The organism is Leisingera sp. XS_AS12, from assembly GCF_041224635.1.
Classification (GTDB): Bacteria; Pseudomonadota; Alphaproteobacteria; order Rhodobacterales; family Rhodobacteraceae; genus Leisingera.
In genome coordinates, this window is record NZ_JBGFGM010000061.1 from 57,143 (window position 1) to 114,182 (window position 57,040).

Annotated in this window: 50 protein-coding genes (2 of these 50 cut by a window edge); 24 read left to right on the plus strand and 26 right to left on the minus strand. The window is 61.5% G+C overall.

Annotated features, from left to right (window positions below; genetic code table 11):
• Positions 1-667 carry the 5' portion of a LysR family transcriptional regulator gene (locus AB9K35_RS02565; RefSeq protein ID WP_369924319.1) on the minus strand. It extends 251 nt beyond the left edge of the window, so the window shows 667 of its 918 coding nt (coding positions 1-667); it begins with the start codon at positions 665-667; its stop codon lies off the left edge, out of view.
• Positions 668-777: 110 nt separating this feature from the next.
• On the opposite strand from AB9K35_RS02565, the gene AB9K35_RS02570 reads away from it, so the two are divergent.
• The 4 genes from AB9K35_RS02570 (at position 778) to AB9K35_RS02585 (ending at position 4,506) form a co-directional block, all read left to right on the plus strand.
• Positions 778-1,710, plus strand: coding sequence for a VOC family protein (locus tag AB9K35_RS02570; protein ID WP_369924320.1), 933 nt, complete (start codon positions 778-780; stop codon positions 1,708-1,710).
• 9 nt (positions 1,711-1,719) lie between these two features.
• Positions 1,720-2,346: an alpha/beta hydrolase gene (locus tag AB9K35_RS02575; RefSeq protein ID WP_369924321.1), complete on the plus strand. Its 627-nt coding sequence runs from the start codon at positions 1,720-1,722 to the stop codon at positions 2,344-2,346.
• Between the two features lie 156 nt (positions 2,347-2,502).
• On the plus strand, positions 2,503-3,189 hold the full coding sequence (locus tag AB9K35_RS02580; RefSeq protein WP_369924322.1) for a hydrolase: 687 nt from the start codon (positions 2,503-2,505) through the stop codon (positions 3,187-3,189).
• Positions 3,190-3,546: 357 nt separating this feature from the next.
• A complete protein-coding gene (locus tag AB9K35_RS02585) occupies positions 3,547-4,506 on the plus strand; it encodes a pirin family protein (protein ID WP_369924323.1) in 960 nt (319 codons plus the stop codon).
• Positions 4,507-4,854: 348 nt separating this feature from the next.
• Here AB9K35_RS02585 and AB9K35_RS02590 read toward each other — a convergent pair whose 3' ends face one another.
• A complete protein-coding gene (locus tag AB9K35_RS02590; protein WP_369924324.1) occupies positions 4,855-5,238 on the minus strand; it encodes a carboxymuconolactone decarboxylase family protein in 384 nt (127 codons plus the stop codon).
• A 480-nt stretch (positions 5,239-5,718) separates the two neighbouring features.
• Between AB9K35_RS02590 and AB9K35_RS02595 the strand changes: the two genes are divergently transcribed.
• Positions 5,719-6,621 (plus strand): LysR family transcriptional regulator, encoded by a 903-nt coding sequence (locus AB9K35_RS02595; RefSeq protein WP_369924325.1) that lies wholly within the window; start codon positions 5,719-5,721, stop codon positions 6,619-6,621.
• Positions 6,622-6,647: 26 nt separating this feature from the next.
• Here the strand turns inward: AB9K35_RS02595 and AB9K35_RS02600 are convergent, their stop codons facing one another.
• Positions 6,648-7,331 (minus strand): GntR family transcriptional regulator, encoded by a 684-nt coding sequence (locus tag AB9K35_RS02600; RefSeq protein ID WP_369924394.1) that lies wholly within the window; start codon positions 7,329-7,331, stop codon positions 6,648-6,650.
• Positions 7,332-7,419: 88 nt separating this feature from the next.
• Between AB9K35_RS02600 and AB9K35_RS02605 the strand changes: the two genes are divergently transcribed.
• Entirely contained in the window at positions 7,420-8,475 is a 1,056-nt protein-coding gene (locus AB9K35_RS02605; RefSeq protein WP_369924326.1) for an AbrB family transcriptional regulator, read from the plus strand.
• On the opposite strand, the gene AB9K35_RS02610 is transcribed toward AB9K35_RS02605, so the two are convergent.
• From AB9K35_RS02610 to AB9K35_RS02635, 6 genes are all read right to left on the minus strand, one after another.
• Positions 8,450-9,424: a D-2-hydroxyacid dehydrogenase family protein gene (locus AB9K35_RS02610; RefSeq protein WP_369924327.1), complete on the minus strand. Its 975-nt coding sequence runs from the start codon at positions 9,422-9,424 to the stop codon at positions 8,450-8,452. The genes AB9K35_RS02605 and AB9K35_RS02610 overlap by 26 nt on opposite strands.
• Before the next feature lie 20 nt (positions 9,425-9,444).
• On the minus strand, positions 9,445-9,606 hold the full coding sequence (locus tag AB9K35_RS02615) for a hypothetical protein (protein WP_222455636.1): 162 nt from the start codon (positions 9,604-9,606) through the stop codon (positions 9,445-9,447).
• A 10-nt stretch (positions 9,607-9,616) separates the two neighbouring features.
• Positions 9,617-10,432, minus strand: coding sequence for a universal stress protein (locus AB9K35_RS02620; protein ID WP_369924329.1), 816 nt, complete (start codon positions 10,430-10,432; stop codon positions 9,617-9,619).
• A gap of 1 nt (position 10,433) precedes the next feature.
• Complete coding sequence (locus AB9K35_RS02625) at positions 10,434-11,522, minus strand: 4-oxalomesaconate tautomerase (protein WP_369924330.1); 1,089 nt, start codon at positions 11,520-11,522, stop codon at positions 10,434-10,436.
• A gap of 18 nt (positions 11,523-11,540) precedes the next feature.
• Positions 11,541-13,571 carry a tripartite tricarboxylate transporter permease gene (locus AB9K35_RS02630; protein WP_369924332.1) on the minus strand — a complete coding sequence of 677 codons (2,031 nt, stop codon included), beginning with the start codon at positions 13,569-13,571 and terminating at the stop codon, positions 11,541-11,543.
• A 75-nt stretch (positions 13,572-13,646) separates the two neighbouring features.
• Positions 13,647-14,723, minus strand: a complete 1,077-nt coding sequence (locus AB9K35_RS02635) for a tricarboxylate transporter (protein WP_369924333.1) — start codon at positions 14,721-14,723, stop codon at positions 13,647-13,649.
• Positions 14,724-14,873: 150 nt separating this feature from the next.
• Between AB9K35_RS02635 and AB9K35_RS02640 the strand changes: the two genes are divergently transcribed.
• Positions 14,874-15,545, plus strand: coding sequence for a response regulator transcription factor (locus AB9K35_RS02640; protein WP_222455631.1), 672 nt, complete (start codon positions 14,874-14,876; stop codon positions 15,543-15,545).
• The gene (locus AB9K35_RS02645; RefSeq protein WP_369924334.1) at positions 15,542-16,891 is read left to right on the plus strand and encodes a sensor histidine kinase; all 1,350 of its coding nucleotides are present in this window, start codon (positions 15,542-15,544) and stop codon (positions 16,889-16,891) included. The genes AB9K35_RS02640 and AB9K35_RS02645 overlap by 4 nt, the downstream gene beginning before the upstream one ends.
• 71 nt (positions 16,892-16,962) lie before the next feature.
• Here AB9K35_RS02645 and AB9K35_RS02650 read toward each other — a convergent pair whose 3' ends face one another.
• Complete coding sequence (locus AB9K35_RS02650) at positions 16,963-17,844, minus strand: LysR family transcriptional regulator (RefSeq protein ID WP_369924335.1); 882 nt, start codon at positions 17,842-17,844, stop codon at positions 16,963-16,965.
• A gap of 89 nt (positions 17,845-17,933) precedes the next feature.
• On the opposite strand from AB9K35_RS02650, the gene AB9K35_RS02655 reads away from it, so the two are divergent.
• Together AB9K35_RS02655 and AB9K35_RS02660 are read left to right on the plus strand one after the other, a co-directional pair.
• Positions 17,934-19,121 carry an MFS transporter gene (locus AB9K35_RS02655; protein ID WP_369924336.1) on the plus strand — a complete coding sequence of 396 codons (1,188 nt, stop codon included), beginning with the start codon at positions 17,934-17,936 and terminating at the stop codon, positions 19,119-19,121.
• A gap of 20 nt (positions 19,122-19,141) precedes the next feature.
• Complete coding sequence (locus AB9K35_RS02660) at positions 19,142-19,969, plus strand: aldo/keto reductase (RefSeq protein ID WP_369924337.1); 828 nt, start codon at positions 19,142-19,144, stop codon at positions 19,967-19,969.
• 30 nt (positions 19,970-19,999) lie between these two features.
• On the opposite strand, the gene AB9K35_RS02665 is transcribed toward AB9K35_RS02660, so the two are convergent.
• On the minus strand, positions 20,000-20,338 hold the full coding sequence (locus AB9K35_RS02665; RefSeq protein WP_369924338.1) for an ArsR/SmtB family transcription factor: 339 nt from the start codon (positions 20,336-20,338) through the stop codon (positions 20,000-20,002).
• 108 nt (positions 20,339-20,446) lie between these two features.
• Here AB9K35_RS02665 and arsB point away from each other — a divergent pair, with 108 nt between their 5' ends.
• The 3 genes from arsB to arsH are packed head-to-tail and all read left to right on the plus strand — an operon-like array spanning position 20,447 to position 22,632.
• The gene (gene arsB, locus AB9K35_RS02670) at positions 20,447-21,499 is read left to right on the plus strand and encodes an ACR3 family arsenite efflux transporter (RefSeq protein WP_369924339.1); all 1,053 of its coding nucleotides are present in this window, start codon (positions 20,447-20,449) and stop codon (positions 21,497-21,499) included.
• Positions 21,500-21,502: 3 nt separating this feature from the next.
• Positions 21,503-21,919 (plus strand): arsenate reductase (glutaredoxin), encoded by a 417-nt coding sequence (gene arsC / locus AB9K35_RS02675; protein WP_369924340.1) that lies wholly within the window; start codon positions 21,503-21,505, stop codon positions 21,917-21,919.
• Positions 21,916-22,632, plus strand: a complete 717-nt coding sequence (gene arsH / locus AB9K35_RS02680) for an arsenical resistance protein ArsH (protein WP_369924341.1) — start codon at positions 21,916-21,918, stop codon at positions 22,630-22,632. Before arsC ends, arsH begins: the two co-directional genes overlap by 4 nt.
• 126 nt (positions 22,633-22,758) lie before the next feature.
• Here the strand turns inward: arsH and AB9K35_RS02685 are convergent, their stop codons facing one another.
• Positions 22,759-23,646, minus strand: a complete 888-nt coding sequence (locus AB9K35_RS02685; RefSeq protein WP_369924342.1) for a LysR family transcriptional regulator — start codon at positions 23,644-23,646, stop codon at positions 22,759-22,761.
• A 101-nt stretch (positions 23,647-23,747) separates the two neighbouring features.
• Between AB9K35_RS02685 and AB9K35_RS02690 the strand changes: the two genes are divergently transcribed.
• Positions 23,748-24,902 (plus strand): NAD(P)/FAD-dependent oxidoreductase, encoded by a 1,155-nt coding sequence (locus AB9K35_RS02690; protein WP_369924343.1) that lies wholly within the window; start codon positions 23,748-23,750, stop codon positions 24,900-24,902.
• Between the two features lie 202 nt (positions 24,903-25,104).
• Here the strand turns inward: AB9K35_RS02690 and AB9K35_RS02695 are convergent, their stop codons facing one another.
• Both AB9K35_RS02695 and AB9K35_RS02700 read right to left on the minus strand, forming a co-directional pair.
• Positions 25,105-25,560: a beta-lactamase hydrolase domain-containing protein gene (locus tag AB9K35_RS02695; RefSeq protein WP_369924344.1), complete on the minus strand. Its 456-nt coding sequence runs from the start codon at positions 25,558-25,560 to the stop codon at positions 25,105-25,107.
• 11 nt (positions 25,561-25,571) lie between these two features.
• Entirely contained in the window at positions 25,572-26,963 is a 1,392-nt protein-coding gene (locus AB9K35_RS02700) for a rhodanese-like domain-containing protein (RefSeq protein ID WP_369924345.1), read from the minus strand.
• A gap of 260 nt (positions 26,964-27,223) precedes the next feature.
• Between AB9K35_RS02700 and AB9K35_RS02705 the strand changes: the two genes are divergently transcribed.
• Positions 27,224-27,928 (plus strand): NAD(P)H-dependent oxidoreductase, encoded by a 705-nt coding sequence (locus AB9K35_RS02705; RefSeq protein ID WP_369924346.1) that lies wholly within the window; start codon positions 27,224-27,226, stop codon positions 27,926-27,928.
• Positions 27,929-28,293: 365 nt separating this feature from the next.
• Positions 28,294-29,979 carry a tryptophan halogenase family protein gene (locus AB9K35_RS02710; protein WP_369924348.1) on the plus strand — a complete coding sequence of 562 codons (1,686 nt, stop codon included), beginning with the start codon at positions 28,294-28,296 and terminating at the stop codon, positions 29,977-29,979.
• 81 nt (positions 29,980-30,060) lie between these two features.
• Here the strand turns inward: AB9K35_RS02710 and AB9K35_RS02715 are convergent, their stop codons facing one another.
• The 5 genes from AB9K35_RS02715 to phnD all read right to left on the minus strand — a co-directional run bounded on the left by AB9K35_RS02715 (position 30,061) and on the right by phnD (position 34,542).
• Positions 30,061-30,963 (minus strand): HAD-IIA family hydrolase, encoded by a 903-nt coding sequence (locus AB9K35_RS02715; protein ID WP_369924349.1) that lies wholly within the window; start codon positions 30,961-30,963, stop codon positions 30,061-30,063.
• A gap of 100 nt (positions 30,964-31,063) precedes the next feature.
• Entirely contained in the window at positions 31,064-31,873 is an 810-nt protein-coding gene (phnE, locus tag AB9K35_RS02720; protein WP_369924351.1) for a phosphonate ABC transporter, permease protein PhnE, read from the minus strand.
• Positions 31,873-32,667, minus strand: a complete 795-nt coding sequence (gene phnE / locus AB9K35_RS02725; protein WP_369924353.1) for a phosphonate ABC transporter, permease protein PhnE — start codon at positions 32,665-32,667, stop codon at positions 31,873-31,875. The genes phnE (AB9K35_RS02720) and phnE (AB9K35_RS02725) overlap by 1 nt, the downstream gene beginning before the upstream one ends.
• Positions 32,664-33,437: a phosphonate ABC transporter ATP-binding protein gene (gene phnC / locus AB9K35_RS02730; RefSeq protein ID WP_369924354.1), complete on the minus strand. Its 774-nt coding sequence runs from the start codon at positions 33,435-33,437 to the stop codon at positions 32,664-32,666. The genes phnE (AB9K35_RS02725) and phnC overlap by 4 nt, the downstream gene beginning before the upstream one ends.
• Before the next feature lie 124 nt (positions 33,438-33,561).
• Entirely contained in the window at positions 33,562-34,542 is a 981-nt protein-coding gene (phnD, locus tag AB9K35_RS02735) for a phosphate/phosphite/phosphonate ABC transporter substrate-binding protein (protein ID WP_222455613.1), read from the minus strand.
• 249 nt (positions 34,543-34,791) lie between these two features.
• Between phnD and AB9K35_RS02740 the strand changes: the two genes are divergently transcribed.
• Entirely contained in the window at positions 34,792-35,514 is a 723-nt protein-coding gene (locus AB9K35_RS02740; protein ID WP_369924356.1) for a response regulator transcription factor, read from the plus strand.
• Positions 35,515-35,518: 4 nt separating this feature from the next.
• On the plus strand, positions 35,519-38,041 hold the full coding sequence (locus tag AB9K35_RS02745; RefSeq protein WP_369924358.1) for an ATP-binding protein: 2,523 nt from the start codon (positions 35,519-35,521) through the stop codon (positions 38,039-38,041).
• A 120-nt stretch (positions 38,042-38,161) separates the two neighbouring features.
• Here AB9K35_RS02745 and AB9K35_RS02750 read toward each other — a convergent pair whose 3' ends face one another.
• A complete protein-coding gene (locus AB9K35_RS02750; RefSeq protein WP_369924360.1) occupies positions 38,162-39,109 on the minus strand; it encodes a GlxA family transcriptional regulator in 948 nt (315 codons plus the stop codon).
• Between the two features lie 132 nt (positions 39,110-39,241).
• Between AB9K35_RS02750 and AB9K35_RS02755 the strand changes: the two genes are divergently transcribed.
• The 4 genes from AB9K35_RS02755 (at position 39,242) to AB9K35_RS02770 (ending at position 45,503) form a co-directional block, all read left to right on the plus strand.
• Positions 39,242-41,185: an acetoacetate--CoA ligase gene (locus AB9K35_RS02755; RefSeq protein ID WP_369924362.1), complete on the plus strand. Its 1,944-nt coding sequence runs from the start codon at positions 39,242-39,244 to the stop codon at positions 41,183-41,185.
• Between the two features lie 19 nt (positions 41,186-41,204).
• Complete coding sequence (locus tag AB9K35_RS02760; RefSeq protein ID WP_369924363.1) at positions 41,205-42,122, plus strand: 3-keto-5-aminohexanoate cleavage protein; 918 nt, start codon at positions 41,205-41,207, stop codon at positions 42,120-42,122.
• Between the two features lie 86 nt (positions 42,123-42,208).
• Positions 42,209-43,630, plus strand: a complete 1,422-nt coding sequence (locus tag AB9K35_RS02765) for a carnitine 3-dehydrogenase (RefSeq protein ID WP_369924365.1) — start codon at positions 42,209-42,211, stop codon at positions 43,628-43,630.
• A gap of 178 nt (positions 43,631-43,808) precedes the next feature.
• Positions 43,809-45,503: a BCCT family transporter gene (locus AB9K35_RS02770; protein WP_369924367.1), complete on the plus strand. Its 1,695-nt coding sequence runs from the start codon at positions 43,809-43,811 to the stop codon at positions 45,501-45,503.
• Positions 45,504-45,696: 193 nt separating this feature from the next.
• Here AB9K35_RS02770 and AB9K35_RS02775 read toward each other — a convergent pair whose 3' ends face one another.
• The gene (locus AB9K35_RS02775) at positions 45,697-47,025 is read right to left on the minus strand and encodes a sensor histidine kinase (protein WP_369924369.1); all 1,329 of its coding nucleotides are present in this window, start codon (positions 47,023-47,025) and stop codon (positions 45,697-45,699) included.
• Between the two features lie 5 nt (positions 47,026-47,030).
• On the minus strand, positions 47,031-47,831 hold the full coding sequence (locus AB9K35_RS02780) for an alpha/beta fold hydrolase (RefSeq protein WP_369924396.1): 801 nt from the start codon (positions 47,829-47,831) through the stop codon (positions 47,031-47,033).
• Between the two features lie 603 nt (positions 47,832-48,434).
• Here AB9K35_RS02780 and AB9K35_RS02785 point away from each other — a divergent pair.
• A complete protein-coding gene (locus AB9K35_RS02785; RefSeq protein WP_369924371.1) occupies positions 48,435-49,409 on the plus strand; it encodes a calcium/sodium antiporter in 975 nt (324 codons plus the stop codon).
• Positions 49,410-49,412: 3 nt separating this feature from the next.
• On the opposite strand, the gene AB9K35_RS02790 is transcribed toward AB9K35_RS02785, so the two are convergent.
• Together AB9K35_RS02790 and AB9K35_RS02795 are read right to left on the minus strand one after the other, a co-directional pair.
• Positions 49,413-51,191 (minus strand): SLC13 family permease, encoded by a 1,779-nt coding sequence (locus AB9K35_RS02790; RefSeq protein WP_369924373.1) that lies wholly within the window; start codon positions 51,189-51,191, stop codon positions 49,413-49,415.
• A 633-nt stretch (positions 51,192-51,824) separates the two neighbouring features.
• The gene (locus AB9K35_RS02795) at positions 51,825-52,745 is read right to left on the minus strand and encodes a LysR family transcriptional regulator (RefSeq protein ID WP_369924375.1); all 921 of its coding nucleotides are present in this window, start codon (positions 52,743-52,745) and stop codon (positions 51,825-51,827) included.
• 682 nt (positions 52,746-53,427) lie between these two features.
• Here AB9K35_RS02795 and AB9K35_RS02800 point away from each other — a divergent pair.
• Positions 53,428-55,440, plus strand: a complete 2,013-nt coding sequence (locus AB9K35_RS02800) for a TonB-dependent siderophore receptor (RefSeq protein ID WP_369924376.1) — start codon at positions 53,428-53,430, stop codon at positions 55,438-55,440.
• Between the two features lie 75 nt (positions 55,441-55,515).
• On the opposite strand, the gene AB9K35_RS02805 is transcribed toward AB9K35_RS02800, so the two are convergent.
• A complete protein-coding gene (locus AB9K35_RS02805; protein WP_369924378.1) occupies positions 55,516-56,286 on the minus strand; it encodes an ABC transporter ATP-binding protein in 771 nt (256 codons plus the stop codon).
• Positions 56,287-56,294: 8 nt separating this feature from the next.
• Positions 56,295-57,040 carry the 3' portion of a FecCD family ABC transporter permease gene (locus AB9K35_RS02810; protein WP_369924379.1) on the minus strand. 211 nt of this gene lie beyond the right edge of the window, so 746 of the gene's 957 nt are visible here — the last part of the coding sequence; the start codon falls outside the window, past its right edge — the gene reads right to left on this strand; it ends in the stop codon at positions 56,295-56,297.

Sequence of the window (57,040 nt, forward strand, 5' to 3'; positions counted from 1 at the left end):
TGTTCGAGACGATGGAGGCGCCGGCAGTCACAGTACGCCTTGCAGCCCCTTTGCGGAAGCGCCAGACTTCGGGAGTTTCACGGGAGGAATATGACAGACAAAGGTCGCGTTCCAATTCATCCGGGGTATTCGGGCGATTGCGGCGTTCGAAAAGCTGGGGTGCGGCGACCGCCATTCGTGGCACCTCGCAGATCTTGCGCCATATCGTCGATTTGTCGGTCGGGGGCGAGGAAATCCGGATCGCCAGGTCTGATCCCTCGTCTACGATGTCGATCAACTGGTCTTCCAGCGTCACGCTCAAGGCGATATTGGGATAGGCCAAACGGAAACTGTCCACGAGTCCAGGCATCAAACGCATCCCAAAGGACATCGGCGCATTGACCGAAAGACGCCCGCGATGCGGTTGGGTGTCTTGCTCCAGATCTCGGGTCACCTTGTCGAACTCTTCAATGACTGTCCGGTAGCGTGCAGCCACAACGGCCCCGGCAGATGTCAGTGAGACCTGGCGGGTGGTGCGCAGCAAAAGCTGGTGGCCGAGGTCTTCCTCCAGGCGCGCGACTGTTCGGGTGACCGTTGCTGGGGTCATGCGCAGGCTGCGCGCTGCGGCCGAGAAACTGCGCAAGGCGGCGACTTCCAGAAACACACGGATGGGTTTGAGCTCTTGCATGGCCAATTATTGCAATGCTGATAATAATAAATGCAAGAACGTTTCTATTTTTGAAATCATAGTCCCGGCCTACCTTGGTTCCAACGCAAGACACGCGCTGGAGAAAGACCATGATCAAGGACATCCAAGGCCTGCACCACATCACCTCGATGGCTGCGGACGCGAATGAAAACAACAGCTTCTTCACCAAGGTTCTGGGCCTGCGGCGCGTCAAGAAGACGGTGAATTTCGATGCGCCCGAGTTCTACCACCTGTACTACGGCGACGAGGCCGGCACGCCGGGGTCGGTCATGACCTATTTCCCCTTCGGCCGCATGCCCCGCGGAACCCGCGGCATCGGAGAGGTTGGCATAACCGAGTTCGCGGTTCCCAAGCAGGCGCTGTCCTATTGGAAGGATCGCCTGTCCACCTTTGAGGTCAAAGGCCTGGAGCAATCCATGGCGTTCGGAGAAAACCGCCTCACCTTCGACGGGCCGGACGGTGACAGTTTCGCCCTGGTGGAAAGCGACCTTCGCGGCCGCACGCCGTGGACCGGGGCAGATGTTCCCGAAGAGACCGGGATCCTCGGCTTTCATGGCGCCCGTTTCCGCCTGCGCAACGCCGCGGCCACTGGAGAGCTTCTTGAATTCATGGGCTACCAAAAGGTGGAAAGCGGCCACGGCCTGACCCGTTACATGGTCGAAGGCGGCAATGCGGCCGATACCATCGATCTCGAGGAACTGCCCAACGCCCCGGTGGCGGGCGAGGGCGCGGGCTCGGTGCATCACATCGCCTTTGCCGTCGAAAACCGCGCCGTCCAGGACGAGGTGCGCAAGGCGCTGCTCGACACCGGCTACCAGGTCACTCCCGCGATCGACCGCGACTATTTCCACGCGATCTACTTCCGCACCCCCGGCGGCGTGCTCTTCGAGATCGCCACCAATGACCCCGGGTTCGACCGCGACGAAGACAGCGCGCACCTGGGCGAGGCGCTGAAACTGCCCGCCCGCTATGAACCCTACCGCCAGCAGATCGAGCAGCTTCTGCCGCCGGTCGCAGCCTGAGGACCTGTCATGTCCAACGACAATTATCACGCGCTGGCCAAGGCCGGCAAACCCGGTGCCCCGCTGGTCTTCGCCTTTCACGGAACCGGCGGGGACGAGACCCAGTTCTTCGGCCTCGCGGAGCAGATCCTGCCGGAGGCCTCCATCGTCTCCCCCCGCGGGGACGTATCGGAGATGGGCGCGGCCCGCTTCTTCCGCCGCACCGGCGAAGGCGTCTACGACATGGCGGATCTCGCCCGCGCGACCAAGGCGATGGCGGCCTTCGTTGCGGCCCATAAGGCCGCGCATCCGGACGCTCCGGTCTATGGCTTCGGCTATTCCAACGGCGCGAACATCCTGGCCTCCGTGCTGATGGCGCAGCCCGGCCTGTTCGGCCGCGCCGCCCTGCTGCATCCGCTGATCCCGTGGCAGCCGGACCCGGTACCGGGGCTGAGCGGCCGGAAGGTGCTGATCACCGCCGGGCGGCGCGATCCGATCTGCCCCTGGCCGCAGAGCGAGGCGCTGTTTGCCTGGTTCAAGGCCCAGGGTGCCGCCGTGCGCACCGAAACCCACGGCGGCGGCCACGAGCTGCGGCAGGGCGAGATCGAAGCGCTGGCGGAGTTCCTCAGCGCCCCGGCATTGGAGGATGCGGCATGACCCGGCCCGGCTTCGCTGCCCCGTCCGGCTTCCCTGTCCCGCCCCGCTTTCCTCTTCCGCCCGCCGCCGCGCGCGCCGCGGCACCAGCCCCCGCCTGAGCCCCTGCGGCGGCACCGTCAAAACCGCCCCCACCCAATGAAATCCAAGGAGCACCCCATGTCCAAGCTTGAAGTCCTCACCCCGCAGAACAGCCAGCTGATCTTCATCGACCACCAGCCACAGATGGCCTTCGGCGTGCAGTCGATCGACCGCCAGACCCTGAAGAACAACACCGTCGGGCTGGCCAAGGCCGCGAAGATCTTCGGCATTCCCACGACCATCACCACGGTCGAGACCGAAAGCTTCTCGGGCCGCACCTACCCCGAGCTGCTGGACGTCTTCCCCGAAGCCCCGCTGCTGGAGCGCACCTCGATGAACTCCTGGGACGACCAAAAGGTGCGCGGCGCGCTGGCAAAAGGCGCGGCCGAGGGCCGCAAGAAGATCGTGGTCTCCGGCCTGTGGACCGAGGTCTGCAACCTCACCTTCGCCCTGTCGGCGCTGAATGACACCGACTACGAGATCTACATGGTGGCCGATGCCTCCGGCGGCACCACGGCAGAGGCGCATAAATACGCGATGGACCGGATGGTGCAGGCAGGCGTGGTGCCGGTGACCTGGCAGCAGGTGCTCCTGGAATGGCAGCGCGACTGGGCCCGCAAGGACACCTACGACGCCACCATCGCGCTGGTTCAGGAACACTCCGGTGCCTACGGCATGGGTGTCGATTACGCCTACACCATGGTGCATAAGGCGCCCGGCCGCAGCAGCCATGGCGGAGAGACGCTGGCACCGGTCCCTGCATAACCGGCAGGACCGCGCCCAGCCGCCTGCCGGGAGCCCCCCGCTCTCTTCACTAGCGCCCGGCAGGCTCTAACAGCTCCAAAGGAGGCTTAAGAATATACCAGACGAGAACCTCCGCCGCGCGCTCGAGGCTGGATGACAGCCACTCCCATTTGATCCGGACTGGCTTGAATTGCAGAATGGAGCTGCGCTGGAGATCCCAAGGACACTCCAGCCCGCCCGGCGGCGATATCGGGGGCCGTGCCATGGGCGACCCAAGCGGCGCTTAAAGCCCTTGACCTGCGCCGGGATGGCCCCACCGTTCGCCATGACCCCAAACTCGCCCGACTTCCTCATGAGCCTTTCGAAAGGAACACGCCAATGAGCTGGAACCCGACCCACAATCCTGAATGCCCCGAATGCGGCGATGCGATCGATACCCTGATCATCCCGCGCGCGCGGGATCTTGGCGGGTTTGAAGTCCGCCGTGCGCTGCCATCGGTCAAACGGCAGATGGTCGGGCCTTTCATCTTCTTCGACCAGATGGGGCCTGCGGAATTCATCACCGAGGGCGGCATCGACGTCCGCCCGCATCCGCATATCGGCCTCGGCACCGTGACCTACTTGTACCAAGGGGAGTTCGAGCACCGCGACAGCCTTGGCACCCACCAGATGATCTATCCCGGCGAGGTGAATTGGATGGTCGCGGGCAAGGGCGTCACCCACTCGGAACGCACCAGCGAAGAGACGCGCGCCACGCGTCACAGCCTGTTCGGGATCCAGACCTGGATTGCACTACCCGAAGACAAGGAGGACATTGACCCCGGGTTCGAGCATCACAAGAAGGGCGCCCTGCCCGAGATTATCGATGGCGGCGCCAAGGCCAAGCTGATCCTCGGCAGCGCCTACGGCCAGCAAAGCCCGGTCACCATGCACAGCGAAACATTTTACCTCGATGTGACGCTCGAGCCCGGCGCTCAGTTTCCCCTGCCCGATGACCACGAGGATCGGGGCATCTATGTGACCGAAGGCTCGATTGAGATCGCGGGTCAGAGTTTCGAGGCCGGGCAGATGATGGTCTTCCGACCGGGTGACGCCATCAGTGCCCGCGCGGGCGCGGGTGGCGCGCGGCTGATGCTGCTGGGCGGTGCAACGATGAACGAAGGCCGCTACATCTGGTGGAACTTCGTTTCGTCTTCAAAAGACAAGATCGAAGAGGCAAAAGAAGCGTGGAAGGCCGCTGACTGGAACAATGGCCCGTTCAGGCTGCCCCCAGGAGACGAAGAAGAGCATATTCCAATTTCACCTGAGCTGGACCGTACGAAGCCGCGAAAAGGATGAGCGACCGCATCTACTGGGCTAGTACTTCGTCTTCGCCAATCGCGCTTCGAAGTTCGGCTATGTCGTTGTTTAGTTGTTCTTTAGGGTGCGCCAAGTGAAACTGGCCCTGGCGCGCCTGCCGCGATGTGGGGTGTTTAGATCTGCCGAAAGGACAAGCGCACGGCCAACCGGTCCAGTTCTGGTGTCACCACGACCTGGCTGGTAGAACATGCGCAGGCTCTGCCGTAGTCAGCTTCGGATCCTGTACTTCCGTTGCCCCGTGTCCTTCGAAACCGTTGATCCAACAGGAACACCCGCTGTGGTGGCGCTCCCGCCAAAGCCTGCGTCGGTGGCAGGGATCATGACGGCTTACTCCAACAAGCCGCGCTCGGTCAGCACCTTGCGCGCGACACGGAAGCACTCAAGCGATTGTGGCACGCCGCAGTAGATGCCAATGACGTGAATGATCGATCGGATCTCCTCCTTGGTGACCCCGTTGTTCAACGCACCTTTGCAATGAACTTCCCACTCGTGCATCTTTCCCAAGGCGCCGATCATCGCGAGGTTCATCATCGAGCGTGTCTTCGCGTCGATAGTGTCGTCGCCCCAGCCAAAGCCCCAGCACCAGGCCGTCATCGCCTCTTGAAACGGGCGCGTGAAATCATCGGCAGCGGCAAGGTTGTTTTCGACGTATTCAGCACCCAGCGTGGATTTGCGCTGCGCCAATCCACGCTCGAACAGATCGTCATCCATTTTGATACTCCTTGGTTGTGGTTCAGCAGGCTTTTCACAGGCGTGCCGGATCGTTTTGATCACTCAGGAAGGGATTTTCTGACCACTTGGTCGTGTAGCGTCGCTAGGCCCTGCGGTTTCCGCTAGCTGTCGCGCCAGATCGCCCAGGGCACAAATGCTGCACTCGGCGCCGAGGACGCGCGTTCTTCAGAGCGGAATATGCGGCCGGGCTTTCGCCCCCTCATCCCCTTCAACATTGATGCTTCTGATCATCATTACGGCAGAGGTGGCAGAGGTGGCAAACAAATGCTCCGAGAACCGGATGCCGCACATGAATTGACGGTCAAGCTGGACCAATAATGTGAGGCTGATCGTCACCACTCAGGCCGAGGCCTCCGCAGACCCCTGTGGCGTTCAGTGCCGAGCCAAGGGCCCTGCTGATAGGAACCGACTAAAGCATTTTTATTTGACTGGCGGGTGGATCTACAGAATTAGTGCGATATGAGCATCAATTATGACTTCGGTGATCTCGAGGCCTTCCTTGCGGTCAAGGAGACCGGCAGTTTCCATGCTGCGGCAGAGCAACTGAACCTGTCGCAATCCGCCATCACCCGACGGGTGGCGAAGCTTGAGCAGGCGCTGGACACCCGATTGTTCGAACGGACCACCCGCGCGGTCAAGCCAACGCTTGCCGCCAAGCGCCTTCAAGCCCGGGCCGAGGCCATTCTGGAAGACGCCCGCGAGACCACCCGCGCGATGCGCGACGATAGCGTGGCGTTTGCCCATCAGCGCAGCGCGGTCGTGGCCATTGCCCTGGTTCCGACCTTGCTGTCTCGGTTGGTGATCCCGGCCCTCGACCAGTTTCACGCGACCGGTAGACGCGCCCGATTGCGGTTATTGGATGGCAGCGCAAATGGGGTCGCCGAAGCCGTGTCACAGGGGGACGCGGATTTCGGCCTCTGCTCGCTGCCTGCGCTGGAACCCAACACCGATTTCGAGCCTCTTTTCGAGGACCGCATCATGGTCGCCCTGCCAAAGGCGCATCCGCTGGTCGGGCGCGCCAGTGTTACGATTGCTGAGTTGGCCGGGACACCTTTGATCCTGCCAGCTCGTGGGACCGGCAACCGGGTGTTGATCGACGAAAGCTTGGCCCGGGCAGGTATTCCCCTCGTCTGGACCATCGAAACGAGCAGAAGCTCGACAGCCTTGGAGCTCGTCGGCCAAGGGACGGGGGCGGCGTTGCTGCCAGAGGCAATCCTGAGAGGCCCTTTGGCCAGCGGTGTTGAGATCACCAGTCTCGAGGGGCTAGATATTGCCCGACCCGTCGGACTGCTCACACGATTGGGGCAATCGCTGTCTCCGACAGCTGAGGCGTTGAAGGACTGCATTCGCAGTGCGGTCTAATCCTGTGGGGCGACCAAAGAACTGCGTCACAAAAGGTCGCCGTCGAAACTGTCTGTCCGGGTCGACTGGCCACGCAACGCCCGCACGCGTACACGTTGCGCGGTCTCAATATGCGTCCGCATTGCGGCCTCTGCCAGTGCACCATCGCGTGCCTTGATTGCATCGAGCACAGCAAAATGCTCCTCGACCGCCTTTTCGGCCCGGTCCGGTTGCGTGAGCGTCGTCGGGCCAAGGATCATCATCGTCTTTTGAAGCGAATGGATCGATCGGGTCAGGAAACGGTTCTTGGCAGCATCCAGCAAGGCCGCATGAAATTGCCTGTTCAATGTAAAAGCTTGCGGCGTGCTTCCGAGGGCCGCCAGCGACCGGTTCATATCGTATAGCTCTTCAAGCTCGATATCCGACGCCGCCCGTGCCGCAAGCCGTGCGGCAGTTCCCTCGAGAACGGCGCGCATTTCATACAGCTCCATAACCTCGGCATAGTCCAACCCGCGAATGCTTGCGCCCTGCCTTGGGACATGGGTCACAATGCCATCCGCTTCGAGTTGGCGGATCGCTTCGCGAACCGGTGTCCGCGACACACCAAGACGTTCCGCCAACTCGGTTTCACGCAAGCGATCACCAGCTGTCAGACGCCCCTCACGTAGTTCGCCCAGCAGCCGCATGTAGGCCGTGTTGCCCTGCGGGCTGCTGCCCTCGTCGCTTGTCATGTTGTTCTCGCTCACAGTTCATTCATCGATTGTATCCATCTGGATACAATAGTACACAAGAGGCGGTCAAGAGTCGGCGGAGGCAGCCATGAACAATTCACTTCTCCAGATCCCCAGCGCCCGGCGCTTCCTTACCTTGGCCATCGCGGGTTTCGGCGCTGGACTGTTTTGGATGTTGTCACTCCCTTTGCCATTCCTTTTCGGGCCGATGGCTGCCTGTTTGATCGCCGCTCTGGCGCATCTTCCGGTGAAAGGGTTCGGGCAGGTGTCGGTCGCAGCGCGCACCATCCTAGGCGTCGCCGTTGGCGCTTCGATCACGCCAGATCTCTTGCGGGAGCTGCCGCAAATCGCGCTGTCCGTGGCCTTGGTACCTGTGTTCATCACGCTGATCGGTATGGTCGGGGTTCCCTTCTTCCGTCGCGTCTGGGGGTTCGACGCGCCCACAGCATATTATGCGGCGATGCCAGGTGGATTGCAGGATATGGTCGTCTTCGGGGCCGAGGCCGGCGCCAACCCGCGCACGCTGTCGTTGATCCATGCCACGCGGGTATTGCTGATTGTGACGCTGGCGCCTGCATTCCTAACCTTTGCCTATGGTGCCGAACTGACAAATCCGATCGGTGCGCCTGCCGTCGAACTGCCACTGCAAGAGCTCGCCCTGATGGTTGCGGCCGCGCTGATCGGCTGGAAGGGGGGCGAGCGCCTCGGACTTTTCGGTGCCTCGATCCTTGGACCGATGATCGTCACTGCCTGCCTGTCGCTCGCCGGGTTCATCCACTACCGTCCGCCAGCAGAGGCAATCCTGGCCGCGCAATTCTTCATCGGATGCGGAATTGGCGTGCATTTCCTCGGCATCACCTGGGGAGAGCTGACACGAGTGGTTCTGGCTGGGGTTGCCTATGTACTACTCCTGGCCGTGCTTGCGGCAGCGTTTACCGCGTTTGTGACCATGCTCGGGCTTGGCCACCCGGTGGAGGCGTTCTTGGCCTTTGCACCCGGCGGACAGGCGGAGATGACCGTTCTGGCGATCGTGACAGGGGCCGATCTGGGATTTGTGATCACCCATCACCTGACCCGCATTGTCCTGGTGATCGTAGGCGCACCTGTCGCTGCAGCGCTTATTGCGCGTAGACGTCTGGATTGATCATGTGGATCGGGTGCCCTGATGCATAAGCGTTGACCTGCTCGAAAATGTCCGAAAACTGCTTGTCGAACTCATCTTCTGTAACAAAGCCGATGTGCGGCGTTGCGATCACATTCGGATGGCTCAATAGCGGATCACTGGGATCGGTCAGCGGTTCGTTGTCAAATACGTCCAGTGCGGCCATTCCCGGTCGCCCCGCTTTCAGCGCATGCAGCAGCGCGTCGGGCGCGATCAAACTTGCACGGGAGGTGTTGACCAGGACCGCGCGGTCGGACATTCGGGCCAGATCCTGGTCGGTAATGATACCGCGGGTCTCGGGTGTCAGGCGCAGATGCAGGGAAACGACATCGCTTTGCGCAAAGAACGCGTCCCGGCTGGGGGCCACGATCTCGCCATCCGCTCTGGCCCGGGCGCGGCCCGCGCTGGAAGACCACCAAGTGACCTCCATGCCGAACGCACGGGCGTAATCCGCGACCACGCGACCAATCCGGCCATAGCCATAAAGCCCCAGACGCCGACCGCGCAATGTGCGCCCGACACCCATCTGCCAGCCCCCTGCCTTGACACTTGCCATCTGCTGCGGGAGTTGGCGCATCGCCGCAAGGATCAGGGCAAACGTGAGCTCGGCCGCGGCGTAGTTCGCGCCGTCAGCCCCCTTGTTGGAACACAAGAGCACTCTGTGGTCGGTGCAGGCCTGCACATCGACATGGGGATGCGCACCGCGCTGAGAGATCATCTTCAGATTGGGAAGCTTTTCCAGAAGAGTGCGGGTGACCGGGGTGCGCTCGCGAAACAAAACGACACAGTCGGCGTCCTGCAATCGACTCGCCAGTGCGGCCTCGTCAGGCTCGTGGTCCGTCCAGACAGTGACGTCATGGTCTTTCAGCAGCCCAAAACACGGCAGACTGCGCAACGTATTGAACCAATCATCAAGTATATGAACCTTCATGTGTTGCCCCTGTTTCCTTATCACCCCTGGCCGGACAATGCCTTGATCGCCTTGCTCACCCGTTCGTGCAAAATCAGAAGGTCAGGATTTTTCGCACCTTCCTGCCCGATCTGCGCCGCCAGACCAGAGCGAATATTTTCCAGTTCGCGGCAGGTGTGCTTCAGTTTTTCGTAGTCGGTCATGGCTTCTTCCTCAATGCGACAACAAGACGGGGATGCGGGTTTTGGCCAGCACCTCTGCGGTCACACCCCCCAGAAAATCTTCACGAAACTTGGAATGTTCATAGGCTCCCAGCACCAGCAGCGTCGGATCCTGACGTCGGCAGTACGCCAGCAGCGTCGCAGCCACAGGGTGCCACTCGGGAAAGTCCTCGTGGAGGGCTTCGATATCGTGGCGATCCAGGTGCTTTAGCAGGTCAGCAATAGGCCAACCGCCATGTTGGCCAACTGTAATCACACTGACCCGGCTTTTACCTTCCAGCAAACGCAGGCTATCCGACAATGCCCGTGCCGCGGCGCGCCCTCCATCCCACGCCAGAGCGGCATGAGAATGACGCGCGCCCGCCGCGTAACCTGCAGGGACCACGACCACCGGGCGTCCGGACATCAGCGCGATGCGGTCCGGGTGCAGGGTAACATGTTCATCGTCCGTGTCGTCATGTGCCCCGACGATCAACATATCATAGTAGCGGGCTGCTTCTGACAGCACGGTGTCTACTCGCCCTGTCACATCCTTTAGCTGAAGCTCTCCAGAAAGGCCAAGCGCTCGGCATTCCCGGTCGAACAGCTCCTCGATCCCGCGTAGCACCTCTGAGTTCGCCTGCTCCAAGAGGGCACGCGCCTCCTTGGGTATCCAGCGAGAACGCCGATCGATCACCTCATGCGACGTATGCGCAAGCATAGCTGTCACATGGGCGCCGTCGATCTGGGCCAGCGATGCCGCATAACGCAACGCGGCCACCGAGCCTTCCGAGCCGTTGAAGGCGACCAAAAAGTTCATCACCGGCATCTCAAGCGCCCTCCCAGATCCGCGCAGGCACGTAGATCTTGCCGTCAGCCAGTTTTCGGGCGGTACGCAGAAGACCCGCGGAATTGAGCGTGAAATGGTTGTTCATCTCGAAGTCCACCAGCACATCAATGGTGCCGGAGGCATGTTCCAGCACCACGCTGGCCGGGCTTTCGGTCGGACGGTCAAGGAGCCCGTCCGCCACGCTGCCCGGCGTCAGCGCGCAGGACGCGAGGCACTGCGCGCCGGTCACGGCCATCGACGGATGCGTGTTCCATGGCATGAAGTACCGTGTGGCGATGGTGCCGCCGTCCCGCGCGGGGGCAAGCAGGCCGAACTTGGGGGTCACGGACTTGGACACGTCTCCCATGCCCATGGCCGCCCCTGCCGCTAGCCGGATCGCCTCCATCCGGGCGAAGAAGTCGCGGTTTGCGTCCAGTTCGGCCACGGTTTCATAGCCGGTAAGTCCGAAATCGGCGGCGCGGGCGATCACCATGGGCATCGCCACGTCCATACAGGTGACCTCAATGCCATCAAATTTGTCGCGGAGGTTGCCGGTAGGCAAGAAGGCCCCGGTGGCCGATCCGACCACGCCCATGAAGTTCAGCGCCACCGGCGCGGCCTTGCCCGGCACCCCGGCGATCTCGGCATCGCCCGCATAGGTGAGCCTGCCTTCCGGGGTCTGCACGCGGGCCACCACCCGGGCGCCGGTGTTGACCGCCCGGATCTTCACCTCTGTCTCCCCTGCCGTGGCCTGCACCAGCCCCATCTCGATCGCCGCTGGCCCGACACCGGAGAGAATGTTGCCGCAGGTGGGCTTGAAATCAACCAGCCGGTCTTCGACCGAGACCTGAGCAAAGAAGTAGTCCACGTCCGCCCAGTCGTCCTGCGAGGACGACAGCATGGCGACCTTGGTGGTCACCGCGGCGCCGCCGCCAATGCCGTCGATGTTCAGCGGATGGCCGGAGCCGAGCGCGGCCAGCAGCACCTCGGCCAGGGTTTCGCGGTCCGTGGGCAGGTCGGCGCGGTTGAAATAGGGCCCGCGCGAGGTGCCGCCGCGCATGAAGACGTAAGGAATGCCTGTCTGTGTCATGTCATCTCTTCCGTTGGATCATTTCAGCGGCCACGGCAGGTCCACCGCCTGTTGCAGCAGCCCCGGCGGGAAGTCGCGGTTCAGCGCGCCTGCCATCACGCACATCAGCGCGATGCCCGCGGCGGTCAGGATCAGGGTCTTCGGCCAGGGCGCCTGCGCCCGCACCCGCAGGAAGGCGACGAGGAAGCCCAGCAATGCCAGGATGAAGCCGGTGAAATAGGTTGCCACGATCAATCCGGCGAACCAGGCCAACGTGCCCCAGAGGCCATAGGGCGCATCTGCATCTTCCCCGGCGACTTCCTTGTCGGCAAAGACCGCGTCGGTCTCGGGCCGCAATAGCATCTGCACCAGCAGGATCAGCAGCGCAGTGAGGGTGATACCGCCCACCGCCAGCGGGATGATCTTGTCCGTCATGTTGTAGTCGGGGATCATGTTCGCGTTGATCAGCGCGGCGACCACGTAGGCCATCAGCAGCATCAGGAAGACCAGCGGTGCGCGCTTGGACCCGGATTTGACATCGCCCTCGGCCATGATCGACTTGGCCTGGCGCAGGCCCAGCACCACCGAGACCACGGTGACGATCAGCAGCACGATCACGATCGGCGAGAACAGGTAGTCCAACCCCTCCTCGAAGGACTTGCGGAAGCGGAAGGAGGCGATCTGGAACGCCTGGTTGGAGAATTTCTCCACCGGGTTGGACAGCACGAAGCCGATCAGGAAGGCCGGGCGCGACCAGTCGAAGCGGCGCAGGAAGATGCCGATCAGGCCGATGGCGAACAGCGCCAGGATGTCCTCGAAGTTCTGCCCGGACTGGAACGCCGCGAAGGAGATCAGCATGAACAGGAACGGCGCGAGGTAGGTGAAGCGGATCGTGGTCAGCTTGGCGATGCCCCCCGAAGCCGCGATGCACAGGATGGTGCCCACTACGTTGGCCAGCGCCAGCAGCCAGACGATGGAATAGGTGATGTCGAGGTTGTCGCGCAGCATCGAGGGGCCGACCTCGATGTCGCCCGAGCCCAAGAGCGCGATGGCGCCGATGAAGATCGCCATCGAGCCCGAGCCGGGGATGCCGAACAACAGCGTCGGTACCAGCCCGCCGCCTTCCTTGGCGTTGTTCGAGCTTTCCGGGCCGACGATGCCGCGGATCTCGCCCTTGCCGAAGCCGGATTTGTCCTTGGTGCTTTGCACCGCGTGGCCATAGGCGATCCAGTCCACAACCGAGCCGCCGAGCCCCGGGATCACCCCGACCACGACACCGATCAGCGAGCAGCGCACCGAGAGCCACTTGTTGGCCACCCAGTCCTTCACGCCTGTGCCCCAGCCGGCGCCCAGTTTCGCGTCCTTAGCAATGGAGCGGTCCTGGCGCAGCAGCGAGACGATCTCCGGCACCGCAAAGATGCCGAGGCCCACGATCACCAGCTTCAGCCCGTCGGTGAGGTAGGGAATGTCATAGGTCGCCATCCGCAGGCTGCCGCCCGCGTCGGCCTCGCCGATGGTGCCGATCAGCATGCCCAGCCCGGCTGCGGCCAGCCCCTTCAACGCCACACGCCCGGCCAGAACCGCCACCATCGACAGGCCCAGGACCGAGATCATCAGCATCTCGGGCAGGCCAAAGGCCAGCACCAGCGGCCGCGCCACGACGATGAACATGGTGAGGAACAATGCCCCCACCAGCCCGCCGAACAGTGATGAGGTAAATGCCGCCGACAGCGCCCGCGCCGCCTGGCCCTTCTTGGCCAGAGGGAAGCCGTCCAGCACGGTCGCCTGGCTCGCGGAGGAGCCGGGTATGCCCATCAGCACCGAGGCGAAAGTGTCCGAGGTCGGCACCACCGCCACCATGCCCACCATCAGCGCGAGCCCCAGGACCGGGTCCATGCCGAACATGAAAGGCAAGAGCAGCGACAGGCCGGCAATGCCGCCAAGCCCGGGGAACACGCCCACGGCCAGCCCCATCACCACGCCCAGCACCAGGTAGCCCAGGACCACAGGTTGCAGTATTAGCGCCCATGCCTGGCCAAGCGCCGGCATGGCGGTAGCGAAAACATCCATCGCCCCAACCTCAAGTTGTTCGAAAAGTGTGGAAAAACAGGCCCCGGCCGCTGCCGGGGCCTCAGGCAGCTTCGCTTATTTCAGCGAAACACCATAGGCTTCCTGCAGCCAGTTGGTCACGAACGCCTTGGCTTCAGGCGAAACGCTTGTGCCCGCCTTGGTGGCTTTTTCGGCGCCTTCGCCGACGAAGACGCCATATTTGCCGACACGTTTGGAAGCGATCGTGGCAAAGTCCTCGCGGTTGCGCACGGCATCGAAGGCGGCGGCGTAGGCGTCGCGCACATCATCCGGGGTGCCTGCGGGCAGGAAGGCGATCTTTTGCACCGGGAAGCCCGCCACGAAGAAGGCTTTCCAGGCGTCCCATGCCTCGCCCTTGGTCTCACAGCCCTCGGTGGCCTCGCAAACCTCCTTGAAAGTCGGGATGTCCGGGAAGGTTGGGTCGCGCACGATGTTGCCGTCCTCGTCCAATGCGCCCCAGGTCATCATCGGCACGGCCTTGCCTTGGGCGACGAGATCAGCCGAGGCGCCAAGGTAGCCAGAGGAGGTCTGATAGTCGATGGTCGCTTCACCGCGTTCAAACATCAGGCGGCCGTCGCCGCGGCCCTTGATGCCGAAGACCGGCTCCACGTTCATGCCAAGCATCTCCCACGCGAGCAGAGGTACCAGGTCCAGCCGTGTCGCGCCCTGAGAGCCATAGATGAAGTCGATATCTTTCAACGCGTTCGCGGAGCCATCGAACTTGGCGCCGTCCTCGGCGTTCAGATAGGCCACGCCGCCTGTGCCGGAGGCCATGACAGGAACCCAATCGCTGTATTCGTAGCGCACGCGCGGATCATCCAGCAGATAGGGGAACTGGGTTGATCCCGAGGTGCCGAACATCAGCGTGCCATCCTCGTGCTCTTGCTCCTGGAACCAGTTCGCCCCCTTGGTGGATCCGGCACCCGGCATAAACTTCACGACCACCGTCGGATTGCCGGGCAGCTCTTCAGAGAGGAGCGGTGCAAAGAAGTTGGCCCACTTGGCGGAGCCACCTGTTTCCGAGAACGGGATCACCCATTCGATCGTCTTGCCGGAAAAGTCGACCTCGGCAAAAGCCGGGGACGCGATAAGGGCGGCTGCCGCAACCGAAGTTGCAAGTTGCTTGATCGTCATTGGTATCCTCCCGAAGATCAGCCTAACCACCGACATGTTGCCGGTCGGTACGTTCGATTTTATGCAAGGGATACGAATCCCTCCTCCAATTGGGAAAATTTGCCGTTCCAACCTTGCGCGAAACTTGCGCAACCTGACAAAGTTTTAAGCATGCGAATTGCAGTGATCGAAGATAACGAGGCTCTCGCTCATGGAATTGCCTCACGTCTGCGCGAACGCGGGCATTCCGTCGATGTGCTGCATGACGGTGACGCCGCCGACACTTTTCTCAGGCAGGAAGGGGCGGATCTAGTCGTTCTTGACCTGAACCTGCCCGGTCGCGATGGGCTCGAAGTCCTGCGGGCGCTGCGTCGCCGGGGCGACGGTACGCCGGTTATCCTGCTCACCGCCAGGTCGGAAACTGCGGAGCGTGTGAAAGGGCTGGATGCCGGTGCCGACGACTACCTTACGAAACCGTTCGAGATCGACGAGCTTGAGGCGCGCCTGCGCGCAATGGCGCGCAGGAAGGACCTGCAGTTCACTGCGCGCGATACGCTTGGGCCTTTGGTGTTCGACCGTACCAGCCGCCAACTCCTGCAAGACGACAAGCCGCTCAAGCTTCCGCGCAAGGAAGTGGCGACGCTGGAATGTCTGCTGGAACGGCGCGGACGCATCGTGTCCAAAGCGCAGCTGATTACCCATGTCTATGGGACTGGCACTGATCAGGATGAAAGCGCGATCGAACCGCATGTCTCGCGCCTGCGCAAACGGTTGGAACCATTCGGCGTCAAGATCAAGACCGCGCGTGGCCTCGGCTACATGCTGGAGGTCACCAGCAGATGACAGCCCTGTCACTGCGGATGCGGTTGTTCCTGCTGATCCTGCCGCCACTGTTTCTGGTCTCGATCGTGCTTGGAATCTGGCGCTTCGAGGTGGCGCAGCGGACCTCCGAAGATCTGTTCGACCGCAGCCTCCTTGCAGCGGCGCTTGCGATCTCGCGCGACGTCGCAATTTCTGAAGGCGACGCGCTGTCACCGCAGACCCGTCGCCTTGTGTCGAACGCGGGCGGGGGCGAGATTTTCTACCACGTCACCGGGCCGGGGGGGATTTACGTCACCGGCTACGCCTACCCGCCGCGGGCTGAAACCCCGACAAGCCCCGAAGAACCGCAGTTCTTCGTTGCGGACTACCGTGGTGAACCGGTGCGGGTGATGCGCATGTCCGAGACGACCACCATTGGCAATCTCACCGGTGAAACGGCGGTCACGGTCTGGCAACGGGTCGCTGACCGCGACGCCTTTGCCGCCGCCCTGGCCCTGCGTGCCGCCGCCCTGATGGCGGGCTTGATGCTGGCGCTGGCACTGGTCGTCTGGTTCGGTGTTCAAATTGGCCTGCGGCCGCTGAACGACCTGCAGGACGCAATCCGGCGCAGATCGCCTGACGACCTCGGCCAGATCCGCCGCCCGGTGCCAAAGGAGGTGATCGGCATCGTTGCCACTCTCAACCGGCTGTTCGCGCAAGTGCGCAGCAGTTTCGAGGCGCACCAGGCGTTTATCTCGGACGCGGCCCACCAATTGCGCAATCCGGCCTCCGCGTTACTGTCGCTGGCTGAAACGCTGCCTGAAGCGCGCGACCCCGCGAGGCGGCAAGCGCATGAACAGGCGCTGATCGCTGCTGCCCGCAAATCAGCGCGTCTCGCCAACCAATTGCTGTCGCTGGAACGGTTGCGTTACGAAGGCGTGCGCAGCGTCAAGCGCTTTGACCTGACCGCCCTTGCCGCGCAAATCTGTCGGGATCAGGGACCAGCGGTGCTGTCGCGTGATATCGACTTTGAATTTTTCCCGTCCCCCAATCCCCTGATGGTCAGCGGCGATCCGGTTTTGGTCGGCGAGGCAATCACGAACCTGATAGAGAACGCCGTGACACACGGCGGGCCGGATATGACCAAGATCACGGTTCGAACGCTTCGAGAGGGGCCGGATGCGGTTCTGTCGGTCCAGGATGACGGGGTCGGCATTCCGGAAGATCAGGCAGATACGGCTTTCCGGCGATTTGGTCAGCTGCGCAGTGGCGAAGGCAGTGGCCTGGGCTTGTCGATCGTTCAGGACGTGATGCAGCGCCACAACGGATCTGTTGAGCTGCTTCAAGTCAGTCTGGGCGCGACCGTCCGTTTGTCGTTCCCCACCTGACACTTGCATCGACTGAGCGGTGACTTCACGGGAGATCTCAAGTCGCGGCCGATCTACATTTGGCCGCTTCGCTAACTCAGTATTTCGTCAAGCCAGTCAAGGAAAACGGCAAGCCTGCGCAGGCCGGACGTGCGCGTGAGATAAAGCGCAGTTATGTCCAGCGGTGCAGCGTCCAGCTGATCCGGGAAAAGCTCAACCAACCGCCCTGCGGCGAGGTCTTCGGTCACCATGAAGTCAGAGAACCGGGCAACCCCCATTCCCCCCAGTACCAGACTGCGCACCGCCTCTCCGTTGGCCGCCTGCACCGAAGCAGGCAACGCAATGGTGCCCACCTCGCGAAATCGCAGCGTATTGATATGGTCTGGCGCGGTAAAGCGAACCTGGCTCAAACCGGCGAGATCCGTCGGTGTCTGCGGCCAACCACAACGGTCCAGATAGCCCGGCGCAGCGCAGAGCTTCCAGGGCGACTGGCCAAGCCTGCGTTGCAACAGATCGCTGTCCGAAAGAGGCCCAAAGCGGATCACGACGTCTGCGTGGCTGTCGAGGAGATCAACAAGGCGATCCGTCATGTCCAGGGTGATTTCCACCTCGGGATAGCGCGCATGAAATTCGTGCAGGCGCGGGGCGATCACATGCAGGACAAAGGGCACCGGTGCATTCACCCTCAATGGCCCCTTGGGTGCGCGCCCACTTTGGGCGAGCTCCGCCAAGACCTCGGTCTGCCTGACAATTTCCTGTGCGGCTTGCAACAACTGGCGGCCTTCTGGCGTCAGCTCGATCGCCCGCGTTGTGCGCCGCAGCAAGGAAACCTGCAAGAACGTCTCGAGCCGGGTCACCGTTCGCGAGAGCGTGGACGGCGCAACGCCAAGCCGTCGCCCCGCCTCCGCAAAGCCGCCGTCTTCGACCACCGCGACAAAGGCGGCCAGATCCCGTGTCTGAGGTAATTCGTGCATGAAACGCAAAGGCCCTTTGCAAATCTGACTATTCACGCAAAAGTCTAGCAAGTGCATTTGGGCAGGGAAAGCAATACTGGAGTTTTCCCATGCCACTCGCACTTTGGGCGCTGACGATCAGCGCTTTTGCCGTCGGCACGACCGAGTTCGTGATCGTCGGCCTTATCCCGACAATAGCCGCTGACCTTGGCGTCAGCCTTCCTTCCGCCGGCCTTTTGGTCAGCCTCTATGCGCTTGGCGTGACCATCGGCGCGCCGGTTCTGACCGCGCTGACCGGCGGCATGCCACGCAAGACACTGTTGTTGTCCCTGTTGCTGTTGTTCATTGCGGGCAATGGCTTTGCAGCCTTTGCGCCCGGATACGGCAGTCTCATTTCGGCGCGCTTCATCACCGGGTTGGCGCATGGCGTGTTCTTCGCGATCGCCTCGACCATCGCTACCAATCTGGTGAGCCGCGATAAGGAGAGTTCTGCCATTGCACTGGTTTTCCTTGGCCTGACGGTCGCACTGGTGACTGGCGTGCCACTGGGGACCTGGATCGGTCAGACCTGGGGGTGGCAGGCGACGTTTCTCGGCGTCGTAGCGCTGGGTCTGATCGGGCTTGTCGCGTCCGCCCTGCTGGTGCCGACGAACCTGCGCCAGGGCAGCGCCCCCGGGCTGCGTGACCAGGCCCGCGTGCTGGTCTCTCCACGGCTGCTGTTGGTCTACCTGATCACCGCCGTTGGCTACGGCGGCAATTTCATCGCCTTCACCTATCTTGCGCCGATGCTGACCGATGTCACCGGTTTCGGAACCGGTGCTGTGAGCTTGATCATCTTGCTGTACGGAGCTTCTGTTGCGGTTGGCAATATCGTCGGCGGTAAGCTGGCTGATCGCATGGGCGCGGTTCCTGCCCTCACGGTGATCTTCGTTGGCCTCTCCGCGGTTCTGATGGCGCTCGGTCTCGTACTGTCCTCGCCGATCGCGACCGTCGTGGTGATCGCCGTATGGGGTGGCTTTGCCTTTGCCAATGTGCCCCCACTGCAAGTCTATGTGGTGCAAATAGCCCGTGAGGTGGCGCCGGATGCCGTTGACGTCGCCTCCGGCCTGAACATAGGTGCCTTCAATCTTGGTATTGCGCTGGGTGCCTGGTCCGGGGGATTGATCGTCGAGACCATGGGCCTTGCCGCCGCTCCCTATGCCGGTGCGCTTGTCGTCGCCGCTGGTATTGTCCTGACCCGCCTGTCCGGCCGACTGGACAAATCCACCGCATCCGGCCGGCCATTTGCCGCAGAATAATGGAAAGAGGAAAACAGACCATGACCATCAAGAACATTGGCCCCGCAGCCATTCCAAACCTAGGCCTTGGCACCTTCAAGATGCAGGAAGGTGAGGCGCGCGAGATCACCATGGCCGCACTCGCCGAAGGGTATCGTCACATCGACACCGCACAGGCCTATGAGAACGAGGCTGAAGTCGGCGAGGGCATCCGTGCCTCTGCAACACCGCGGGACCAGGTTTTCCTCACCACCAAGATCCTGCCGCGCGACTTCGCCGCCGACAGCTTCCGCAAGGCAACGGAGGCCAGTCTCAGGGCGCTCGGGACTGACTACATCGATCTTCTGCTCCTGCATTGGCCGTCCAAGGACGTGCCGCTGTCCGAGACACTCCCGGTGCTGGATCAGTTGATCAGCGAAGGCAAGGTGCGCTTTGGTGGCGTATCGAACTTCACCGTGCCGATGCTGAAGGAAGCCGCCCAGATTCTGAAGGCGCCGCTGGCGACCAACCAGGTGGAGCTGCACCCCTTCATCGATCAGAGCAAGCTGCGCGCTTACATGGATGAGGTCGGTCTGCCGCTGGAAGCCTATGCACCGCTGGCGCAGGGGCAGGTCATGCAGGACGCGACAATCCGCGAGATTGCCGAGACCCATAGCACCAGCGCGGCCGCGATCGCCGTCGCCTGGCTGCTGTCAAAACCCGGCGTTATCGCCCTGCCCAAGACCGCCAAAGCGGAGCGTCTGGCAGGCAATCTGGCCGCTGCGGAGATCAACTTGAGCGCTGAAGAAATCGCGCGCATCGACGCGCTGGCAAGACCCGATGGGCGGATTGTCTCGCCTGATACACTTGCGCCCGCCTGGGACGACTGATGCCAAGGGCCTCGCCGGACACGGCGGGGCCTATTTCACCGGGATGACAACCCCGGCACAGGCTGCGGCGTCACCGCCGCAGCAATCCTGCAGCAGGAAACGCACCACGCCATTCACGGTATCGAAGTTCGGCGCGTAGAGCACCTCGCGGTGCTGCCGCTCCGCTGTGACCAGCCCGGCCCGCTTCAATGTGGCGAGGTGCCCGGATACCGTCGACGGTTTCAGATCCAGCAGACGGCCCACCTCCATCGCGGGCGTGCCCTCGGGCCCACGCTGGACCAGAAGCCGAAAAATCGCCAGCCGCGCTTCATGTGCGAGGGCACTAAATGCGTCGATGGCCGGGGCGCTATTGTCGAGAGGCTGCTTCATATTACGCAATTACGCGAAATAAGGAGTGTTGACAAGCACTGGCACCAGCCGTAATTCGGAAATCAATTCGAGAATACGCGAAATGAAAGATTGATTATGGAGAACAGAATGGCCGATACCTCCGTACACCCTCCCGAGGACGCCAGGATTGGCCGCTTTGAAGGGCTGCTGACCCTGTGGGTCGCCTTGGCGATGGCTGCCGGGATTGCCGTCGGCGCGCTTGCGCCGGGCCTCGTCAATGCGGTCGCTGCGGCCGAGGTTGCATCGATCAACCTCGTGGTTGCTGTGCTGATCTGGGCGATGGTCTATCCGATGATGGTCAGTGTTGATTTCAGCGCGGTCGCCGGCGTGGCCAAGCAACCCAAGGGGCTGCTCGTCACCCTGGTGGTGAACTGGCTGGTCAAGCCCTTCACCATGGCGCTGCTCGCGGTGGTCTTCTTTGACCATGTCTTTGCGCCATGGATCGTGCCGGAAGACGCCGCGCAGTATATTGCGGGGCTGATCCTTCTGGGCGCGGCACCCTGTACCGCCATGGTGTTTGTCTGGTCGCAGCTGACCCGTGGCGACGCCACTTACACTTTGGTGCAGGTCTCGGTGAACGACCTCATCATGGTGGTGGCCTTTGCCCCTATCGTCGCCCTGTTGCTGGGGGTGACAGACGTGGTCGTGCCTTGGGACACGCTGCTTCTGGCCACGCTACTTTATGTCGTCCTGCCATTGGTGGCCGGGCTGATAACCCGCCGTGTGCTGGGATCGCAGGCCGCCATCGACGCCTTCACCGCGCGGATCAAACCGCTGTCCATGACCGGGCTCATCGCCACGGTTGCCATCCTGTTCGGCCTGCAGGGCGAAACCATTCTCTCTCGGCCCGGTGTGATCCTGCTGATTGCCGTACCGATCCTGATCCAGTCCTACGGCATTTTTGCCCTAGCCTACGGGGCTGCCTACGCATTGCGCGTTCCGCACAAGATTGCCGCGCCTTGCGCGATGATCGGCACCTCGAACTTCTTCGAACTGGCCGTAGCCGTCGCCATCAGCCTCTTTGGCCTGAATTCGGGTGCGGCGCTGGCGACTGTGGTCGGTGTGCTTGTCGAAGTGCCCGTCATGCTGTCGCTTGTGGCCTTTGCCAACCGAACCCGCAGTCGTTTTCCGAAGGGCTGACCGATGATCGTCATGCACCACAATCCCGACTGCGGCACCTCGCGCAACGTGCTGGCTTTTATCCGTGCCAGCAGCGTCGAGCCGGTAGTCGTCAATTACTTGGACGAAGGTTGGACCCGCCCACAGCTGCTGGCGCTGTTCGCGGCGGCCGGGCTTACACCACGGGAGGCACTTCGCGAAACCAAATCGCCCGCGCTGGAATTGGGCCTGTTGGAGCCCGGCGTCACGGACGACCGCATCCTTGATGCGATGTTGGCGCACCCGATCCTGGTCAATCGCCCGATTGTCTGCACTGCAAAGGGCGTCCGCCTCTGCCGCCCGTCCGAGCAGGTGTTCGACCTCCTCGACACTCTGCCCACGGGGCCGGTCTACAAGGAAGACGGCCAGATGGTAATAAATAAAAATGGAGACCGCATTTGACCGATACCCCCCAACTGGACAGCACCAGACTTGCCAGCATCGACCCGGCCGCGCTGTTTCCTGCAACACGCAGCCAGCACGCACCCCGAATTCTGATGCTATATGGCTCGCTGCGGGCGCGTAGCTTCTCCCGCTTTGCCACCGAAGAGGCGGCGCGCGTCCTGCAACACCTCGGCGCGGAGGTCCGCATTTTCGATCCGCGTGGCCTGCCCTTGCCGGACAGCTGTGAAGCGGATCATCCAAAGGTCGTAGAACTGCGGGATCTTGTGAACTGGTGCGAAGGCATGGTCTGGTCCTCGCCCGAGCGCCACGGGGCCATGACCGGCATCATGAAGGCGCAGATCGACTGGATCCCTCTCAGTCTGGGAGGAGTACGGCCGACTCAGGGCAAGACGCTAGCCGTAATGCAGGTCTGCGGCGGCTCGCAAAGCTTCAACACCGTGAACCAACTGCGCATTCTCGGGCGGTGGATGCGCCTGTTGACGATTCCCAACCAGTCTTCTGTTGCCAAAGCCTGGGACGAATTCGACGAAAACGGGCGTATGAAGCCTTCACCTTATTACAACCGGATCGTCGATGTGATGGAGGAGCTCGTCAAATTCACCCTGCTCACACGCGACATCAAGGACCACCTCACTTACCGCTACTCGGAACGGGTTGAGAGCCACAAGGAACTATCGAAGCGCGTCAACCAGTCCAAAGCCATCGGGTAGCTAGTTGCATTTTTCGGGGTCTGGATACCCTTGCTATAAGTTCACTTTATACCGGCGGAAGGCCCGGGCTGCAGCCGCGACAATCTCATCAAGCGCGGCGACGCAATCGCGCTTGATGGGATGCCTTCATTGGGACACGGATGGTGTCCCTTCAAACAATGCGCGGTCCGCACGTGCGGCCTCGATGAGAGCATCAAAGACCACGCGGACCTTTGCATTCTTTCGCATGTCGTTGTGGCATACGATCCAGAGTTCGCTGAAGTCGTGGGTGATCGGATCGGAATTGCGTACCAGGCCCGGCCATTGTTCCCCCAGTATGACGGGAAGAAACGCCTCTGATTTGGTGCTCGCGGCAAGGCTCGCGCTCAATACCAAACTGTTGGAGAAAAACTGCGCGGCCCGATCCGGCGTATGCGCATTTTGCGACTGGATAATACGTTCTACAAAGATGTCACCCAGGAAACCGATCCTGCCATCGGGCATGTCGCTTGCAAGATCCGCCGTCCCTTCAGGCGCGTAAACGGCCCAGCGTATCGTCGCCAGCTTGCGACCAAAAAGGGCGCCATCTTTCGGACGCTGCGGACGTATCGCAATATCGGCTTCAAGGTTTGCCAGGCTCAGCGTCTGATTGCCCGCGAGCAGGCTGACCTCTAGCCCCTTATGCGCCTGCCCGATCGCTGCGACATGACGTGCCAGGAAGAATGAAGCCAGCACCTCGCTCGCCGCGATCGTCACTCTCCCCCTCAACTTCTGATCCAGTCCCGTCACCTGTCGCAGCGCTTCAGCGGCGTTCTGCTCCATATTTTCAGCGGCCGCCACGAGGCGCAGCCCATCCTCATTCGGCGTGTAGGCTCCCTGGTCCCGATGAAACAACGGGCGGCCCAACTTCGCCTCCAGATCCGCCAGGCGACGGAACATCGTGGATTGGGTCACGCCGAGCTCCCTGCCCGCTTCGGACATGCGACCGCACCGGGCGATACTCAGGACAAGTCGGTAGGCTTCCCAGTCAATCATGCGCTCTCATTTTCAGGAATCAAATAGTCACAAACTTCGATTTATTCGCAAGTCTGCGAAGCGTAAAGCCCTTACCGAAGCAACATTCAGGAGAAAACACCATGACAGAACTACTGATTGCAGGCGGAGGGTTTGCCGGGGTCTGGGCCGCCATGGCCGCCGCCGCAACGCGCCAACAAGAAGGCGCAACGGACCTATCAATCCGTCTCGTATCGAACACAGATCAGCTGAGCATTCGTCCACGACTATACGAGGGGGCGACACCCGAGATGCTCGTACCGATGCGGCCCTTGTTTGACGAGATCGGTGTCGATCTGACACTTGGGGAGATCATTGGCATCAGTCCTTCGACCGTACGTCTTGGCACGTCTGAAACGCTCCATCATGACCGGTTAATCCTTGCGACAGGCAGCCAAGCCCATCTGCCCCCGATCCCAGGCGCAGAAGAGTTTGGCTTTGTCGTGGACACGCATGACAGCACGCAAAGGCTGGATCGTCATCTTGATACCTTGGATGTAAATGACACCTGCGCTGGAACCATCCTGATTGTCGGAGCGAGCTTTACCGGCCTCGAAGTGGCTTTGGCACTTCGTTCCCGTTTCGGCCGGGCATTTCGGGTTCTGTTGATAGATCGAAACAAGCTGCCGGGTGCCGGTCTGGGCGACACATTGGAGGCGGAAGTTCACCTGGCGCTGCGGGAAAATGATATCCAGTTCAAAGGGGATACCTCTGTTGTTTCCGCATCGGAACGGCATGTTCAGCTGTCTACGGGAGAAGAAATCGAAACCCGGACACTGATTTTCGCGACCGGCTTTCACGCCTCTCCTTTGACCCAGCTCTTGCCGAACCACTGCCCGCAGGATGGCCGCGTGCCCGTAGATGCCGACCTGCGCGTCAGCAGCGTGCCGACGATCTTTGCCGCGGGGGATGTCGCGCTTGCCCAAGCCAATGCTGACCATCACACGCTGATGTCGTGCCAGCACGCAATACCCATGGGTCTCGCCGCTGGAAAGAACGCGGTTCTGGACATGCTGGGCAAAGCAACATCGGCCTATAGCCAACCCTTTTACGCGACCTGTCTCGCGCTCGGCCCTTATGGCGCGGTGTTCACCAACGGATGGGACCGGGAAGTCGTCAAGATCCGCGCCGAGGGCGCTGCTATGAAGACCCAGATCAACACCCAGTGGATCTATCCGCCCAGACCGGAGCTGGGTCGAGACAAAATCTTCGCAACCATATCTGGTGAACTCGATTGATGAGTTCCTTCTGCAAGCCTCTTCCAAGCGGGAACGTGTAGAAGACTGAAGATAAGGCTAGCGCGGGCCCTTTTCAGAGCACGCACTAGCCTTTGCGCCGGCTTGTTGGAGGCACCAATAGGCATGGCTGCGACCTCAGCAGGCGGTAGGGTTAGCTTCCCCTCTCCGCCACGCGCTGCTCGAACGTGTTGGCATACTGGTGCTACGCGTTACGGCGGTTGATGTAATCTTTCACGAAATGCTCAATTTCCGAAGATCCGATTTCCGCGCCGCTGTCCTGGGCGGTGGCAATGGCTGTGTCGCCGTCCATACCTTCCTCGCATGCGACGTGCATCATCACCATGGCAGCCGCCCGCTTGCCGGATGCACAATGCGCCAGAACAGGTGTCGGCAGTTCAGCAGCCTTGCTACGAAAACGGTCGACCAGTTCGTCAGACAGTGAGGCGACGTCGACGGGCTGATGCAGATACTTCAGGCCAGCCTGGCCTGCCACACGCGCCTCTTCGTCGGGTGTCATGTGGTCAGCCTTCACCTCCTCGCCGGTTTGGAAGTTGATGATGGAACGAAACCCTTGACGCGCAGCGCTCTCGATCTGCTCAGAGGTCGGAGCGAACTTTGCAACGGTAAAACGGTCATTGATGTTAACTGTATCGTGCATCGTTTCTTTCCTCACTTCGTCTCTTCCACGGCATAGCCCGCGGCCTGCCAGGCCTTCCAGCTGCCGGGCACGTTACGTACATTTTCGAATCCATGCTGTTTCAGAATACTGGCTGCGATCGAGGCGCGGAAACCGCTGGCGCAGTAGGTTGCATAGTGCGCGGTACGATCAAGATCAGCCAGTTTGTCTCGCAACTCCCCCAAAAAGACATGTTGGGCGCCGGGAATGTGCCCAGCTCCCCATTCGTCGGGTTTGCGCACGTCAAGTGGCGTGATGTCCTCCGCCGCTTTCAGGTCATGAACAGAGTTCTGTGGGATCTGCGAAAATTCCCGTCCAGCTTCACGCCAGGCGTTTATTCCGCCAGCCAGGTAGCCGCCGAAATTGGTAAATCCCGTGCGCCACAACAATCGCAGCACGTCGGACACCTTTCTGTCATCCGGGAGGACGAGGAAGATCGGTTTCTCCGGGTCAATCAACCAACCCGCCCAAACAGACAGTTCGGGCTGCGCGCCGATGTTCAGGCTCCCCGGCACATGACCGGAACCGAACCCCATCATGTCGCGCACATCGAGAACCTGCGCGTCCCCCTTAATAGCGGCGGCAAAACGCTCCACCGACATCGGCTCGATCCGCGGCAAGTTGCCAAGCACTTCGGGCCCTTTGGCGTTGACCTTTTTCATGCGCGGGTAATGCGTGGGCACTGGTGGGGCGTCGCCGAGGATCACCTCCTTGAACCTGTCGAGGTCTTCGATACGGGCATAATCATTGAACTTGCGTTCATAGCCGATAGTGCTCGACATGCGATCGCCGATGTCCGGCCCGCAGGCTGACCCGGCCCCATGGCAGGGGTATATGATCACATCGTCCGGCAGCGCCATGAAGATGTCGCGCACGGTGTGGAACAGCTGCTCCGCCAGTTTCTCTGTTTGCTCTTTCCCCAGAAGGTCCGGCCGACCGACGCTGTCGACGAAGAAGGCGTCCCCCGAGAGTACGCCCCAAGGCGTCTCGGTTTCGCCATCAAACAGGAAATAGGACATGTGCTCAGGCGTGTGACCTGGGGTAAAGCGGGCCTTCATTCGCAAGCTGCCAAAGGTGAACTCGTCCCCGTCCTTCACGGTTTCATGGTCAAAACCATACTCTGCTCCGCCTTCTTCGCTGACGTAAAGCTTTGCCTGCCCGCCGAGACGTTCGACCAGTTCCCGCGCGCCACTCAGAAAGTCCGCGTGGATGTGGGTCTCGAAGACATGGGTGATCGCCAACCCGTAGCGGCGCGCCGTTTCAAGATAGATGTCGACATCGGGGCGGGGGTCGACAACGGCACAGACATGCGCGGCATCATCCCCCAGTAGATAGGAACATTCAGCGACACCTTCCGCCAGGATTTGTTCAAATCGCATAGTCATGATGAGCCTCCTTGGAAACAGAACTCATCAGGGTTGGAACTCGTTCCGGCGCTGCCTTCGCTTTCGGGCAGGCCGACAGGACCAGTGGTCCGCCGGATCAGGGGGTATGAATCTCCAAGCACGTCCGGTTTCGCGTGGCGTGGCGAGCCAGGGTGTGGAGCATTAATGCCGAATATCCGAATTCTGTTTTGGCAATGCGGCTTCTAATCCTTCGCGCAGCCTCAGCCTAAATCGGCGTCATCAGAATTGGAGAGAAAACCATGAAAGACGTCACCGACACCGCCCGCATCCAGGCCGAAATCATCCAGGCCTTCAACTTTCGTCACGCCACCAAGGTGTTTGATCGGGACCGCAAAATCAGCGAGGGAGAATTCGAGACCATTCTTGAGGCCGCGCGGCTGTCGCCGACGTCCTTCGGGCACGAGCCGTTTAAGATCCTCATGATCCAGTCCCAGGAAAAACGGGAATTGTTCCGTGAGTTTTCCTGGGGGGCGAATGGCATGATGAACGGCACCACCGGCCAGCTCGGCACCGCCAGCCATTTCGGCATCATTGTTGTGAACACTGCCGAGGCGATGACTGCGGGGTCAGCATATCTTCAGGACTTCTACCGCAATGTGAAGCAACTGCCGGAAGACGTCATCGAGATTTTCAACGGCGCATATGGCAAGTTTCAGTCGACTGACCACAAGATCACGACGGATCGCGAGATGACCGATTGGGCCGGCAAACAGGCCTATATCGTGCTCGCCAACATGATGACATCTGCAGCGCTGATGGGCATCGACTCCTGCCCGATCGAAGGATTCGACATGGACCGGACGACCGAAACGCTAGAAAAGCACTTCGGCATCGACTCCAAACACTACAAGCCCGCAGTGATGTTCGCCTTTGGTTACCGCGCGGCAGACCCGCAGTTCCCCAAGACACGCCGCACGATGGAGGATACCGTTCGCTGGTTCTAATGCCAGCGGCCCCTACGATGATGAAAAGGCCGCGCCTCATAGGGGCGCGGCTGAGAATTGCCGAAACCGTTCCCTCAGACTGGCCGTGCGATCAGCTGTCTTGAGCACGAGTTGCCATGGATTGATGGAACAGGTGGCCAGACGGACACGCCGCCACATGGCTGCGGGTTTGGTTCGAAATTCAATTGTTTAGTCGCTCTCCGCGGCACAATTGCCAGCGGACCCGGTGGCAAACCAAGGGCGACCGTCCGCAACGTCGCCTGATACGAGGTCCAAACCATGCAATATTGGTTCTAGCCAGGCGCCGAATAGCTGCGCTACGATCCCTGTAAAAAGCCAGAAAAAGCCAACAGGGACAGAACTACATGAATAATCGTTTGCGCAAAATCACCATCGTCGGCGGCGGCACGGCCGGCTGGATGACCGCGCTGATCCTCGACACGCTGTTCGCGCGCACCTCCTCGCCCAAGGACCGGCCGCACCTCTGCCTGATCGAGAGCCCCAACATCTCGACCGTGGGGGTCGGCGAGGCCACGGTGCCGCGGATGCCGGGAACGCTGCGACAGGCGGGCATCTCAGAGCGGTCGTTTTTCCGCGAGACCAACGCGTCGTTCAAACTGGGCGTGAAGTTCTGCAATTGGAACACCGATGCCAAGGGCAACCGCATTGATTACGTGAACCCCTTTGCCCACGGCCAGATGATCGATGGACTGGACGCTGCCGAGTATTTTCTGCGTTTCGGCAACGGCGATCGGGATTTCACCCAGTCCATCTCACCGCACGACGATCTCGGCCGCCTGTGCAAAGGTGCCCGGCAGCTGGGCCAGCCCGAGTTCGAACAGCGGTTTGGTTATGCCTACCACCTGGACGCCGTGAAATTTGCGGGCATGCTCACCAAGGTCTGTACCAAGCGCGGCGTGGAGCATATCCAGGACGAGGTGAAATCGGTCGAGCTCGACGAACAGGGCAACGTAAGCCACCTGATGCTGGAGCATAAGGGGCGCCATGACATCGAGATGGTCATAGACTGCACCGGGTTCCGTGGCCTGATCATCAACAAAGCGCTCGGCGAGCCGTTCATGGACTACTCGGACTATCTGCCCAACGACCGCGCCATGGCGTTGCAGATCGAGCATCCGGATCCCGAGAAGATCGAAAGCCTCACCCGGGCGACTGCCCTTGGCGCCGGCTGGACATGGCGGGTGCCGCTCTACAACCGGGTGGGAACTGGGTACGTGTTCTCCTCGGCGCACCGGACGGATGACCAAGCAGCAGATGAATACCTCGCGTGGCTGGGTGACAGCGGCAAGGGTGCGACGCCGCGTGTGATCCCCATGCGGATCGGGCGTGTGCGCAACGCCTGGGTCAAGAACTGCGTGGCAATCGGTCTGTCCGGCGGGTTCATCGAGCCACTCGAGAGTACAGCGATCCACATGATCGATCACGCGGTGCGCTGGTTCGCGGAGCACCTGCCCACGCGGGACATCGCGCCGTCCCTGCGGACACGCTACAACCGCCAGATGAACAAGCTCTACGACGAGGTTCTGGAGTTCATCTGCCTGCATTACCGCTTGGGCAACCGCACCGACGACCAGTACTGGATCGACGCACGGACAGACATGAAGATTCCAGACCGTCTGGCCGAGAATCTCGAGGTTTGGCAGCACCGCCTGCCGATGGAGCATGACATCGAGTTCGCGACACTGTTCGACTATCGCGTCTATCAAACCGTGCTTCTGGGCAAACAGGTTTATGACACCGGATATGGCACCGGCATCAGGGAGCGCCTGCGGCCATTGAAGAAGCCGATCTGGTTTCAATGGTGGAAGGCCGCGAAAATGGATCTCGCGCAGACCCTGAGGACCATGCCGGATCACAAGACCCTGCTACGCGACATCCGGGGAGAGTTGGACAAACCGGCCTTCGGCATGGAGGCGGCGATGAAGCCCACTGTTGCGATGCCGGGCACTCCGCCTGCACCTCTTGTGGTTCAAAACATGCCCAGTCTGGACGAAATCCAAACCGGGCAGAAGGACCTGCAACTGTTCTGACCATTTACCGGGGAGGCAGGCCGAAGGCCGCAAGCGACGCGCCAGCCTCCCCTCCGCCTCGTTCCGATCCTCGTGGCGCGATCAAGTGGTTGTCACGATCCAGTTAGGTCGGATTTCAGATTGCGCGATGTAGCTGGCAACGTCATGACCCCGGAACAAGCCATGATCCGTGATGAGAATGGTCCCGATACCTGCCGCGGCGCCGCCCAGCACATCCGTGTGCAACGTGTCCCCGACCATAGCTATCCGTTGCGGCGCGATCCCCTCCAGACGAGCCAGCGCCGCCCGGAAGGCATTGCCGTGGGGCTTGCCAAAAAAGACGGTCGGGTTGCGCATGCCCTGCGTGATTTCATGCGCGATCAATCCCGGCTCCACCGACAGACCCTCCTCGCGCGGGGCGACAAGATCCGGGTTGGCTACAACCAAGGGCCTCGGCTTCTTCTGCAGCGCCTCTTTCAACAGAGCCGTCTTTGCCTCAGTCCAGCCGTCCGATGACAGGAGCAAAAAGCCCCCTGCATTGTCCAACAGGTCCGTATCGTCGCCCAAGTGGCAAATCTGGACCGTGTCCGGCGCGTCACTGAAATCATCTTTCGGTGCCGCAGCCGCAGCCCAGACCTGTCCCTCGGGGAACCGTGGCAAGGCCGAGAAGGCAACGTCGCGGCTGGAGACGACCTCAGACGCTTCAAAATCAAATCCCAGCCGGTGGTACTTTGCTAGTACTTCGGTGCGGGTGTAGCTCGCGGCATTGGTCAGCACTACCAGGCGCTTTCCCAGTTTCCGGAGCATCCGCATGCGTTCGACGGCACCGGCAATTGCAGCTTCCCCGCGGTTCAACACGCCAAACGCATCGAGTATGTAGGCGTCATAGTGGGCGGTGGTATCGCCTAGGTCGTTCCCAATGCGGGACACCTCTGGAAACGATGCGGTCGGCAACCCCGACCGCAGGCTTTCATACATGTCAAATGCGTCGTCAGTGCCAATCATCTTACTCAGTGCTCACAGGGGGGACAGCAGCCGGTTGCCTAAATCAGCGACCTCATTTGCCCTGGCAGGCCAAGTGATCTCCAACCAGCTGCCGCTTTTGTCACAGGATTTTCCTTCGCAGGTAGGAAGACACCACCTCACCGAAAAGCACAAGCGCAAGAATGGTCAGCAGAACCATAGATACTTCAGGCCAGTTGAACGTGTCGATGGCCCCCTGCAGGATCATCCCGATACCGCCCGCGCCAACTAACCCCAAAACGGTTGATTCCCTCAGGTTGATGTCCCAGCGCAGGATCGCCACCGCGAAGAACGCGGGCATCACCTGCGGCACGATGGCGTAAAGCACGATCTTGAAGCGCGACGCACCGCAGGCCTCCAGCGCCTCGACCGGCTTGCGGTCAATCTCCTCGATCGCCTCGCCGAGCAATTTGCCCAAGAAGCCGATGGAGCGGAACATGATCGCCACGATGCCGGCCACGATGCCGGGACCGAAGATGGCGACGAACAACAGCGCCCAGATGATCGTGTTCACCGACCGCGAGGAGACCAGAATGAAGCGCCCGACCCACAGGGCGAATTTGTTCGGCGTGGTGTTCTGCGCCGCGATATAGGCCACCGGCAGCGAGACCACGACCGCAATCATCGTCGCCAGCGTGGCGATGTTCACCGTTTGCCAGATCGCCTCGAGGATCGACGGCAGGTTCGACGGGTCCGGCGGCATCATCCGGCCAAACAGATCGCCCATCTGCGACGGCGCATCCCAGACCCAGGCCCAGATCACGTCGATGCTGCTCAGCGCCCAGGCGACAATCAGCAGGGTCAGGGCAAAGCCGCCATAGCGCATCAGCCGCTGGCGCAGGGTGAAGCGGGACCAATGGTCCAGGGTTTGGTTCAAAGATTGATTGGTCATCATGCAATCCGCTTCCTGATAAATCCGCTCACCGCCTCGGAGATGAGGATCACGCCGACGATGACCATGGTGATCGCCAGGGCAAAGTCGTAGTCATAGCGCCCGAAGGCATTGGCAAGCGTCGCGCCGATGCCACCTGCGCCGACGATGCCGACCACGGCCGAGGCGCGCAGGTTACTGTCAAGCTGATAGATGCCAAGGCCGACAAGACGCGGCATGATCTGCGGCATCACCGCATAGGCCAGCGTCGCGATGAAACCCGCCCCGGCCGAGCGCATTGCCTCAACCTGGCCGAAATCGATTTCTTCAATCCGTTCGGCAAGCAGTTTGGCGACAAAGCCGATGGAATAGACCACCAGCGTCAGCGCGCCGGCAAAGGGGCCAAAGCCCACCGCCTTCACAAAGATGATCGCGACGATCACCGGATGGAAACTGCGCGCAACGATGATGATGCCGCGGCCCATGAGGTAGACCGGTTTCACCGCGATGTTGCTGGCTGCCATGAAGGCCAGCGGCACCGACAGAAGGATGCCGCCGACCGTGGCGAGGATGGCGATTTTCAGGCTTTCCATGAAGCCGTCGAACAGCAGACCTGCGCGTTCAAAGCTGGGCGGGAAGGCCCCGCTGAAGATGCGCTGCGCCCGCGTCATCCCATCTGCGACCCGGTCCCAGTCGATGGGCAGGGTCGCCAGCGTGACCACGAAATAGACCGCGACCGCTATCATCAGCCCGTAGCGCAGCAGCGGATTGGCGATGAATGGCGGCTTGCGCCAGGTGTCCTTGGCCGTGCTCATGCCGCTGCCCCGACCTGGGCGCGGTCCTCGGCCGGCACGCCTGCGTAGATCTCGTCCATCTGGTCCTTGCCCAGTGCCGCGGGCTTGTCGTCAAAGATAATCCGCCCGTAGCGCATGCCGACGATGCGGTCGCTGAACTCCTTGGCCTCGGTCACGTTGTGGATGTTGATGATCACCGGCAGCTTCAGCTCATTCGCAAGATCGCGCAGCAGCGTCATGATCTGCTCCGAGGTCTTGGGGTCGAGCGAGGCAGTGGGTTCATCCGCCAGCAAGATTTCCGGGCGCTGCATAAGCGCGCGCACCACACCGACGCGCTGGCGCTCGCCGCCGGACAGCTCGTCGGCGCGCTTGTTGGCGTAATGGGCAATGCCCACCCGCTCCATCAGCTCATAGGCGTGGCGAATGTCCTCGCGCGGGTAGCGGCGGGTCAGCGCCGCCCAGGTGGAGATATAACCCAGCCGCCCGGACTGGACATTTTCCATCACCGTCAGCCGGTCGATCAGGTTGAAGCCCTGAAACACCATGCCGATCCGGCGTCGCGCGGTGCGCAGCTCGCGGCGGCTCAGCGTGGTGAAATCGGTGCCGTTCAACTCGACGGTGCCCGAGGTCGGCTCCACCAGCCGGTTGATGCAGCGCAACAAGGTACTTTTGCCCGCGCCCGAAGACCCGATAACTGAGGTCAGCTGATCGCCTTCGACGGTCAGATCCAGCTCCTTCAGCACCGGATCGCCGGATCCATAGCGTTTTGTCAGTTGGGTGATTTTCAGCATGACGGTCTCCCGGACATAGCGCGGCCCCGCCCCTGCCGCGCTCTCTGAGCAGAGGCGCAAACCGGGCCGCGAAAGGCGCCCGGTCAGACCTGTGCTGACCGGGCTGTTTCAGATGTAGTTTGGGTTATTTCCCGGCCAGGCCCTGCGGCGTGTATTCGACACCGTTGGAGGCCTGGATCTGACGGATCACCGCCCATTGATCCTTGTAGGTGATCGGGATGAACTTGCTGACGCCGTCGAATTCCTCGCCCAGCTTGGTGCCGGCGAAGTCAAAGCTGAAGAAGGCGTCCTTGATCTTGGCGGTCAGCTCTGGGTCGAGGTTGTGCGCCACGGTGAACGACGTTGTCGGGAAGGGATCGCTCTCCCAGATCATGCGCACATCCTCGGGGTCATAGAGCCCGCGTTCCGCCATCCGGTCAACCACCTCAGATGCCACCGGCGCTGCGTCATAGTCGCCCGCGACCACGCCCAGCATCGACTGGTCATGGGAGCCGGAATAGATCACCTCGTAATCCTTGTCGGGTTCGACGCCCAACGCCGGGAACAGCGCGCGCGGCGCCTGGTTGCCAGAGTTCGATGTCGGCGAGGTATGCGCCACACGGCGGCCCGCCAGATCCTTCACTTCCTTGATGTCGCTGTCTGCCTGCGTGAACACCTGCAGCTTGTAGCCAAACTGGCCATCCTCGGCGCCCATGATGGCAAAAGGCACGGCACCGGCAAGGTTCACGGCAAAGGGCGTCGGCCCGGTGGAGAAACCCGCCACATGCAGGCGGCCCGAACGCATCGCCTCAACCTCGGCGGAGTTCGACTGCACGGCGAAGAACTGCACGTCCTTTCCGGTTTTTTCCGACAGATGCGCGATGAAGGGTTCCCAGATGTCGGCATAAACGGCCGGATCTTCGACCGGCGTATAGGCAAAGACCAGCGTGTCGGGGTTGCTCAGCTTGGCCGGATCGGTCGGCGTGTCCGCCACCAGATCTCCGTTCGCATCGCAGTACAGCGCATCCAGCGCACCGCGTTCGGCACAATCCTCGGCAGCGGCTGCAAAGGCGCTCAGCGACAGAACGCCCAGTGCCGTTGCGGCACGGGTAATAATCTTTGTCATGGTATCCTCCCTAGATCCGCCTGCCGGATTTCTCCCCGGTCGACCAGGCGCTGACCCCGCAACGATAGGCGCGGCGCCGAGGCGGTTGCGAGCCGTGTTCTGTTAACGAAACCTCCGCAAAGCGGGTTTCATGTTAACAGTGTTACAATCCCTCCCGCATCCCCTTAAACTCGGGCTTTACTTGCGACACAGAAAGAGATCGGCTGCCAAAGCCGCAGAACGATCCGCAGGTGACAGGAGGAGGGTTGCATGCAGGAGGGACGGACAGATCCGCTCATCGCCATTGTGGACGATGACCCCGATATGCGCGAGACACTGTCCGCGTTGATGCAGGAAAGCGGCTTCGGGGCGGTTTGCTGCGCCGACATCCCGGCCTTTCACGCCTTGGGCGACCCGCCACCGGTGGATCTGGCACTGATCGACTTGCGCCTGCGCGGAGAATCCGGGCTGACACTGGCGATCCACATCCGCGAGCGCTACGAGATCCCCATTGTCATGCTCACCGGCGTCGGCGATGAGATCGACAAGATCATCGGGCTGGAGACCGGCGCCGATGATTACATGATAAAACCCTTCAACCCGCGCGAGTTGGTGGCCCGCATCCGCGCGGTGCTGCGCCGCTATGGCCACGGCACCACCCGCCCAAGCGCCAACCCCGGGCAAGAGATCATCTTTGGGTCCAAGCGGATCGACGTGCAGTCCCGGCGCCTGCTGAATGCCGAGGGCGAGGAGATCCCGCTGACCAACGCCGAATACCGCCTGCTGGAATATTTCGCCCGCAACCCCGACCGTGTCATCCCGCGCCCAGAACTGCTGGAGGAGCTGGGCTCCGACATGCAGCGCTATGTGGACCGCACCATCGACGTGCTGATCCTGCGCCTGCGCCGCAAGATCGAAAGCGTACCGTCCAAACCTGTTCACCTGCAGACCCGCCGGGCGCAGGGCTATATCTTCCAGTTGTCCGGGAGCTGAGCCGGTGGTGCCCGCGCTTCCCTCATTCAGCGTCCGCTTCCGCCTGTCGGCTGCGATCGCAGTGTTGTTCGGATTGATCCTGCTTGTCAGCATAATCGGCATGAGGGTCCTGGACCGGACCGAAACATGGATGAACGTGCTGCATCAGGAGACGCTCACGGAAGTCTCCGAAGCGTTGGACCTGTCGCGCCATGCAGCGGATCTGGCGACCTCAGCCCCTTTCCTTTACGCGCTTTTTCCCCCGTTCCAGCTGGAGCGGGAAGCCGAAAAGGTCCGCGACAGCCTTGCTCGGATCGAGACCTACGCCAGCGACGACCCCACGCTCGCCCTGCCCATGGCACGGCTTCGACTTGCCATTGATGATTTGACCGCAGCGCTGGTACCGCAAGCTGCCCGCAAGGCTGCCCTGACAGCGACCGACCGTGACATGCAGCGGCTGAACGCCCGCGCCCGCAATTATGCAGCCGACACGCGCCTCGCACTGAGAGAGCGTGAAATTTGGGCCAGTCTTCAACAGCTGACGGCCAGCGCCATCGCTGCGGGACGGGCCGCTGAACTGATCGAACTGGGTGAATTCACGCGGCATTTCAACAAGATCGAGAAAAGTGTTGAGCCACGGTTGCTGTCTTCCCACCTGGCAACCTATCAGGAGATCCAAGCCGCCGTTTCCCGCGACAGTGGGCTTTTTGTTCTGAAGCATCGTGCACTCGCTGCTCAGCTTGATGCCGAGAATGCGCTCTTTCGTATACGCCAGGAAGTCGGTCGCATCACCACCTATGCCGAAGAAAAGGTTGCCCTTGCCGAGAGCCGTCTCAGCCGGGCGCGTGCAGAAACCTCGCACAATCTTGGCATCGCCAAGAAGTCCTTTCTCACTTTCACGCTGATGAGCCTTTTGGTCGCCGTAACCTCTGCGCTTTATGTATCTCGCTATGTCACGCGCAACCTGAAACGGGTGGCGACGGCAATGCGCGCGCTGGCGCAAGGAGATCATCGCAGTGAACTCCCGCGGGCAGGCGTTGGGACCGATGAAATCGGTCAACTCTTTGCCGCTTTCCAAGTGTTTCGCGACAACGCGCGCAAACTCGATCGCCGTACTGCCCAGGTCCTGCGTCAGAATGCGTTGTTTTCGCGAGTTTTTCGAAACATCAAGGACGGCGTGGCCATCACCTCGGTCGATGGGCAGATCGACGCTGAAAATCAAAATCTGCGCGCCCTGCTGCGCCTGCCGTCGGATGACGCCAAACCAAAAACCGATATGGAAACCCTCATCGCGCGCTCGGCCTTCGTGCGGCAGGCCAGCGCCGACGAACGGGGCGGGTTTGAGGAGTACGTCGACCCTTCGGGTCATGTTCTGGAGCTGCGCCACTCCCCCCTGCCCGACGGTGGTGCGGTCTGGCTTTTGTCAGAGACGACAGAGCGGAAACGTATAGACGAAAGGCTGGAAGAAATCCGGCGCGTGGAAACGCTGGGAAAGGTAACTGGCGAAGTCGCCCACGACTTTGGCAATATCCTATCCAGCATTTCCGGCAACTTGCATCTTCTCGAGAATGCAGACGATCAAAGTTCGCAGCACTTCCGCGCCCGTATCAGATCTGCGGTGGACTTGGGCGTGTCATTGACCGAGCGCCTGCTCGCCTTCGCGCGCAAACAGCATCTTGAACCGCAGGTAACTGACATCGGATTGCTGGTTGAAGGCATGGCCGACCTTCTGGAAATGGCATTGCCCGCGGGGGTTTCCCTCGAGTTTCAATGCGACGACCCTCCTGTTTTGGCGCGAGTTGATCCGGGGCAACTGGAAAGCGCGATCCTCAACCTGTGCGTCAATGCGGGGCAAGCGATCAAAGATACCGGCACGATCCGAATTTCCGTTGGCCACGGGGAGAGCGGTGGCGCACGATTGTCGATCCAGGACAGCGGGTGCGGTATGACGCCCGACGTCCTGCGGCGGGCCACGGAGCCCTTCTTCACCCACCGCAACGATGGCAACGGAACAGGCCTTGGGCTGTCCATGGTCGACGGGTTCGTTCACCAATCAGGCGGACGGCTGACAATCCAATCACGGACGGCACCTCCGCAGGCAGGCACAACGGTCACAATGGAACTCCCCCCCTTGGCGCAAGCCCCTGACGCCGCGCGAAAACCCCGAAACCAGGGAACGATCCTGGTGGTCGACGACGACCTGACCAACCTGACGGCCACATCCACCGCCTTGGAACGTCTTGGCTATGTCGTTTTGGCGGCTTCAAGTTTTGGCGAGGGCAATAATCTGATCAAGCACCAGCACAGGCTGGACATGGTGATCAGCGATCTAAACCTGGACGACGGCGCATCCGGGTGGGAACTGCTTCAACTGGCATGCGACCTGCATCCAACCTGCGATCTGGTTCTCATGTCGACGCGACAAACGGTACGTCCCCCTGACGTCCTGAACGGTCTGCCCCAACTGAAAATTCTGACAAAGCCCCTCACGGAGACCGTGATTGCGGAATTGATCGGGGCACGACGCCCGCTTTCCATGTCTACTTGAACTTGAAATCATTCCCGTAAGACGGCTCTTCCTTGCGGTGGCAACTGTTGGGCTTCGAAAGAAAAGCCTCATAGGCGCTGCACCGGACCGAAACCGATTTAAAGGACAACATTGCTGTGCCTATTCGCGAATATGGGTGTCACGAATGTTTCGCCCATAAAGCCCGGTGAAGGAGCGCCCCAATGAGGAGGCACAGGAAAAACCACACCGGTGAGCGATTTGCTCCAAGCTCAACTGGGTTTCTTCCGACAGGTATCGGGCGTGCTGAAGCCGCAACATCTTGTAGTATTTCCCTGGCGTCATGCCCAGCTCGCGCTGAAAGGCGCGGGCCAACGTGCGCTCGGACAGGGAGACGCGTTTCGCCAGCGCCGCCGTGCTCAGCGGGGTTTCGATGTGCTCTACCATCAGGTTCGCTGCCTTCAAAATCTTCGGCGACCCCCGCTGTTTCAGCCGAGCCGCGCCACGGTTCGCTTCCGATTGCCGTGAGGGATCATAGACGAACATGGTCGAAGCGCCGAAGGCCGCCGCGGAGCCGTAAAGATCCTGAATGAGGCCCAACATCATATCGAGCGCGGTGCTGGCTCCGCCGCAGGTGAGGAAGGGACCGGATCGCACGAAGCGGCTGGTGGAAACTTCGGTTCTAGGAAAAGCCTCCGCGAAGGCATCCAGTTCCTGCCAGTGGATCGTCGCGGTGTGCCCGTCCAACAGGCCCGCTTCAGCCAGTAGCCAAGCCGCCGTGTCGAGCGCCAGGACTTGCTCGGCTCGGCGCGCCGCAACCCTTAGCTTGGTCAGAAGTGTCGGCGCGGTTTGGTCTCGTACGTGATAGCCAGCAACCAAGACCAGGCTTCGGTTGCGTAGTTGTTCGTCAAAGGCCCCATCCGGGGTGATCTGAAGACCACTGGAGCTTCTCACCGGTCCACCATCCAGCGTCGTGACGCGCCATCCGGCCACATCCTGGCCCGCGTTCATCCGCACGTCGCGCAAGGGTTCCATAGCGCTGGCCAGCACCATGTTGGAGAACCCCTCAAACAGCAGAAATTCAAAGATCGGCGGTGAATGTGGCGGCATTTGTATTCTTTTTGACCGAAAATGTCTAAACGTTGCGTCAACTCCTGCGCTAATCGTACGGGAAGTCAAGTCACTTGACGATCCGCTGACGCCGAGCCGACACCGGCTCATTCAACATCCGAGACTTCCCTCATGACCGCCCAGCCTCTCTGGCAGCCGGATCTTTCGGCGCGCCGCAAACCCTTGCTGTCCGATTTCATGGCCGAGGCCGCGATGGGTTCCGGCCTGGCCCTGAAGAGCTTTGCGGATCTGCACGCGTGGTCGGTAGCGCAGCCGCTGGTGTTCTGGCCGCTGGCCTGGGAGTTCTGCGGGCTGGTTGGCGATAAAGGGAGTGTCCCACTGCAGGCGCACCCCGATCCGACGAAGGTTCGGTTCTTCCCTGAGGCACGGCTGAACGTCGTGGACAGCTTCCTGAAAAACGCCGACAGCCGCGACGCCATCGTTTTTACCGGAGAAGCTGGCCACCGCATGGTCTGGAGCCGGGCCGAGTTGAAGCGCGAGGTTGAACGTCTCGCCGCTGCTCTGCGGGATGCCGGGATTGCGCCGGGCGATCACGTTGCAGGCTACGTGCCGAACATGCCGCAGACCGTGGCGGCGATGCTGGCCACGGCCTCGCTGGGGGCGGTCTGGTCTTCCTGCGCGCCAGAAAGCGGGCCAGCCGTGGTGGTGGATCGGTTCAGCCAGATCGAGCCCAAGCTGATGTTCGCTGCTGACGGGTATTTCTACAGCGGCAAAACGTTTGAGACCCGCGCCGCAATTTCCGAGGTCGCCGCTCGGGTGCCATCGATCCAAAACATCGTGGTCTGGCCTTATGCGGGCGATGCCGGGAACCTGCCGAAGGGCATGACGGCCTATGAGACCTTCAAGCAAAAAGACGCCCCGGCGCTGGACTGCCGTCCGATGGGCTTTCGCGATCCGCTGTATGTGATGTTTTCCTCCGGCACCACCGGCAAGCCCAAGTGCATAGAGCATTCTGGCGGCGGAACATTGCTAAGAATGCTGGTGGAGCAGCAGCTGCATTGCGACCTGCACCCGGGCGACCGGATGTTCTACTACACCACCTGCAACTGGATGATGTGGAACTGGCAGGTGGCGGCGCTGGCCTCCGAGGCCGTGATCGTGCTCTTCGACGGCAACCCGATATATCCCGGCATCCACCGCCTTTTCGATCTGGCGGAAGCCGAGAAGGTCACCCATTTCGGTATTTCCGCCAAATACATAAACGCGTCGCTAAAGCGCCGGAACCGGCCCGCGGACAGCCACGATCTGAGCGCTCTGCGGGTGGTTCTGTCCACCGGCTCGCCGCTGTCGCCCGAGGGCTTTGCCCATGTCTATGCCGACTGGAAGGCGGATGTGCAGCTTTCCTCGATCTGCGGGGGCACCGATATCCTGGGCTGTTTCGTCGGCGGCTGCCCACTGCTGCCGGTGCATCAGGGCGAGATCCAGGCGCCGATGCTGGGGCTGGATGTGGCGACCCTGAACGATCAGGGCGCACCGGTCGAGGGTGTTGCTGGCGAACTGGTTTGCCGCAACGCGCATCCATCGATGCCCACCCGGTTCCTCAACGATCCCGGCAACGCGCGTTTCCGCGCCAGCTATTTCGCGACCTATCCGAATACCTGGCGGCAGGGTGATTACATGCTCCGCACGGAACATGGCGGCTATGTGGTGCTGGGCCGCTCGGACGCAACTTTGAACCCCGGCGGTGTGCGGATCGGTACCGCAGAGATCTACCGCCAGCTCGACAAGATTGATGATGTCGCCGACGCGGTGGTGGTCGGCCAGAGCTTCGACAACGATGTGCGCGTGGTTCTTTTTGTGGTGCCGGCTGAGGGCGCCGTGCTGGACGATACACTAGCCGCCCGGATCAGGACGGAAATCCGCAAGCAGGCCTCGCCCCGCCACGTGCCTGCCAAAATCATCGCCGTCGCCGATATCCCGCGTACCAAGTCCGGCAAGACCGCCGAGCTTGCGGTGCGCGACGTGGTGAACAATCAGCCCGTCCGCAACCTCTCCGGCCTCGCCAACCCTCAGGCGCTGGAGCTGTTTGCGGATCTCCCCGAATTGCAAATCTGACCCCAAAAGGAGCGAAACCATGCCCCTGACCATGAACCGAGACGTCTTCATCACCTGCGCCGTCACCGGCTCCGGCGGCACCCAGGACAAATCCCCCCATGTGCCTCGCTCGCCCAAGCAGATCGCGGAGTCCGCGATCGAAGCGGCCAAGGCTGGTGCAGCGGTTGTCCACTGCCACGTGCGCGACCCGGAATCCGGTGCGCCCTCGCGCGATCTGGCGCTCTACCGCGAGCTGACCGAGCGCATCCGAGATTCCGAGGTGGACGTGGTGCTGAACCTCACCGCTGGCATGGGCGGCGACATCGTCTTCGGCTCGACCGAGGCGCCGCTGCCGGTAAACGAGGCGGCCACCGACATGATCGGCGCGACCGAGCGGATGGCCCATATCGCCGAATGCCTGCCGGAAATCTGCACCCTCGACTGCGGCACGATGAACTTCGCCGAGGCCGACTACGTGATGACCAACACCCCCGGCATGCTGCGGGCGATGGGCCAGATGATGACAGATCTCGGCGTGAAACCCGAGATCGAGGCCTTTGACACCGGCCACCTGTGGTTTGCCAAGCAACTGGTGAAAGAGGGTATTCTGGAGCCCAATGCACTGGTGCAGCTGTGCATGGGGGTGCCGTGGGGCGCGCCGAACGACCTCAACACATTTATGGCGATGGTCAACAACGTGCCGTCTGACTGGACCTGGTCGGCATTCTCGCTCGGCCGGGATCAGATGCCCTATGCCGCACAGTCGGTGCTGGCGGGCGGCAACGTGCGGGTCGGTCTCGAGGACAACCTGTTCCTGGAGAAAGGCGTTCTGGCCACCAATGCGCAGTTGGTGGAACGCGCGGTGGGCGTGATCGAGGGCATGGGCGCCCGGATCATCGGCCCCGAGGCGGTCCGCGAGAAGCTGGGCCTGACCAAACGCGCGCTGGTGGCGAAGTAAGCCAAACAAGGGGGCGTGCCATGGGTGCCCCCTTCTACAGCCTGTGCGCCGAAGGGTGAGCAGGGAAGGCGATCAGAGGATAGATCATGAAAACAGCAGCAATCATTGGCGGCGGCGTCATCGGTGGCGGATGGGCCGCGCGGTTCCTATTGAACGGCTGGAACGTGCGGGTGTTCGATCCGGACCCCGACGCGGAACGCAAGATCGGCGAAGTCCTGGCCAATGCGCGCCGCAGCCTGCCGTCGCTCTATGACAAGGCGCTGCCGCCGGAAGGTACGCTGACCTTCCACGCGGATATGGCGGATGCGGTAACGGGTGTGGACTGGGTTCAGGAAAGCGTGCCGGAGCGGCTGGATCTGAAGCACAAGATTCACGCGCAGATCCAGAGCCTTGCACCCGCTAGCGCGGTGATCGGCTCGTCCACCAGTGGCTTCAAGCCGTCGGAGCTGAACGCGGAAGGTGCCCGTGCCGTGGTCGCGCATCCGTTCAACCCGGTCTACCTGCTGCCGCTGGTCGAGCTGGTAGGCGATGCGGACACCTGCGCGCAGGCCTCGCAGCTGTTGCGTGAGGTGGGCATGTACCCGCTCACGGTGCGCAAGGAGATCGACGCGCATATTGCCGACCGGCTGCTGGAAGCGGTCTGGCGCGAGGGGTTGTGGCTGATCAAGGACGGCATCTGCACCACCGAAGAGCTGGACGAGGCGATCCGCATGGGCTTTGGCCTCAGGTGGGCGCAGATGGGCCTGTTCGAGACCTACCGGATTGCTGGCGGTGAGGCGGGCATGAAGCACTTCATGGCGCAGTTCGGCCCGGCGCTCGAATGGCCCTGGACCAAGCTGATGGATGTGCCGGAGTTCACAGAAGAGCTGGTCGACCTGATCGCGGGTCAATCGGATGCCCAATCCGGCCACATGTCCATCCGTGAATTGGAGCGCCTGCGGGATGACAACCTGGTCGGCATGATGCGGGCGCTAAAGAAATCTGGCAGCGGAGCAGGCGGTGTCATCACCGCGCATGAGGCAACGCTGCCCGTTCCGGAGGCGGTGGACCTGCCGGTAACCGTCAACCGCACGGTTCCGCAGAGCTGGACCGATTACAATGGCCATATGAACGAGGCGCATTACACTGAGGCCTCGGCCCAGGCCACCGACCGCTTCATGGAGATGATCGGCGTCGATGCCGCGTACATCGCCGAAGGCGGAAGCTATTTCACCGTCGAGAACCACGTCCGCTTTCTGGACGAGTTGCACGAGGGCGACGCTTTGACCGTGACCACCCAGGTGCTGCAGGGGACCGGCAAGAAGATGCACCTGTTCCACAGGCTGTTCGGTCCCGAAGGAAAACTGGCGGCGACGGTGGAGACGCTGCTGCTGCACATGGACCTGAACGCACGCGGCACCTCGCTGCCGTCACCCCAGGTCGCTGACAAGCTGGCCAGTTTTGCTGGCGCGCACGCCGGGTTGCCGCTGCCCGACGGCGTCGGACGCCACGTCGGCCAGCGGGGATGAATTGGAAACCGGCGGTGCGCAGGCTGCCGGTCTTCCTTTGCGGGCCGGCCCCCCTCCCCAATCCGGCCCGCATTCTTGAACTGAGGCCGAAGGGGACGGCGAATTACTGGTCCGAAAGTCGGGCAGACCCGAGGCAGAAGACCTCGGGCAGAAAAGCAAAAGGTCAAGGGAGGCCACAATGTCTGAAAGCAACCCCAACAGCCGCCTGGTGGCGAAGTCCGGCTTCTTTGCCGGGCTGCATCCGGGGATGGGGACGGCATCCAAAGCGATGATCGTCTTTTTCGTGATTTTTACGGTCTTGAATGTCGATCTGGCCGCGGACTTGTACAAAACGGTCCGCGCCTGGATCGAAGACTGGTTCAGCTGGTACTACATTTCGCTGCTGATCGGCGTCATGTTCTTCTGTTTCTGGCTGATGGCCTCCAAGTTCGGCAAGTTGCGGTTGGGCGAGGACGACTCGCGCCCAGAATTCGGCAATTTCAGCTGGTTCGCGATGCTGTTTTCGGCCGGGATCGGGGTTGGCATTCTGTTCTTCGGCGTGGCTGAGCCGATCTTCTATTTCGACAACTCCGGTGCTTTCGGCTACCCGAACAACCCGCATGCCGATATGGCAGGCCACACCGAAATGGACATGCTGCGCGCCCGGGATGCGATGCGGGTGGCCTTCTTCCACTGGGGCTTCCATGGCTGGGCGCTCTACGTGCTGGTCGGGCTGTGCCTGGCCTATTTCGGGTTCCGCAAGAAGCTGCCACTGACCATGCGTTCGACCCTGTATCCGATCCTTGGCGAGCGGATCTATGGCCCCTGGGGGCACGTGGTGGATCTGCTGGCGGTGTTCGGTTCCGTCTTCGGCATTGCGACCTCGCTGGGACTGGGGTCGACCCAGATCGCCACCGGGCTGAACGTGTTGTTCGGTCTGGAGGTGACGCTGACCCTGAAGATCGTGCTGATCGTGATCGTGTCGGTGATTGCCACTGCCTCGACCGTGTCCGGCGTGGCGCGTGGCATCCGGTTCATCTCCGAATGGAACATCTGGTTGTCGATCGCGCTGCTGCTGGCCTTTGTGGTGCTGGGACCAGCGAAATGGCTGCTGGCGTTCTTCATCACCTCGGTCGGGGACTACCTGTGGAATTTCATTCCGATGGGCTTCTGGACCGCAACCGAAGAAGCAAATGTCGCCTGGCAGGGTGGCTGGACCATCTTCTACTGGGGCTGGTGGATCGCTTGGGCACCTTTGGTCGGCATTTTCATTGCCCGTATTTCCTATGGCCGGACCATCCGTGAGTTCATGGTCGGGGTGCTGTGCGTGCCCACGGCGGCGGTATTCTTCTGGCTGTGCATCTTCGGCGGCACCGCGATCTGGCAGGAGATGCACATGGCAGGCGGCCCGGCGGCGGAAGGCGGCGCAGGCATCATTGCCACCGTCCGCAACTGGGAACTGCCCGGGGCGCTGTACGGGACCATCGCCAATATCGGGCAGACCTCCTGGATGGGCGACATGAGCTGGACCGCCTGGCCCCTGTCCTTGCTGGCGACGGTGCTGCTGGTCAGCTGGTTCGTGACCTCGGCGGATTCCGGCACGCTGGTGATCACCACCATGCTGTCGATGGGTGACGAAAACCCGCCGAACAAGTTCCGCGTTATCTGGGGAGCCGGGATCGGCGCAACCGCCATCGCGTTGTTGATGTCGGGCGGGCTGAGTGCCCTGCAGACGGCGCTGATTGCGACCGCGTTTCCGATTTCCTTCCTGATCATCGCGATGGTCTGGGGGCTCTGTAAATCGCTGCGAGACGACCCGACGGCGTCACCGATGGTCGTCGAGCCGGCCCCGACCCCCGATGGCACTCACATGACTCAGGACATGACCGCCTAAGTCGCGCATCTGTCTGGGACTAACTTCGCCGGGTCTGGCAGGCCCGGCGAAACGCGTCTCTTCCCGGGTCCACTCACGACGACACAGCCTTTGACGGCGATTCCAGACCCGACCAGGGTGTCGACGGCAGAGCGCGGCGATGTTGTCCTCCCGCGTAATCCACATCCCTCACTCAGGCGCACAGGTGCCAATCTCAGACGCGGAACGTAATAACGCACCGAAGCCCGTCGGATCGGTAGTCAACCTCCACCTCCCCGCCGAGATCAAACTTCAGGATCGTGTCGATCATCTTGCTGCCGAAGCCTCTGCGCGTTGGCGTGACGACGGGAGGGCCTTTGCATTCCTGCCAGACCAGCCGCAGCAAATCGCCCGTGTCTTCAATCTTTTCGCAGGTCACCTCGACATAGCCTTCAGGCTCAGACAACGCGCCATATTTGAGAGCGTTGGTCGTCAGCTCGTGCAGGGCCATCGACAGGCTTGTCACCTGCTCGGATGGGAGCATCGCGGTGATACCCTTGATGCGAAAACGTTGTGCCCCCCCGGCCTCATCCGCGGTCAGCGTGAGCAGCTCCATGAGGTCCGCAGATTTATGATCTTCACTTGTGAGGATATCATGTGCCTTGGACATGGCCTGAAGCCGACCGATGAAGCTTGCACGGAATTCTGCCGGAAGGGTTTGCTTAGCCATACCCGCGACCACCGCAAGGGTATTCTTGATGCGGTGCTTCATTTCGTTCATTGCGACCTTCAGACGTAGTTCGGCCTTCTTGCGGGCCGATATGTCACGCAGAACAATCGAGAAATTTCTTTTCGGTCCGACCTCGTGCTCCCGGATCGGCACCACGGTGATCTCAAAGTGCTGACCCTTGCCATCGACGGTCTCGAACACGGCTTCCGGCGCGCTTTTGCAGGTTTCGACGGCCCTCGGAAACCAGTCCGGGTCCTCTTCGAACCGGATCTCATCCTGAACGCGGAGCCCCTGAACAGCGTCGAAGCCCCGCCCCAAAAGCCGCTCTGCGCCGGCGTTCCAGCGCAGGATAACACCATCCTCCTCGACACGAAGGATGCCATTCGGCGATGTTCGGACGATGGCCGCAAGCTCATCCGCCTCGCGCCGCGCCGCCCGCAATTGATCCTCGTACAGGCGGCGTTCGCGGGCGTCGAAAATTGTGTAGTCAAAGCGGACAGGGTTTCCTTCGGAATCCTGTCGCGCCACCCCGCTAAGCAGCACGGGCAGGTTGGAACCGTTCCGCACCTTCATGGAACAGGAAATCTCGCGGGCGAACCCCTGCAACCTCATCATCGGCGCCAGAAGTGTCTCGTAGTACAGCTTCCCGGGGCCTGTCATGAGTTCCGGCAAACGTTGCGGACGCTCTTCCCCATTGGCCGGCAGGTTCAACCACCGCGACAGTGTCTCGTTGACATATTGCAGCCGTCCATCCGGGTCAGTCACGACGATCCCGCATGGCGCATCCTCCAAAAGTTCCGCAAAAGCTGAGCGAAGCTCCTCTTTGTCGTACATGGCGCTTAAATGGCTTTGAGATAAGCGCGGATTGCCGCGACCACGTCGGACGGCACGGTCATATGCGGACAGTGACCGGTGGCCTTCAGCACTTTCAGGGTCGCGCCCGGCGTTCGGTCACGCATCCACTCCGCGACCTGCATCGGCACCAGGGCATCATCGTCACAATGCAGGATAAGGGACGGGCAGGCTGCCTTTTCAAATGCTGAACGTTCATCCGCGAAGAACGTTACACGACCGAAATGCTGGGCAATGGCGGGGTCGGTGCGGCAGAAACCCTTGGTGAGTTCGTCAGCCGCCGGAGCACCGGCCGGCTGACCAGCGATCATCGGTGCCATCTGGGCGGACCACCCCAGATGGTTCTCGTCCAGAAACGAGATGAGCTCCTCAAGATCTTCTTGTGAAAAACCGCCGTGATACCCCTGTGCGTCATCGTTCAGGAAACATGGCGTCGGAGAAACCAGAACGAGCCGGGACAGCTTTTGCGGCTCCTGGTTGGCCGCCAGCAGCGCAATGGTGGCACCAATGGAATGGCCGACCACCACCGGCTGTACCAGCCCGAGTTCATCGATGATGTCCAGCAGGTCCTGGGCATGCGCCTGCAGGTCGGCGTAGCGTTCAGGGTCGTAGGCTGAAAGATCCGACTGCCCCATGCCCGTCAGATCGTAGGTCACAATGCGGAAGTCGTCGGCGAGACTCGGCACGACCTGCCGCCACATGGACTGATCACAACCAAAGCCGTGAATGAAAACAAGGGGCCGACCATCGGCCACACCGGTCGTGACAACCTTGTTACGCGCAATCATGCCCAAAGTCCCCTTTGTGAGTTCAGAGCGCCTTTGCGACCAGCGCCGAATATTCCAAGTACTCAGCGCGATGTGTCAGAGCGAGATCCGAGGCTTTAGCCGAGTTTTCATAATCCATAGGATAAATCTAGCCTAAACTCCCGTTCTTGCGATACCTTTCGCAAAATACAAGAGCCCCAAAGACTTTGCGGTCTTTCGCCTTGGCGATCCTTCGCATTGCACTCCCCGTCGAAATCACGGCCCCCCATAAGCGACGAGAATTAGTCGCACGACAACAGTTAGCGGTGACCACTGGATGCAACTACCGCAACCTAACAGGTCTTTGCATTTGGCCGAACTGCGCAAAGAGATGCTTTTCCACCCTTTGTAATTCCGATTGAACTGGCAGTCGGGAAAGACTCTTCCGCCTAAACGCTGGTGTAGGGGCATGACACCACCATGGGACTTGAAACACTTACGGGGCTGACATCGGGACCCGCGTCGATAGAAATCTGCCAGGTGCGTTAAACTTTCACCACCCGCGCATCGCCGGGGGCTTGAAGACCATCATCCGGGTCGCCACTTGCACGGCAATGCGCTGATCGAACAGCGTCGGAGTATGACATGACCGAGACTTTGGGGCTCCTGATCGGCGGTTTTTTCCTGCTGGTAGTTGGCGGCGAGTTGCTGGTGCGTGGAGCGGTTCAGGCTGCGGAGCGGCTGGGCGTGTCGCCGCTGGTCATCGGGCTGACGCTTGTCGGGTTCGGAACCTCGATGCCGGAACTGGTGACGTCAGTGCAGGCCGGTCTCGCCGGATCGCCGGGCATCGCCTATGGCAATATCGTCGGCTCCAACATCGCGAACATCCTGTTGATCGGGGGCGTTTCGGCGCTGATCTGCCCGATCATCGTCGCCGAAGCCGCGCTGCGGCGCGACGCCGCCCTGATGCTTGGCGTGGCCCTGGTCTTCGCCGTGCTGTCCGCCCTGCTGCCCATGGGCCGCCTTCTCGGTGCGGTGTTCGCCATTGCCCTGGCCGCCTATATCGCCATTGTCATCCGGCAGGAGCGTGCCACCGGCGTACAGGGGGCGATCCATGACAAAAGCGCCGCCTTGCTGCAGGCCGACCCCGGCCTTGGCCGCCCTTCGCTGCGCCAGCCCCTTTTCCTGCCGTTGCTGCTTGCCCTTGCCGGGCTCGTACTGGTGGTGCTTGGCGGCGCGCTGCTGGTCAGCGGGGCGGTGGCCTTGGCCCGCGCCAGCGGCATCGGCGAGACGGTGATCGGGCTGACCATCGTCGCGGTCGGCACCTCCCTGCCAGAGCTGGTGACCTCGGTGATTGCGGCGGTGCGGCGTCAGGGCGATGTGGCTTTCGGCAATATCGTCGGGTCGAACATCTACAACATCCTCGGCATCGGCGGCACGACAGCGCTGATTGCGCCGGGCGCGGTGCCTGACGAGATCGTGACGATCGATGCGCCACTGATGGTCGGGGTCAGTGCCGTTCTGGTTATCTTTGCCGCAACCGGGCGCCGGGTCAGCCGCCGGGAGGGACTGGTGCTGCTGGCGGGTTACGGCGGTTATCTCTGGCTGCTCTGGCCATGACCTTCAAGGCTGCAACGGCCAAATCACCGGGGCAAGCAGGACCGTCACCAGCCCGGCCAGGATGTTCATCGGCAGGCCCAGCCGCAAAAAGTCGCCAAAGCGGTAGCCGCCGGCGTTATAGACCATCGTGTTGGTCTGATAGCCGATGGGGGTGGCAAAGCTGGCACTCGCACCAAACATCACGACCACGACAAAGGCGCGGGGATCGAGCCCCAGTGCACTGGCGACGCCGACGGCGATCGGGGTCATGATCACCGCCACGGCATTGTTGGTGACCACCTCGGTCAGCACCGAGGTTGCCGCGTAGATCAGCGCCAGCGCGAGGACGGGGCTCAGCTGTGTCAGCGGCCCTGACAGCCCGTCGACGATCAGGGCCATGGCACCGCTGCGCTCCATCGCTGTTCCCAGCACCAGCATGCAGACGATCAGCAGAAGCAGGCGACCGTCGATGGCGCCGATACCCTCGTCCGGCTCGACGCAGCGGGTCAGCAGGACGACCGCCGCGCCAATGATCGCCAGCGGCAGGATTGGCGCAAGATTGAGCGCCGCCCCCAGCACCACCAGCGTCAGAACTGCCAGCGCAATCGGTGCCTTGCTGCGCCGAAACGCGCGCGCCTGGAGCGGCGCGAGAAGTATCAGACCCTCTTCCCGAGCGAGGCGGGCAATGTCCTCTTCCCGCCCATCAAGGAGCACCGTGTCGCCGGGCTGAAGATGCAAGCTTTCATCACGCAGGTCCAGCGCGCTGCCTCTCCGATGCAAAGCAATCGGATAGACCCCGTGGCTACGCCGCCAACCGAGCTCTGCGAAGCTTCCCTTCCGGTCTTTCACCAAGACCTCAATGACCTGATGACGCTGGGCAGTCGCAGATTCCAACCCGGGGATGACAAGCCCCCGAGCACCTTTTTCACGAAACCCGACCACCTCGCTGTCTGACGCATGGACTATGACCCGGTCACCCGCTTGCAGGACCGCGTTCTGCAGGTCGTGTCGAAGCGAGATATCGTCCCGGATGAGATCTACCAACCGCGTGGTGCTGCGCTTGAAATCGGCAACATCGCTAGCCTTGCGCCCGATCAAGGGCGAAGCCGCAGGCACGAAGAGTTCGACGCGCCAGGACCGGCTGCTATGCGGGGCATGCATCTTGGCGGTTGCCGTCCGCTCCGGCAATAGTCGCGGAGCAGCGAGCGCGAGATAGCAGCTGCCCACGAGCGCCAGCGCAAGACCGAGCGGAGCAATTTCGAACAGCGTGAATGGAGCGAGATCGAGATCGCGGGCGACCCCGTCCACCAGGATATTGGTCGATGTGCCGATCAGGGTGCATGTGCCGCCCATGATGACGACAAAACTCAGCGGCATGAGGTAGCGTGAAGCGCTGGCTCCAAGCTGGCGAGCAATGCCAAAGACCACCGGGATCAGGATCATCAGCACTGGTGTATTGTTCATGAACGCCGAAGCGACAGCCGCAAGGGCGAAGAAAAGGACAATCGTTCGCTTCGGGCGCAGCAACATGCCTCGTCCAAGTGTCTCTGCAACGGCTTCAAGCACTCCGGTCCGCACCAGCGCGGCGCTCAGCACGAACATCGCGCCGATGGTTGCCGGGGCGGAGTTGCTCAGCGCCTTCAGGACGTCGTCCGTGGTTGCAAGGCCGAGCACCAACGCCACCGCTACACCGCCAAGTGCGGTGACCTCGGCTGCGAAACGCTCGGTCAAGAACAAGGCGAAAACAACCGCCACCAGAAGAAGTGCGGCCTGAGGCTGATGGGAACCGAGATCGAGAAGCATTGACTACACCTGGAAGAAACGCCCCGCGATGCGGGACGACGACGGCAAGGCCCAGATGGCGTACAAGTTTTCGTGGCTGCTGCCCCCATCTGTGACGGCTGACTATGCCACCGAACAAAGCGCCCGAGAATAGGCTTTTTCCATTCCCAATGCGGCCAGTCTTGTCCCTGCGTTCTCAACCGCATGGGTTTTGCGAATTGAATGGGTGGCACGATCACCGCCCGTTTGAATTCACAGTAAGGTCCGCGCCCCCTTCGTCAGCACGCTAAGCGGGTCTAGTTCACGATAGCCGAGTCTCCCTGCGATGCCCTAACCTCGTAAGACCCAAGAGCGCTGCGGCAGGATCGTCACGTTGTGTCGACCAGCAGTCCTGACGATGGCGCCACTGTTGATCATCACATCCGCAAGACCGATCAACATGCGGAATACCCCGCGTGGCATGGAAGGGTAATCGCCACCATAAACATCAACCTTCGTGTACCTGTGGTCCGCTACGCCGCCATTCCGCTCGAAGTCTACCGCTGGAAACTGATTGCAGCCGTTCAACAAGATCCGTCGCAAGATGGGCATGGCCAGAAGCTTGACCAGACGCCCGCCCGGACAAATCGCGCCTCGCGACGGCCCCTCTTCACTTCAAGCCGCGTCGGCAGGCGTCTCCCAGGCTGGCGCCTTGCCAATCCGGTCGATCAGGAAATCCATGAAGGCTCGCACCTTTGGCGACAGCACGTTGGCCTTGGGATAGACCAGCCAAAGCACGGATTTGTCAGCGACCTCATAGCCCGGCAGCACCTGCACCAGCGTACCGGACTGCAGGTCCTGGTGCACGCTCCACAGCGAGTTGATCGAAATTCCCGCCCCCGCCACGGTTGCCAGTTTCTGGGTCAGCCCGTCATCGAGGATCAGCCGACTTTGGGACCGACGCGGATCGAATTCTCCTGCGGCTCCGTCCGGCCCTGTCAGGGGGCGTGCGGATTGGTGCTTGAACGCGATCAGCTGATGCCCGGTCAGATCATCTGGATGTGCTGGCGTGCCGTTCCGGGCGATATACTCCGGCGAGGCGCACAGCACCCGCCGGTCATCAGCCAGCTTGCGCCCTTTGAGACTGGTGTCTGCCAACGGTGAATTGCGTATGGCCAGATCGAAACTGCCTTCGATCAGGTCAAAGATGCTGTCCGACAGGCGCAGGTCCAGCGTCATCTCCGGGAACTCCTGCAGAAAATCCGGCAGCAATGGCGCGACATAAAGCTGGGCAAAGGTGCTCGGCGCGGTGAAACGCAGGACGCCGCTTGGGCGCGTTTTACCCTGCCCCAGCGCGGCCCGTGCAGCGTCTTCCTGCGCCAAGATCTCACGCGCATAGGGCAGGAACTCGGCACCCTCCAAGGACAGCGACACCTTTCGGGTACTGCGATGCAGCAAATCCGCCCCTAACGTGTTTTCCAACTTGGCCAGCCGCGCCCCGGCCACCGCGGGAGCAAGGCCCAGCTGCCGCCCGGCGGCGCTGATGTTCAGTTTTTCCGCCGCCAGCACAAACAAGCGAAGCGCATCCGTGTCCATGTTTATACTCAAAATCCGAATTATGCCTTCCTGAATCGTCTACTTATTCAGTGAATTCAACAGATAGTTCTGCAAGCCGACATAGTCGCCCCTCGAACTTTGCAGGAGCAAAAGCCATGCACCACCATGTCTGGCGGGCAGGATGCCAACCATGTCCCAACCCGGAAAGGTCAGCTGTCCGTCCACACGGCGGACCCTTTAGCGCGTTTTATTGATGCCGATGGCCAGCCAGTCGCCTGATCGCGCCGAAATTGAACATTGCACAAATCTCACTGAACGACTTGCGTGCAGTCGGGGCCGACCAGCCTGAGACACGCCCCATTTTGGCACTATTTACCGGTCCCATGCAGGGCAATTGTTCACTGACGTTAACTGCTTGCAAAACCCGCGCAGAGGAGCCCCATTTTGACCAGGCTGCCGTGATTGACAGCCGTTGATCGCTGTGTATTTTGCCACAACCCAGGCGTTTCCCAGGTGAACAGCCGCACGTCCATGCGGGCTGCAGTGATCAACCGAAACCGCGCCGGAAGCGCGGTTCACAGTCTGGGATACAGTGATTACTATCAAATTTGCGCCGGCCCCACTCCGGCAGCGTTCCAGCCGCAGTTTGCTGTGCGGCACGGTTCTGGGTGCCTGCTCCCTCGCAGCCATCTCAGCGAGCGCAGACGAGCAATCAATCGAATTGGCCCCGATTATTGTTCGCGACAAATTGCAGTATGCAGGCGCCGTCGAGGGATACCAGGCTCCGGCAACGGAAACCGGCATCAAATCCGGCGTGCCGCTGAGCGAAGTGCCGCAATCGGTTTCGGTGGTCACGTCAACCGAGCTGGAAAGGCGCAACCCAACGCAGGTCGAGGATGCCATCAAGTTCACCCCGGGTATCAACCCGTCGACTTGGGGCGCTGACGACCGCTATGACCAATTCTCGATCCGCGGCTTCGACATGGGAACCGCCGCGCTCTACCGCGACGGCTTGCCGAACAAATCGCACGGTTTTGCGAGCTTCAAGATCGACCCGTACATGCTGGAACGGATCGACGTGCTGCGCGGCCCCGCTGGGGTGCTTTACGGCTCCAATGATGCGGGTGGGATGGTCAATATGGTGACCAAACGCCCCAGCTTTGCCAACGAAGGCTCGGCCTATGTCGGCTACGGCAGCTTTGGCACTGCCGAAGCGGGCGTGGACGTCTCCCGCGTGCTCAATGCGCAGGGCACCTTGTCCGGGCGGTTGACGGCGCTGGTGCGAGACGGTGAGACCGCGCTGGACAACTCCCACAACGACCGCAACCTGCTGGCAGGCAGCCTGACCTGGGCGCCGACGGATGATACCAGCCTGACCGTCCTGATGCATCTGCAACAAGACGAGCGTACGCCACTACAATGGGTACCGCAGGCCGGAGTGGAATATGACGCCGCGCTTGGCAGCCTGCCGGACGATTTTTACAAGCGCCAGTCCCCGTTCAACTCCTACAAAAGCGACAGTGGCTCCTTCGGTTGGGAATTCTCGCACCGCTTCGGCAATGGCCTGACCTTCAACCAGAAGGCCCGCTATGCCCGCGAAAAGACCGATTACCAGCACCTGTATCTGGCTTCGACGGATTTCGCGACCGGCGACATGACATATACGGCTGCGGCCGACGACCTAGAGGCCTACAACATAGGCTTTGACAACTACCTCGAATGGAAAAGCGGCGGCAACAGCATGATCGTCGGCGTGGACTACCAACGCCGCAAGACGGAATACCGGAAATACGTTGCGACTGGCTCCTATGACGTCAGCTTTGCCAATCCGGTGTTCGATCTCAATGTTGCCTACCCGCCACTGTCTGCCCGCAACAAGGAGGAATACACCGAAAAGGGTATCTACCTGCAGGACCATTTCAAATTTTCCAACGGTGTCTCCGTCACCGCCGGTCTGCGGCGCAGCTGGTTCGAGAATGAGATCGAAAACCAGCTGACTTCCAGCGTGCAGTCCCAGAAGAACGCTGCCACCACCGGTATGCTGGGGATCACCTACGAAATGGCCAATGGCTTGACCCCCTACCTCAGCTATACCGAGGGCTTCATCCAGAACTTTGGCAAAACGATTGATGAAGTGCCGCTGAAACCGTCCAAGAGCAAACAGTGGGAACTTGGGCTGCGCTATCTGCCCGAGCACGGCAACTACCTGCTGAGTGCGGCGGTGTTCGATCTGCGTAAAACCAACGTGAAGGATTACATTCCTAACAATTGGGATTATTCCACGCAAACCGGTGAAATCCGTTCGCTTGGGATGGAGCTGGAAGCCCGCGGCCGCCTGACCGATAACCTGCAGGGCGTGTTTGGCTATACCCTCCTGAACACGGAAATTACCGCGTCCACGAACGGTCTGCGCGGCAATGACAATGCAATGGCGCCGCCGCATCAGCTGTCGCTGTGGCTGGACTATGATGCTTCTGAAGTCGTGCCAGGTCTCAGCGTCGGCGGCGGCCTCCGGTATGTTGACGAAGCCTTCGCCACACAGGCCAACAATCGGGTAACGCCGTCTTATACCCTTGCCGATCTGGCGCTGCGCTACGAATGGGAGGATATGGAGGTGAACCTTCGTGTCTCAAACCTGTTCGACCGTGACTATTATAGCATCTGCTATGACAGCCATGGCTGCTCCAAAGGCGACGGCCGCAGCGTGTCCCTCACGGTCGGAAAAACCTTTTAAAGCACGAGGGCGGCGCAGAGCTATTCTGCGCCGCCTGAGCTTGCTGGCACTGCGGTGGTGATTGTGGTGCCAAGGTCAGTCAGGCAGGACAAAAGGCGTGTTGTGTCGTGGATCAGACAGGATCCGACAGGTCATGCCAAACATCTGCCCGATCGTTTGTTGCGTCAGCACTGTCTCCGGGGCGCCCTCAGCAACGAGCTGGCCTTCTTTCAAGGCGGCGATACGGTCGCAGAACCGGGCCGCGAAATTCAGATCGTGCAGGACCATCACGACAGTTTTGCCGTGTTCCGTGCTTAGCCTGCGCGCCAGCCGCAGAATGTCCACCTGATGCGGCAGATCAAGGAAGGTGGTTGGCTCGTCCAGCAGCACCAGCGGCGCGTCCTGCGCCAGCACCATGGCAATCCACGCCCGCTGTCTCTGTCCGCCAGACAGGGCAGCAACCGGCCTGTCGCCAAGATGCTCCAACCCGACATCCGCCAATGCACGCTGCACCGCATCGCGGTCGGCCCTGGACATGGGGCGGAACGGACGCAGGTGCGGGCTGCGGCCGCGGGCAACAAGGTCGGCCACTTTCATGCCTTCGGGCGCCTGGGCGGACTGGGGAAGGATGGCGATCTGCCGGGCGCGCTCTGCGGCTTTCATTTGTGCAACCTGACGGTGCCGCCATGAGATGCTGCCGCCCTGCAGCGGCAGCAGCCCGGCGATGCTGCGCAGCAGGGTGGTTTTGCCACAGCCGTTGGGACCGACCAGCCCGCTGACCTCCCCGCCTGGCAAGTCGAGCGAAAGTCCTTTCAGAATTGGCCTGCCGCCAAGCGACACTTTTAGATTCTCGATGGAAACGCTCATATCATCTCCTAAAGCTGTCCGTGGCTGATGCGGCGGGTCACCACCCAGATGAGCCAGGGCGCGCCCAGCACAGCGGTGTAAAGACCCGCGGGCAGCAAGGCCGAGGGTGCCAGCACCCGCGCCGCGAGGTCGGCCAGCAGAACCAGCATCGCCCCAGCAAATGCCGCTCCGGGCAGGTTGGGTCCACCCCTGCCCAGGCCGCGGGCTATTGGTCCGGCAGCGAAGGCGACAAATGCCAAAGGCCCGGCCACGGCCACCATGCCTGCCGCCAGAAATGCCGCAGCCAGGATCAGGAGCGGCCGCCAGAGCGCAAGCCGGGTGCCCAGGACCCGGGCCAGGTCATCGCCAAGTTCGATACGGTCCAGCACCCGGCTCGCGGCTGTCAATCCTACCCCGATTGGCAGAAACAGCGCAAAAGCGATTGCAGCATCCGGCCAGCCGCGCCCGTTGAGCGAGCCGGCCAGCCACGCCATCGCCTGACCGGCAGCCGCATCGCCCGCTCGGGTAATCAGAATATTCAGCCCGGCCGAAGCGGTGATCCCGGTGGCAATGCCATACAGCACCAGACGCCGCGGCTCGATCCCTTGCTGCCGTGTGAGCGAAAGGCCGAATATCATGCACATGGCCAGCAGCCCTCCGCCCCAAGCGCCCGCCATTGCCGCCCCTCCCGCCAACAGCCTGGCCACCGCGCCGAAAGCGGCGCCCTGGGTAATGCCGATGACATCCGGGGAGGCCAATGGGTTGCGCAACAGTG

Excerpts from the sequence above, each read along its gene's own strand:
- AB9K35_RS02795 (WP_369924375.1), bottom strand. The coding sequence starts at position 52,745 with ATGGACACGGATGCGCTTCGCTTGTTTGTGCTGGCGGCGGAAAAACTG.
- AB9K35_RS02600 (WP_369924394.1), bottom strand. The coding sequence starts at position 7,331 with ATGACAAGCGACGAGGGCAGCAGCCCGCAGGGCAACACGGCCTACATG.
- AB9K35_RS02655 (WP_369924336.1), top strand. The coding sequence starts at position 17,934 with ATGCCACTCGCACTTTGGGCGCTGACGATCAGCGCTTTTGCCGTCGGC.
- AB9K35_RS02705 (WP_369924346.1), top strand. The coding sequence starts at position 27,224 with ATGAAAGACGTCACCGACACCGCCCGCATCCAGGCCGAAATCATCCAG.
- phnC (WP_369924354.1), bottom strand. The coding sequence starts at position 33,437 with ATGCTGAAAATCACCCAACTGACAAAACGCTATGGATCCGGCGATCCG.
- AB9K35_RS02750 (WP_369924360.1), bottom strand. The coding sequence starts at position 39,109 with ATGCCGCCACATTCACCGCCGATCTTTGAATTTCTGCTGTTTGAGGGG.
- AB9K35_RS02760 (WP_369924363.1), top strand. The coding sequence starts at position 41,205 with ATGCCCCTGACCATGAACCGAGACGTCTTCATCACCTGCGCCGTCACC.
- AB9K35_RS02660 (WP_369924337.1), top strand. The coding sequence starts at position 19,142 with ATGACCATCAAGAACATTGGCCCCGCAGCCATTCCAAACCTAGGCCTT.
- AB9K35_RS02770 (WP_369924367.1), top strand. The coding sequence starts at position 43,809 with ATGTCTGAAAGCAACCCCAACAGCCGCCTGGTGGCGAAGTCCGGCTTC.
- arsB (WP_369924339.1), top strand. The coding sequence starts at position 20,447 with ATGGCCGATACCTCCGTACACCCTCCCGAGGACGCCAGGATTGGCCGC.
- AB9K35_RS02665 (WP_369924338.1), bottom strand. The coding sequence starts at position 20,338 with ATGAAGCAGCCTCTCGACAATAGCGCCCCGGCCATCGACGCATTTAGT.
- AB9K35_RS02625 (WP_369924330.1), bottom strand. The coding sequence starts at position 11,522 with ATGACACAGACAGGCATTCCTTACGTCTTCATGCGCGGCGGCACCTCG.
- AB9K35_RS02605 (WP_369924326.1), top strand. The coding sequence starts at position 7,420 with ATGAACAATTCACTTCTCCAGATCCCCAGCGCCCGGCGCTTCCTTACC.
- AB9K35_RS02780 (WP_369924396.1), bottom strand. The coding sequence starts at position 47,831 with ATGATTGCGCGTAACAAGGTTGTCACGACCGGTGTGGCCGATGGTCGG.
- AB9K35_RS02620 (WP_369924329.1), bottom strand. The coding sequence starts at position 10,432 with ATGCCGGTGATGAACTTTTTGGTCGCCTTCAACGGCTCGGAAGGCTCG.
- AB9K35_RS02775 (WP_369924369.1), bottom strand. The coding sequence starts at position 47,025 with ATGTACGACAAAGAGGAGCTTCGCTCAGCTTTTGCGGAACTTTTGGAG.
- arsC (WP_369924340.1), top strand. The coding sequence starts at position 21,503 with ATGATCGTCATGCACCACAATCCCGACTGCGGCACCTCGCGCAACGTG.
- AB9K35_RS02645 (WP_369924334.1), top strand. The coding sequence starts at position 15,542 with ATGACAGCCCTGTCACTGCGGATGCGGTTGTTCCTGCTGATCCTGCCG.
- AB9K35_RS02685 (WP_369924342.1), bottom strand. The coding sequence starts at position 23,646 with ATGATTGACTGGGAAGCCTACCGACTTGTCCTGAGTATCGCCCGGTGC.
- AB9K35_RS02695 (WP_369924344.1), bottom strand. The coding sequence starts at position 25,560 with ATGCACGATACAGTTAACATCAATGACCGTTTTACCGTTGCAAAGTTC.
- AB9K35_RS02615 (WP_222455636.1), bottom strand. The coding sequence starts at position 9,606 with ATGACCGACTACGAAAAACTGAAGCACACCTGCCGCGAACTGGAAAAT.
- AB9K35_RS02635 (WP_369924333.1), bottom strand. The coding sequence starts at position 14,723 with ATGACGATCAAGCAACTTGCAACTTCGGTTGCGGCAGCCGCCCTTATC.
- AB9K35_RS02715 (WP_369924349.1), bottom strand. The coding sequence starts at position 30,963 with ATGATTGGCACTGACGACGCATTTGACATGTATGAAAGCCTGCGGTCG.
- AB9K35_RS02755 (WP_369924362.1), top strand. The coding sequence starts at position 39,242 with ATGACCGCCCAGCCTCTCTGGCAGCCGGATCTTTCGGCGCGCCGCAAA.
- AB9K35_RS02630 (WP_369924332.1), bottom strand. The coding sequence starts at position 13,571 with ATGGATGTTTTCGCTACCGCCATGCCGGCGCTTGGCCAGGCATGGGCG.
- AB9K35_RS02650 (WP_369924335.1), bottom strand. The coding sequence starts at position 17,844 with ATGCACGAATTACCTCAGACACGGGATCTGGCCGCCTTTGTCGCGGTG.
- AB9K35_RS02595 (WP_369924325.1), top strand. The coding sequence starts at position 5,719 with ATGAGCATCAATTATGACTTCGGTGATCTCGAGGCCTTCCTTGCGGTC.
- AB9K35_RS02640 (WP_222455631.1), top strand. The coding sequence starts at position 14,874 with ATGCGAATTGCAGTGATCGAAGATAACGAGGCTCTCGCTCATGGAATT.
- AB9K35_RS02765 (WP_369924365.1), top strand. The coding sequence starts at position 42,209 with ATGAAAACAGCAGCAATCATTGGCGGCGGCGTCATCGGTGGCGGATGG.
- AB9K35_RS02570 (WP_369924320.1), top strand. The coding sequence starts at position 778 with ATGATCAAGGACATCCAAGGCCTGCACCACATCACCTCGATGGCTGCG.
- AB9K35_RS02585 (WP_369924323.1), top strand. The coding sequence starts at position 3,547 with ATGAGCTGGAACCCGACCCACAATCCTGAATGCCCCGAATGCGGCGAT.
- phnE (WP_369924351.1), bottom strand. The coding sequence starts at position 31,873 with ATGACCAATCAATCTTTGAACCAAACCCTGGACCATTGGTCCCGCTTC.
- AB9K35_RS02580 (WP_369924322.1), top strand. The coding sequence starts at position 2,503 with ATGTCCAAGCTTGAAGTCCTCACCCCGCAGAACAGCCAGCTGATCTTC.
- AB9K35_RS02575 (WP_369924321.1), top strand. The coding sequence starts at position 1,720 with ATGTCCAACGACAATTATCACGCGCTGGCCAAGGCCGGCAAACCCGGT.
- AB9K35_RS02805 (WP_369924378.1), bottom strand. The coding sequence starts at position 56,286 with ATGAGCGTTTCCATCGAGAATCTAAAAGTGTCGCTTGGCGGCAGGCCA.
- AB9K35_RS02740 (WP_369924356.1), top strand. The coding sequence starts at position 34,792 with ATGCAGGAGGGACGGACAGATCCGCTCATCGCCATTGTGGACGATGAC.
- AB9K35_RS02590 (WP_369924324.1), bottom strand. The coding sequence starts at position 5,238 with ATGGATGACGATCTGTTCGAGCGTGGATTGGCGCAGCGCAAATCCACG.
- AB9K35_RS02710 (WP_369924348.1), top strand. The coding sequence starts at position 28,294 with ATGAATAATCGTTTGCGCAAAATCACCATCGTCGGCGGCGGCACGGCC.
- AB9K35_RS02690 (WP_369924343.1), top strand. The coding sequence starts at position 23,748 with ATGACAGAACTACTGATTGCAGGCGGAGGGTTTGCCGGGGTCTGGGCC.
- AB9K35_RS02785 (WP_369924371.1), top strand. The coding sequence starts at position 48,435 with ATGACCGAGACTTTGGGGCTCCTGATCGGCGGTTTTTTCCTGCTGGTA.
- AB9K35_RS02700 (WP_369924345.1), bottom strand. The coding sequence starts at position 26,963 with ATGACTATGCGATTTGAACAAATCCTGGCGGAAGGTGTCGCTGAATGT.
- AB9K35_RS02610 (WP_369924327.1), bottom strand. The coding sequence starts at position 9,424 with ATGAAGGTTCATATACTTGATGATTGGTTCAATACGTTGCGCAGTCTG.
- phnD (WP_222455613.1), bottom strand. The coding sequence starts at position 34,542 with ATGACAAAGATTATTACCCGTGCCGCAACGGCACTGGGCGTTCTGTCG.
- AB9K35_RS02790 (WP_369924373.1), bottom strand. The coding sequence starts at position 51,191 with ATGCTTCTCGATCTCGGTTCCCATCAGCCTCAGGCCGCACTTCTTCTG.
- phnE (WP_369924353.1), bottom strand. The coding sequence starts at position 32,667 with ATGAGCACGGCCAAGGACACCTGGCGCAAGCCGCCATTCATCGCCAAT.